This is a genomic window from Allobosea sp. GW821-FHT10B12, from assembly GCF_059415545.1.
In genome coordinates this window covers 892,926-949,633 of the sequence record NZ_JBWKNL010000001.1, presented here as the reverse complement: position 1 = coordinate 949,633, position 56,708 = coordinate 892,926, and the positions used below count along the sequence as shown (strand labels likewise).

Annotated in this window: 50 protein-coding genes (2 of these 50 cut by a window edge); 37 read left to right on the top strand and 13 right to left on the bottom strand. The window is 67.1% G+C overall.

Annotated elements, in window-relative coordinates:
- Positions 1-903, bottom strand: partial view of a SulP family inorganic anion transporter gene (locus AC07O0_RS04545; RefSeq protein WP_494620411.1) — the 5' portion only. It extends 774 nt beyond the left edge of the window; 903 of the gene's 1,677 nt are visible here — the first part of the coding sequence; the start codon lies at positions 901-903; its stop codon lies beyond the left edge, outside the window.
- A gap of 51 nt (positions 904-954) precedes the next feature.
- The gene (locus AC07O0_RS04540; protein WP_494620409.1) at positions 955-1,968 is read right to left on the bottom strand and encodes an asparaginase; all 1,014 of its coding nucleotides are present in this window, start codon (positions 1,966-1,968) and stop codon (positions 955-957) included.
- Positions 1,969-2,115: 147 nt separating this feature from the next.
- On the opposite strand from AC07O0_RS04540, the gene AC07O0_RS04535 reads away from it, so the two are divergent.
- Both AC07O0_RS04535 and AC07O0_RS04530 read left to right on the top strand, forming a co-directional pair.
- The gene (locus tag AC07O0_RS04535; RefSeq protein ID WP_494620407.1) at positions 2,116-2,940 is read left to right on the top strand and encodes an alpha/beta hydrolase; all 825 of its coding nucleotides are present in this window, start codon (positions 2,116-2,118) and stop codon (positions 2,938-2,940) included.
- 50 nt (positions 2,941-2,990) lie between these two features.
- A complete protein-coding gene (locus tag AC07O0_RS04530) occupies positions 2,991-3,227 on the top strand; it encodes an Lrp/AsnC ligand binding domain-containing protein (RefSeq protein WP_061964496.1) in 237 nt (78 codons plus the stop codon).
- Between the two features lie 6 nt (positions 3,228-3,233).
- On the opposite strand, the gene AC07O0_RS04525 is transcribed toward AC07O0_RS04530, so the two are convergent.
- On the bottom strand, positions 3,234-4,166 hold the full coding sequence (locus AC07O0_RS04525) for a LysR substrate-binding domain-containing protein (RefSeq protein ID WP_494620404.1): 933 nt from the start codon (positions 4,164-4,166) through the stop codon (positions 3,234-3,236).
- Positions 4,167-4,370: 204 nt separating this feature from the next.
- On the opposite strand from AC07O0_RS04525, the gene AC07O0_RS04520 reads away from it, so the two are divergent.
- From AC07O0_RS04520 to AC07O0_RS04495, 6 genes are all read left to right on the top strand, one after another.
- Positions 4,371-5,972: an ABC transporter substrate-binding protein gene (locus AC07O0_RS04520; protein WP_494620402.1), complete on the top strand. Its 1,602-nt coding sequence runs from the start codon at positions 4,371-4,373 to the stop codon at positions 5,970-5,972.
- Between the two features lie 147 nt (positions 5,973-6,119).
- On the top strand, positions 6,120-7,097 hold the full coding sequence (locus AC07O0_RS04515; RefSeq protein WP_454025990.1) for an ABC transporter permease: 978 nt from the start codon (positions 6,120-6,122) through the stop codon (positions 7,095-7,097).
- Complete coding sequence (locus tag AC07O0_RS04510; protein ID WP_494620400.1) at positions 7,094-8,023, top strand: ABC transporter permease; 930 nt, start codon at positions 7,094-7,096, stop codon at positions 8,021-8,023. Before AC07O0_RS04515 ends, AC07O0_RS04510 begins: the two co-directional genes overlap by 4 nt.
- A gap of 86 nt (positions 8,024-8,109) precedes the next feature.
- Positions 8,110-8,691 carry an endonuclease domain-containing protein gene (locus AC07O0_RS04505; RefSeq protein WP_494620398.1) on the top strand — a complete coding sequence of 194 codons (582 nt, stop codon included), beginning with the start codon at positions 8,110-8,112 and terminating at the stop codon, positions 8,689-8,691.
- Positions 8,688-9,671, top strand: coding sequence for an ABC transporter ATP-binding protein (locus tag AC07O0_RS04500; RefSeq protein ID WP_494620396.1), 984 nt, complete (start codon positions 8,688-8,690; stop codon positions 9,669-9,671). The genes AC07O0_RS04505 and AC07O0_RS04500 overlap by 4 nt, the downstream gene beginning before the upstream one ends.
- Positions 9,668-10,684, top strand: coding sequence for an ABC transporter ATP-binding protein (locus tag AC07O0_RS04495; RefSeq protein WP_494620394.1), 1,017 nt, complete (start codon positions 9,668-9,670; stop codon positions 10,682-10,684). Before AC07O0_RS04500 ends, AC07O0_RS04495 begins: the two co-directional genes overlap by 4 nt.
- A 9-nt stretch (positions 10,685-10,693) precedes the next feature.
- Here AC07O0_RS04495 and AC07O0_RS04490 read toward each other — a convergent pair whose 3' ends face one another.
- The 3 genes from AC07O0_RS04490 to AC07O0_RS04480 are packed head-to-tail and all read right to left on the bottom strand — an operon-like array spanning position 10,694 to position 13,364.
- Positions 10,694-11,080, bottom strand: a complete 387-nt coding sequence (locus tag AC07O0_RS04490) for an LCCL domain-containing protein (protein WP_494620392.1) — start codon at positions 11,078-11,080, stop codon at positions 10,694-10,696.
- The gene (locus AC07O0_RS04485) at positions 11,077-12,336 is read right to left on the bottom strand and encodes a vWA domain-containing protein (RefSeq protein WP_494620390.1); all 1,260 of its coding nucleotides are present in this window, start codon (positions 12,334-12,336) and stop codon (positions 11,077-11,079) included. Before AC07O0_RS04485 ends, AC07O0_RS04490 begins: the two co-directional genes overlap by 4 nt.
- Positions 12,333-13,364: an AAA family ATPase gene (locus tag AC07O0_RS04480; RefSeq protein ID WP_494620388.1), complete on the bottom strand. Its 1,032-nt coding sequence runs from the start codon at positions 13,362-13,364 to the stop codon at positions 12,333-12,335. The genes AC07O0_RS04485 and AC07O0_RS04480 overlap by 4 nt, the downstream gene beginning before the upstream one ends.
- Before the next feature lie 295 nt (positions 13,365-13,659).
- On the opposite strand from AC07O0_RS04480, the gene AC07O0_RS04475 reads away from it, so the two are divergent.
- From AC07O0_RS04475 to AC07O0_RS04455, 5 genes are all read left to right on the top strand, one after another.
- Positions 13,660-15,954: an NADP-dependent malic enzyme gene (locus tag AC07O0_RS04475; protein ID WP_494620386.1), complete on the top strand. Its 2,295-nt coding sequence runs from the start codon at positions 13,660-13,662 to the stop codon at positions 15,952-15,954.
- Positions 15,955-16,127: 173 nt separating this feature from the next.
- Positions 16,128-17,756 carry a peptide ABC transporter substrate-binding protein gene (locus AC07O0_RS04470; protein ID WP_494620384.1) on the top strand — a complete coding sequence of 543 codons (1,629 nt, stop codon included), beginning with the start codon at positions 16,128-16,130 and terminating at the stop codon, positions 17,754-17,756.
- 47 nt (positions 17,757-17,803) lie between these two features.
- Positions 17,804-18,724, top strand: coding sequence for an ABC transporter permease subunit (locus tag AC07O0_RS04465; protein ID WP_494620382.1), 921 nt, complete (start codon positions 17,804-17,806; stop codon positions 18,722-18,724).
- A 3-nt stretch (positions 18,725-18,727) separates the two neighbouring features.
- Positions 18,728-19,849, top strand: a complete 1,122-nt coding sequence (locus tag AC07O0_RS04460) for an ABC transporter permease subunit (protein WP_494620380.1) — start codon at positions 18,728-18,730, stop codon at positions 19,847-19,849.
- Positions 19,850-20,062: 213 nt separating this feature from the next.
- A complete protein-coding gene (locus AC07O0_RS04455; protein WP_494620378.1) occupies positions 20,063-21,658 on the top strand; it encodes an ABC transporter ATP-binding protein in 1,596 nt (531 codons plus the stop codon).
- A gap of 87 nt (positions 21,659-21,745) precedes the next feature.
- Here AC07O0_RS04455 and AC07O0_RS04450 read toward each other — a convergent pair whose 3' ends face one another.
- Positions 21,746-22,861 carry a branched-chain amino acid ABC transporter substrate-binding protein gene (locus AC07O0_RS04450; RefSeq protein WP_494620376.1) on the bottom strand — a complete coding sequence of 372 codons (1,116 nt, stop codon included), beginning with the start codon at positions 22,859-22,861 and terminating at the stop codon, positions 21,746-21,748.
- An 84-nt stretch (positions 22,862-22,945) separates the two neighbouring features.
- Between AC07O0_RS04450 and AC07O0_RS04445 the strand changes: the two genes are divergently transcribed.
- Positions 22,946-23,590: a CGNR zinc finger domain-containing protein gene (locus tag AC07O0_RS04445; protein WP_494620375.1), complete on the top strand. Its 645-nt coding sequence runs from the start codon at positions 22,946-22,948 to the stop codon at positions 23,588-23,590.
- A 103-nt stretch (positions 23,591-23,693) separates the two neighbouring features.
- Positions 23,694-24,551: a D-amino-acid transaminase gene (locus AC07O0_RS04440; protein ID WP_494620373.1), complete on the top strand. Its 858-nt coding sequence runs from the start codon at positions 23,694-23,696 to the stop codon at positions 24,549-24,551.
- Positions 24,552-24,631: 80 nt separating this feature from the next.
- Here AC07O0_RS04440 and guaD read toward each other — a convergent pair whose 3' ends face one another.
- Entirely contained in the window at positions 24,632-25,957 is a 1,326-nt protein-coding gene (gene guaD / locus AC07O0_RS04435) for a guanine deaminase (protein ID WP_494620371.1), read from the bottom strand.
- Between the two features lie 117 nt (positions 25,958-26,074).
- On the opposite strand from guaD, the gene xdhA reads away from it, so the two are divergent.
- The 16 genes from xdhA (at position 26,075) to AC07O0_RS04355 (ending at position 42,869) form a co-directional block, all read left to right on the top strand.
- Positions 26,075-27,550: a xanthine dehydrogenase small subunit gene (gene xdhA / locus AC07O0_RS04430; protein ID WP_494620370.1), complete on the top strand. Its 1,476-nt coding sequence runs from the start codon at positions 26,075-26,077 to the stop codon at positions 27,548-27,550.
- Positions 27,543-29,891, top strand: coding sequence for a xanthine dehydrogenase molybdopterin binding subunit (xdhB, locus tag AC07O0_RS04425; protein WP_494620369.1), 2,349 nt, complete (start codon positions 27,543-27,545; stop codon positions 29,889-29,891). Before xdhA ends, xdhB begins: the two co-directional genes overlap by 8 nt.
- The gene (gene xdhC / locus AC07O0_RS04420) at positions 29,888-30,733 is read left to right on the top strand and encodes a xanthine dehydrogenase accessory protein XdhC (RefSeq protein WP_494620368.1); all 846 of its coding nucleotides are present in this window, start codon (positions 29,888-29,890) and stop codon (positions 30,731-30,733) included. The genes xdhB and xdhC overlap by 4 nt, the downstream gene beginning before the upstream one ends.
- Positions 30,717-32,273, top strand: a complete 1,557-nt coding sequence (locus AC07O0_RS04415) for an ABC transporter ATP-binding protein (RefSeq protein WP_494620366.1) — start codon at positions 30,717-30,719, stop codon at positions 32,271-32,273. The genes xdhC and AC07O0_RS04415 overlap by 17 nt, the downstream gene beginning before the upstream one ends.
- Positions 32,266-33,342: an ABC transporter permease gene (locus AC07O0_RS04410; RefSeq protein ID WP_494620365.1), complete on the top strand. Its 1,077-nt coding sequence runs from the start codon at positions 32,266-32,268 to the stop codon at positions 33,340-33,342. The genes AC07O0_RS04415 and AC07O0_RS04410 overlap by 8 nt, the downstream gene beginning before the upstream one ends.
- Positions 33,339-34,262 carry an ABC transporter permease gene (locus tag AC07O0_RS04405; RefSeq protein ID WP_494620364.1) on the top strand — a complete coding sequence of 308 codons (924 nt, stop codon included), beginning with the start codon at positions 33,339-33,341 and terminating at the stop codon, positions 34,260-34,262. Before AC07O0_RS04410 ends, AC07O0_RS04405 begins: the two co-directional genes overlap by 4 nt.
- 32 nt (positions 34,263-34,294) lie before the next feature.
- On the top strand, positions 34,295-35,368 hold the full coding sequence (locus AC07O0_RS04400; protein ID WP_494620363.1) for a BMP family ABC transporter substrate-binding protein: 1,074 nt from the start codon (positions 34,295-34,297) through the stop codon (positions 35,366-35,368).
- 264 nt (positions 35,369-35,632) lie between these two features.
- Entirely contained in the window at positions 35,633-36,802 is a 1,170-nt protein-coding gene (locus tag AC07O0_RS04395; protein ID WP_494620361.1) for an ABC transporter substrate-binding protein, read from the top strand.
- 98 nt (positions 36,803-36,900) lie between these two features.
- Positions 36,901-37,827 (top strand): branched-chain amino acid ABC transporter permease, encoded by a 927-nt coding sequence (locus AC07O0_RS04390; protein ID WP_137883263.1) that lies wholly within the window; start codon positions 36,901-36,903, stop codon positions 37,825-37,827.
- Positions 37,824-38,816: a branched-chain amino acid ABC transporter permease gene (locus AC07O0_RS04385; RefSeq protein WP_494620360.1), complete on the top strand. Its 993-nt coding sequence runs from the start codon at positions 37,824-37,826 to the stop codon at positions 38,814-38,816. The genes AC07O0_RS04390 and AC07O0_RS04385 overlap by 4 nt, the downstream gene beginning before the upstream one ends.
- Entirely contained in the window at positions 38,809-39,558 is a 750-nt protein-coding gene (locus AC07O0_RS04380) for an ABC transporter ATP-binding protein (protein WP_494620359.1), read from the top strand. Before AC07O0_RS04385 ends, AC07O0_RS04380 begins: the two co-directional genes overlap by 8 nt.
- A complete protein-coding gene (locus AC07O0_RS04375) occupies positions 39,559-40,257 on the top strand; it encodes an ABC transporter ATP-binding protein (RefSeq protein ID WP_494620357.1) in 699 nt (232 codons plus the stop codon).
- Between the two features lie 14 nt (positions 40,258-40,271).
- Positions 40,272-40,730, top strand: a complete 459-nt coding sequence (locus AC07O0_RS04370; protein ID WP_494620356.1) for a cupin domain-containing protein — start codon at positions 40,272-40,274, stop codon at positions 40,728-40,730.
- Between the two features lie 238 nt (positions 40,731-40,968).
- The gene (locus AC07O0_RS04365) at positions 40,969-41,310 is read left to right on the top strand and encodes a hypothetical protein (RefSeq protein ID WP_494620354.1); all 342 of its coding nucleotides are present in this window, start codon (positions 40,969-40,971) and stop codon (positions 41,308-41,310) included.
- A gap of 136 nt (positions 41,311-41,446) precedes the next feature.
- Positions 41,447-41,827 carry a PilZ domain-containing protein gene (locus AC07O0_RS04360; RefSeq protein ID WP_494620352.1) on the top strand — a complete coding sequence of 127 codons (381 nt, stop codon included), beginning with the start codon at positions 41,447-41,449 and terminating at the stop codon, positions 41,825-41,827.
- A gap of 55 nt (positions 41,828-41,882) precedes the next feature.
- Complete coding sequence (locus AC07O0_RS04355) at positions 41,883-42,869, top strand: glycerophosphodiester phosphodiesterase family protein (protein WP_494620662.1); 987 nt, start codon at positions 41,883-41,885, stop codon at positions 42,867-42,869.
- 7 nt (positions 42,870-42,876) lie between these two features.
- Here AC07O0_RS04355 and AC07O0_RS04350 read toward each other — a convergent pair whose 3' ends face one another.
- The gene (locus tag AC07O0_RS04350) at positions 42,877-44,118 is read right to left on the bottom strand and encodes a flavin-dependent oxidoreductase (protein WP_494620350.1); all 1,242 of its coding nucleotides are present in this window, start codon (positions 44,116-44,118) and stop codon (positions 42,877-42,879) included.
- A 281-nt stretch (positions 44,119-44,399) separates the two neighbouring features.
- On the opposite strand from AC07O0_RS04350, the gene AC07O0_RS04345 reads away from it, so the two are divergent.
- Together AC07O0_RS04345 and AC07O0_RS04340 are read left to right on the top strand one after the other, a co-directional pair.
- Entirely contained in the window at positions 44,400-44,672 is a 273-nt protein-coding gene (locus tag AC07O0_RS04345) for an HU family DNA-binding protein (RefSeq protein WP_066468590.1), read from the top strand.
- Positions 44,673-44,791: 119 nt separating this feature from the next.
- A complete protein-coding gene (locus tag AC07O0_RS04340; RefSeq protein WP_494620348.1) occupies positions 44,792-45,967 on the top strand; it encodes a vWA domain-containing protein in 1,176 nt (391 codons plus the stop codon).
- Positions 45,968-45,973: 6 nt separating this feature from the next.
- Here the strand turns inward: AC07O0_RS04340 and AC07O0_RS04335 are convergent, their stop codons facing one another.
- Positions 45,974-46,654, bottom strand: a complete 681-nt coding sequence (locus AC07O0_RS04335) for a GntR family transcriptional regulator (RefSeq protein ID WP_494620346.1) — start codon at positions 46,652-46,654, stop codon at positions 45,974-45,976.
- A gap of 108 nt (positions 46,655-46,762) precedes the next feature.
- Here AC07O0_RS04335 and AC07O0_RS04330 point away from each other — a divergent pair, with 108 nt between their 5' ends.
- Positions 46,763-47,983, top strand: a complete 1,221-nt coding sequence (locus AC07O0_RS04330; RefSeq protein ID WP_494620344.1) for an NAD(P)/FAD-dependent oxidoreductase — start codon at positions 46,763-46,765, stop codon at positions 47,981-47,983.
- 70 nt (positions 47,984-48,053) lie between these two features.
- Positions 48,054-48,650 (top strand): hypothetical protein, encoded by a 597-nt coding sequence (locus AC07O0_RS04325; protein ID WP_494620342.1) that lies wholly within the window; start codon positions 48,054-48,056, stop codon positions 48,648-48,650.
- A 6-nt stretch (positions 48,651-48,656) separates the two neighbouring features.
- Here AC07O0_RS04325 and AC07O0_RS04320 read toward each other — a convergent pair whose 3' ends face one another.
- Positions 48,657-49,079, bottom strand: coding sequence for a universal stress protein (locus AC07O0_RS04320; protein WP_454026026.1), 423 nt, complete (start codon positions 49,077-49,079; stop codon positions 48,657-48,659).
- A 281-nt stretch (positions 49,080-49,360) separates the two neighbouring features.
- On the opposite strand from AC07O0_RS04320, the gene AC07O0_RS04315 reads away from it, so the two are divergent.
- Entirely contained in the window at positions 49,361-50,596 is a 1,236-nt protein-coding gene (locus tag AC07O0_RS04315) for an MFS transporter (RefSeq protein ID WP_494620340.1), read from the top strand.
- Between the two features lie 182 nt (positions 50,597-50,778).
- Here AC07O0_RS04315 and AC07O0_RS04310 read toward each other — a convergent pair whose 3' ends face one another.
- The gene (locus AC07O0_RS04310) at positions 50,779-51,099 is read right to left on the bottom strand and encodes a 2Fe-2S iron-sulfur cluster-binding protein (protein ID WP_494620338.1); all 321 of its coding nucleotides are present in this window, start codon (positions 51,097-51,099) and stop codon (positions 50,779-50,781) included.
- 199 nt (positions 51,100-51,298) lie between these two features.
- Positions 51,299-51,634: an Hpt domain-containing protein gene (locus tag AC07O0_RS04305; RefSeq protein ID WP_494620336.1), complete on the bottom strand. Its 336-nt coding sequence runs from the start codon at positions 51,632-51,634 to the stop codon at positions 51,299-51,301.
- 261 nt (positions 51,635-51,895) lie between these two features.
- Here AC07O0_RS04305 and AC07O0_RS04300 point away from each other — a divergent pair, with 261 nt between their 5' ends.
- On the top strand, positions 51,896-56,708 hold the 5' portion of the coding sequence (locus tag AC07O0_RS04300; RefSeq protein ID WP_494620335.1) for an apolipoprotein A-IV repeat region-like domain-containing protein. It continues 1,337 nt past the right edge of the window; only the first 4,813 of its 6,150 coding nucleotides appear in the window; its start codon is at positions 51,896-51,898; its stop codon lies off the right edge, out of view.

Sequence of the window (56,708 nt, the reverse complement as noted above, 5' to 3'; positions counted from 1 at the left end):
GCTTGCGAGCCCGGCAAAGAAGTTCGCTGCGCCCAGCCCGATGAAATCGCGGTCGACCTTCGGCTCGGCACCATCGGGATCGCGGAAGGAGCGGCTCACCGTCGCCGTCTGCATCATCACCACCAGCGCGATGACGAGCGCGAGCGGGACGAGACTGCGGATATCGGCCCAGTCGAGTTCGGGCGGCGCGAAGCTCGGCCAGCCTGACGGCAAGGCGCCGAGCACGGCAACACCGCGCGCCTCCAGCTTGAAGAGCACGACCGCAGCCGTCGCCCCCACGAGCGCGAGCAACGCACCGGGCACGCGCGGAGCGAAGCGCTCGCACAGGTTCACGATCGCGAATGTCGCGACCCCAATCGCCAGCGAAATCAGGTTGATGCTGCCAAGCCCGCGCCAAAGTGCGGAGAGCTGTTCGGCAATGTGATGGCCGCCGCCGGGAATGCCGAGCAGGCCGGGCAATTGCGAGACGGCGATATGGACGGCAATGCCGGCGAGGAACCCGGTCAGCACTGGCACGGAGAGAAGATCGGCGATCCAGCCGAGCCGGAGCAGGCCGGCGACGACAAGTGCGAGCCCGACCAGCAGCGCGAGCAGGGTCGCCGAGCCCGGCGGAATCGCGCCGCCAGCGGCCAGCGCCGCGAGGCCACTGACGAAGATCGGGGTGATCGTCGAATCCGCACCGGCCGTCAGCAAGCGGCTCGCACCGAACAGGACGAAGCCGAGCGTCGCCGCGATGAAGGCGTAGAAACCGATCTGCGGCTCGAAGCCACCAAGCCTGGCCGTCGCCATCTGTTCGGGGATGGTGATCGCGGCGAGCGTCAGCCCGGCCAGCAGGTCGCGGCCGAAGGAGCTGGCGCGGCCTGTAGCAATGGAACTCTCAGCTGGTACGGCAGCAGGCGGCATCGCGCGGAACCGAAGGTGGGCGGCAAGCGTCGCGCCTGGATGCCATCACCGTCAAGCGCGCGGCCGCAGCGCCTCTGCCGCACGGACGCGGCCGACCTCGATGCCGTTCCAGTTCTTCATGACCGTCTCGCGGAACGGTGCAAACGCTTCCTCGTCGCCTCCCTGCCGCGGCAGGAAGCGCTCGACCAGCGCAGCCATGGCGATCTCGGTGGCGCGGCCGGCGCCATCATCGCATTTCAACGCGATGCCGTAGCCGAGCTCCGGCAAGGTGCCGCAATAGACGCCCTCGGCCCCGGTCTTGATGAAGGCGCGGGCGCCGAAGACCTCCATGAAGCGGGTGTCGAAGCGGCCGGTTCCGGCGACCATGAACGGGTTGGCAGCGACCGCCTCGCGGATACGCCGCGCCGCCTCGGCGCGCTTGGGACCGAAACCGTTGCCGGTTCCGAAGCGGGCGAAGCCGAGCGCCAGCGCCTTCAGCGGCACGGCATAGGTCGGGATCGAACAGCCATCGGTGCCGGAGAGTTCGGCCTTATGGGCAGCGCCCGTCACCTCCTCCAGCGCGGCGCGCACCGCCTGCTGCACCTTGTGACCCGCCTTCACATAGCCAGCCGGATCCTCGTCGATGCCGCAGGACAGGCAGACGAAACCAGCATGCTTGCCTGAGCAGTTGTTGTTGAGCGCGCTAGGCTCGCGGCCGACCTTGGCGAGCGCGCGCGCCGCCGCTTCCCCCATCGGCCAGTGCGCGCCGCATTCGAGGCAGGCGGCGTCGCGGCCAGCCTTCTTCAGCATGGCGAGCGAGGTTTCGGCGTGGCGCTCCTCACCGGAATGCGAGGCGACGGCGAGCGCGATCTCCGCCAGCGTGAGGCCGAAGCGATCGGCGGCGCCGCTTTCGAGCAACGGCAAGGCCTGCAGCGCCTTCACCGCCGAGCGCGGGAAGACCGGACGTTCGACATCGCCAAGCGAGAGCACCACGGCCCCGTCGGCATCGACGACGATCACCGAGCCGCGATGGCGCGATTCGACGGTGCTGCCACGGGTGACTTCGGCGAGAACAGGGTTGTCCATGGGCGGCTCCGGCGCGATCGAGGCTGCGTCTTGTCGCGTTTGCCGCGGCCTCTGTCAAAAGACCTCGACCGGCCGGGTGCGCATGGCGCAAACTGCTCCTGAACCGAGCCGGCGGCTATAGCCGAGGCGCAGCAAGATCAGGATCCGATGTCCGTCGACTACGAGACCGAATACAATAATCGCGCCCGCGTGCCGGAGCATCCCGATATCATCGCCGGCTGGGCCCGCGATGCGGCGGCCTATCGCGAGGTCGCCGTCAGCGAGCTCGGCGTCCGCTATGGCGAGGGCCCACGCCAGACCTATGACCTGTTCAAGCCGGAGGCAGTGAAGAGCCAGGCGATCGTGCTCTTCATCCATGGCGGCTACTGGCAGGCGCTCGATCCGAGCTTCTTCTCGCACATGGCGCGCGGGCTGAACCTGCGCGGCGTCCCGGTTGCTGTCGCGGGCTACGACCTTTGCCCACAGGTCGAGGTCGGCCACATCGTCTGGGAGTTGCAGCAAGCCGCCGCCGCGATCTGGCGGCGCTATAACCTGCCGGTGGTCGCGGCCGGGCACTCGGCCGGCGGCCAGCTCTCGGCCTGCCTGCTGGCGACAGACTGGAAGAATGTCGACCCGGAGCTGCCTGAGCAGATCGTCCCGGCCGCCTACGGCATCTCCGGCCTCTACAATCTGAAGCCGCTGACCGAAACCAGCATCAACAAGGCGCTCGGCCTTTCGCACGAGGGGGCGGAACGCGAGAGCCCACTGTTCTGGCCGGCGCCGTCCGGGCTGGTGATGGATGCGGTCGTCGGCGGGGCCGAGAGCGCCGAATATCTCAAGCAGAGCCGGCGGCTGACTGATGTCTGGGGCCTCGAAGGCGTGCGCACCCGCTATGAAGGGATCGACGGCGCCAACCATTTCACCGTGCTGGAGACGATCCCCGATCCCGAAAGCGCCATGACGCGCCGCATCGCCGAACTCGCCGGCGCTTGACCCGCCCGCAACAGGCTCTATCCAGAGGCGACAGGATTCCGGAGCGCGCGATGCAGACCTTCTTCGTCGAGATCAAATGCAGGCTCGGCAAGACCTATGAGGTCGCCAGCGAACTCGCCGACCGCGAGATCGCCTCGGAAATCTATTCGACTGCCGGCAACTACGACATCCTGGCGAAGTTCCATGTCGCGGCCGATGTCGATATCGGCCATTTCGTCGCGCAGAAGGTGCAGTCGATCCCCGAGATTGCCGACACCCACACGATCATCACCTTCAAGGCGTTCTGAGGCGCGCTACCTCACCGGCATGGTCAGGCCGTCCTCGGGCTGCATCGAGACGAGCAGATCAGCGAAACGGCGCGCCGCCGGCACGACGGAGCCGGCGGAGGGGAACAGCAGCATCGTCCGATAGGCGATGGCAGGCGCGAAACGACGGGCCACCAGCCCCTGCATGCCGCCGAGCGTCAGGGGGAAGGGATTCAGCAAGGCCAGCCCGACGCGCTGCCGGACCATCTCGGCGACGAAGACGGCTGCCGTGCCTTCCCCGACCAGGCGAAGGGTCACCCCAGCATCGGCGAAGGCCCGCTCCACCTTGATGCGCTCGGGAAAACGCCGCGCAAGAGCAATGATGGGTTCGTCGGCGAGGTCCTGCGGTCCGAGCACCTCGCGTTCGGCAAGTCGATGCCCCTCCGGCATCAGGACATGCGCGACTGCCTCGCGGATGACTTCGCCGTGGATGCCGATATGTGATGCCGTCATGTCGACGAGCCCGAGATCGACTGCTCGGTCGGCAACCTGCGTGATCACGGTCGAGCTGGTGTCGATCTCGACATTGGCGACGACATCGGGCTCCTGCCGACGGAATTCCGCCAGCACCGGCGGCAGGACGAGCTGGGCCAGGGTTGGCGGCGTCGCGATGCGCAGCACGCTCGCCTGAGCCGCCTGTCCGGGCCATCGATTCAGCCGGTCGAGCGCTGCGAAGATCGGCTGCGCCTCCGCGTCCAGCGCAAAGGCGTCTGCAGTGGGCACAAGCCTGCCGCCTTCGCGCGAAAACAGGGGGAGGCCGACATGAGCCTCCAGCGCCGCGAGCGCCCGCGACACTGCCGGCTGCGAAATGCCGAGCATCTGTGCTGCTGCCACGGTCTTGCGGGTCGCGATCATAGCTTGCAGCACTTCGAGTTCGCGCAGGCTCGGAGGCCGCCGCTTGGCGCTCGCCGTGTTCACCATGGTCGCGTCCGGCCCCTATCCGCGCCCCGCATCCGCCTATGCAGCGAAGTTATATCATAGCGCGTGCCGTATAATTTACAGGTATATGAAATCGTTCTACAAGCCCGACCGGGCGAGATCAGGGGCAGACCGGCCAATCCGGCGACTCGCCACCCGCGGCTCAGTTGTTAAAGATGGCGCCTTAAAGCCATCGGGAGGTTCGGAATGAAAACGTTCAGCGCCAACGGGCTGAAAGCTCTCAAGCTCGCCATTCTGGCGGCTCCGGTCATGACCATCACCGGGCTCGCATCGGCCCAGGAGCTCAAGATCGGCCTGTCGGCCGAGCTCAGCGCGATGGATCCGCACTATCACAACGTCTCGCCCAACAACATGCTGTCGCGGCACATCTACGAGCCGTTGGTCGGCCAGGACGAGAAGCAGGCGCTGAAGCCGCTGCTCGCCGAGAGCTGGAAGGCGATCGACGACACGACCTGGGAGTTCAAGCTGCGCCAGGGCGTCAAGTTCCATGACGGCACGCCGTTCACGGCCGACGACGTGATCGCCACCATGCAGCGCGCGCCGAACGTGCCGAAGAGCCCGTCGAGCTTCTCCGCCTATGTCCGCGGCAAGGAGTTCACCAAGGTCGACGACTTCACCGTCCGCGTGAAGACCGCGGCGCCGGCGCCGCTGGTGCCGACCGACCTCTCGACCTTCGGCATCATCCCGGCCAAGTGCAAGGATACCACCACCGAGGACTTCAACCTCGGCAAGTGCACCACCGGCGGCACCGGCGCCTACAAGCAGGCCGAATACGTCGCCGGCGACCGCGTCGTGCTGACCCCGAACGAAAGCTATTGGGGCGGCAAGGAGCCGTGGTCGAAGGTCACCTTCCGGATGATCACCTCGGCGCCGACCCGCGTCGCCGCGCTGCTCGCCGGCGACCTCGACGTGATCGAGAACGTGCCGACCTCGGACGTCGCCCGCCTCAAGGGTGACGCCAAGCTCAGCGTCGCCAGCACGGTCTCGAACCGGGTGATCTATTTCCACATGGATCACTTCCGCGAGGTCTCGCCCTTCATCAAGGGCAAGGACGGTTCAGAGATCAAGAATCCGCTGCGCAACCTCAAGGTCCGCCAGGCGCTGTCGATGGCGATCAACCGCCCGGCGATCGTCGAGCGCATCATGGAGAAGGAGGCGATCCCCGCCGGCCAGCTCCTGCCCGACGGTTTCTTCGGCACCTCCAAGAAGCTGAAGCCGGTCGCCTTCGACCTCAACGGCGCCAAGAAGCTGCTCGCCGAGGCCGGCTATCCCAACGGCTTCAAGATGAAGCTGCACGGGCCGACCAACCGCTACCTCAACGACACCAAGATCATCGAGGCGGTGGCGCAGATGTTCTCGCGCCTCGGCATCGAGACTGAGGTCGAGACGCTGCCGTCGGCGAACTTCTTCACCCGCGCCTCGCAGGGCGGCCAGGGCAATGTGCCGGAGTTCTCCTTCATCCTGGTCGGCTGGGGCGCCGGCACCGGCGAATCCTCGGACTCGCTGAAGGCGCTGCTCGCCACCTTCGATCCGCAGAAGGGCATGGGTGCGACCAATCGCGGCCGCTATTCCAACCCGGCTTTCGACACCAAGCTCGTCGAGGCGCTGAGCACCGTCGACGACGCCAAGCGCGACGCCGCCCTGGCCGAGGCGATGGACATCAGCATGAACGATGTCGGCCTGATCCCGACGCATTACCAGCTGAACACCTGGGCTTCGCGCAAGGGCGTCAAGGTCCAGGCCCGCACCGACGAGTACACGCTCGCGACCGGCATTCGTAAGGACTGACCGGTTCCGTCGATCCTGGTCAGGACCGGCTTGAAGCCCGGTCCTGACCGCGCGACACTCTTTTCTTGTTGAAATGCGAAGCTGCCACCCCACCGGCCCTGCCGGATGGGGTGGCGTTCCGCACTCCGATGCGGAAGGCACCGGACCATGCTGGCATTCGTCCTGCGCCGCCTGGCGCAAGCCCTCTTCGTCATCGCGGCGATGCTCGTGATCGTCTTCTTCGGCGTGAACGTCGTCGGCGATCCGATCTACATGCTGATCTCGCCCGAGATGGACCAGCAGCAGATCGCCGAGACGGCGCGCGCGCTCGGGCTCGACCGGCCGATCTGGGAACAGTTCCTGGTCTTCCTGAAGAACGCCGCCCAGGGCGATCTCGGCCGCTCCTTCGTCCATGGCGAATCCGCGATCAAGCTGATCCTGCACCGGATGCCGGCGACGCTCGAGCTCGCCTTCGTCGCGCTGGTGCTGGCGATCGTGATCGGCCTGCCGCTCGGCCTCTATGCCGGCCTCAAGCCGGAGAGCCGGCTGTCGCGCTTCATCATGGCGGTCTCGATCCTCGGCTTCTCGCTGCCGACCTTCTGGGTCGGCCTGATGCTGATCCTGACCTTCGCGGTCAGCCTCGGCTGGCTGCCGGCGACGGGGCGCGGGCCGACAGTCTCGATCTTCGGCATCGAGACCTCACTGCTGACGCTCAAGGGCTGGCAGCATGTCGCTCTGCCCGCCTTCAACCTGGCGCTGCTCAAGATCTCGCTGGTGATCCGCCTGGCGCGGGCTGGCGCACGCGAGGCGGCGCTGATGGACTACGTCAAGTTCGCCCGGGCCAAGGGCCTGTCGCAGAGCCGGATCATCGGCGTGCACATCCTCAAGAACATCATGATCCCGATCGTCACCGTGCTCGGACTGGAGTTCGGCTCGCTCGTCGCCTTCTCGGTGGTGACCGAGACGATCTTCGCCTGGCCGGGCATCGGCCGCCTGCTGCTCGAGGCGATTACAAGGCTCGATCGGCCGGTGATCGTCGCCTACGTCATGGTCGTCGTCGTGCTGTTCGTCACCATCAACCTCCTGGTCGACCTGATCTATTCGGCGCTCGATCCCCGCGTGCGTCTGACGGAGGCGACATCATGAGCGACACCGCTTTGCCCTCCGCCGCGGTCACGCCGCCGGCCGCCCCAGCCAAGGAGGAGACGCCGTTCCGGCGCTTCGTCCGCTCCTTCACCGAGGACCGGCTGGCGCTGTTCGGGCTCGCCCTCTTCCTGCTGATCGTGCTGCTGGCTCTGGCTGCCCCGCTGATCGCGCCGCAGAACCCCTATGATCTCGCCAGCGTCGACGTAATGGATTCGCGCCAGCCGCCGGGCGCCGTCTCCGGCGAGGGCTTCACCATGTGGCTCGGCTCGGACGGCGTCGGCCGCGACCTGCTCTCGGGCATCCTCTACGGCCTGCGCATCTCGCTCATGGTCGGCGCCTTCTCCGGCATCCTGGCGGCGACGATCGGCGCGGCGATCGGCCTGATCGCCGCCTATAATGGCGGGCGTACCGAGACCATCATCATGCGCCTCGTCGACCTGCAGCTCTCGCTGCCGTCGGTTCTGGTCGCGCTGATCCTGGTCGCGGCGCTCGGCAAGGGCGTCGACAAGATCATCATCGCGCTGGTGATGGTGCAGTGGGCCTACTACGCCCGCACCGTGCGCGGCTCGGCACTGGTCGAGCGACGCAAGGAGTATGTCGAGGCGGCGCAGTCGCTCGGCCTGTCCCATGCCCGCACCGTCTTCCGCCACATCCTGCCGAATTGCCTGGCGCCGGTGATCGTCATCGTCACCGTGCAGACGGCCCATGCGATCTCGCTGGAGGCGACGCTGTCCTTCCTCGGCGTCGGCCTGCCGCAGACCGAGCCCTCGCTCGGCGTGCTGATCGCCAACGGCTTCCAGTACATGCTCTCGGGCAGCTACTGGATCTCGGTCTTCCCCGGCTTTGCCCTGCTGATGACGATCGTCTCGATCAACCTGGTCGGCGACCGCCTGCGCGACGTGCTCAACCCGCGGCTGGAGAAGTGACGATGATCGCTGTTCCAGTTTTCGCCGGAACCGCGACGCAAAGCCCTCTCCCGGAACGGGGGAGGGTTTGGGAGGGGGCAGCAACAATGCCGACCTACGTCGACCCGAAGCAGCGAGACAAAGCGCGCCGCCTGCGTCGCGATATGACTGGTTGCGAGAAACGTGTCTGGGCCGGGCTCAAGGCTCATCGCAGCGGCGCTCATTTTCGCAGACAGGCGCCAATCGGTCCCTACATCGCAGATTTTCTCTGCAAAGCTGCCGGATTGGTCGTCGAGGTCGACGGCGATCAACATAGTTGGGGGCGTCAGGCGGCAACCGATCAGCAGCGAAACGCCTGGCTCGCCGAGCAGGGCTACCGCACGCTGCGCTTCAGCAACTGGCAAGTGATGAACGAGTTCGAGAGCGTCATGCTGACGATCGAGGCGGCCCTGGGTAATGAACTCGATCCAAGTGCCTATGCCGCCCTGCCAACGATGAGCAGCGAACCGCTAACCCGTGATGGCGAAGGAACCAACTCTCTCTCCCGGAACGGGGGAGAGCTGGAGAGGGGGCCGGCGCCACGATTGACCAGCGTCGGTGCTGCCCCCTCCCAACCCTCCCCCGTGCCGGGAGAGGGCTCCCGCGCCTTTCTCGACAAGGCGGACGCCAGCGGCGAGCAAAAGCCATGAGCCCCGTCCTAGAAGTCACCAACCTGAAAACCCATTTCTTCACCCGCGCCGGCACGGTGAAGTCGGTCGACGGCGTCTCCTTCCGGGTCAATCGTGGCGAGGTGCTCGGCCTCGTCGGCGAGTCCGGCTCGGGCAAGTCGGTCACCGGCTTTTCGGTGATGGGCCTGATCGATCCGCCCGGCAGAATCGTCGAGGGCTCGATCAAGCTCAACGGCAAGGAGCTGGTCGGGCTCGACGAGGAGGGCTTCCGCAAGGTCCGCGGCCGCGAAGTCGCGATGATCTTCCAGGACCCGATGATGACGCTGAACCCGGTCCTGCGTGTCGACACGCAGATGATCGAGGCCGTCACCGCCCATGACAAGGTCTCGCACAAGGCGGCCCGCGAGCGCTCCCGCGATGCGCTGGCCAAGGTCGGCATCCCCTCGCCCGAGGAGCGGCTCAACGCCTATCCGCACCAGTTCTCTGGCGGCATGCGCCAGCGCGTCGCGATCGCGATCGCGCTGCTACATCGCCCGCCGCTGATCATCTGCGACGAGCCGACGACTGCGCTCGACGTCACCATCCAGAGCCAGATCCTGGCCGAGATGCAGTCGCTCTGCGCCGACACGGGCACGGCACTGGTCTGGATCACCCATGATCTCGGCGTCGTCGCCGGCCTCGCCGACCGGATCGCGGTGATGTATGCCGGCCGCATCGTCGAGACCGGCCCGGTCGATCCGGTGCTCGACACCCCGCTCCACCCCTACACCAATGGTCTGCTCGGCTCGCTGCCGGCCGAGGGTGAGCCCGGCGCGCCCTTGCGCCAGATCAGGGGCTCGACTCCCTCGCTGGCGCGCCTGCCGCAAGGCTGCGCCTTCGCACCGCGCTGCGACTATGCGCAGGCCGACTGCCTCGCCATCGCGCCTGAGGCGACCCCCTTCCCGGGCGAGCGCGCCACCCGCTGCCACCACCCGCTGAACCTCGCCGGAGTCGCGGCATGAGCACGCCAATCCTCACGCTCGAAGGCGTCTCGAAGCGCTTCACCAAGCCGCTCGACGCCGCCTCGAAATTCGCCAACCTGCTCGGCGCCAACTACAGCGAGCAGACGGTCCACGCCGTCGACAGCGTCGACCTCTCGATCCGCCAGGGTGAGGTGGTCGGGCTGGTCGGCGAATCCGGCTGCGGCAAGTCGACGCTCGGGCGCGTCGTCGCCGGCGTCCACCATGCCAGTTCCGGCCGCGTCTCCTGGCGCGGGCGCTACACCGACGAGATGTCGGCCGAGGAGCGGAAGGCAGCGACGCTCGCCATCCAGATGATCTTCCAGGACCCGATGTCCTCGCTCAACCCGCGCCTGCGCGTCACCGACATCGTCGGCGAGGCGCCGGTCGTGCACGGGCTGGTGCCGAAGGCGCAGCAGGACGCCTATGTCGCCGAGATGCTCGACAGGGTCGGGCTCGATTCGACCTATCGCCGCCGCTATCCGCACCAGTTCTCCGGCGGCCAGCGCGCCCGCATCGGCATTGCCAGGGCGCTGGCGGTCAAGCCGCAGTTCCTCGTCTGCGACGAGAGCGTCGCCGCACTTGATGTATCGATTCAGGCCCAAGTCCTGAATCTTTTCATGAAGCTGCGCGACGAACTTAACCTGACTTATCTCTTTATTAGCCATGATCTCTCGGTGGTCAGGCACCTCTCCGACCGGGTCGTGATCATGTATCTCGGCCGCGTCGTCGAGGCGGCGCCGGCGAGCGAATTGTTCAAGGGTCCGCAGCACCCTTATGCGCAGGCGCTGCTCGCCAATGTGCCGTCGATCACGGCCCGCAAGAAGCGCTTCGCCCCGCTGAAGGGTGAGATCCCCTCGCCGCTGCACCCGCCCTCCGGCTGCCATTTCCACCCGCGCTGCCCGCAGGCCGGGCCGCGCTGCAGGGTCGAGCGGCCGGCGCTCAAGGAGATCGCCACGGGCCATGTCGCGGCCTGTCATCTGCACGACGGCGGCGTCGGCGCGCTGGCGGCCTAAAGCTGCGGCTCAGATCGGCGAGAGCTGCCAGGCATATTGGTAGCGCCCGTACTGGGTGCTGGTGACGCCATTGCGCTCGGTGCCCGGGAACTCTTCTGGCGGCGTCACCACCGTCATCCTGAAGACGGCGCTCTTGCCCGGCTTGAGCAGGCCCATATGCACGGCGGCAGCGCCGATCGTCGAGTCACCGCTGTAGATGTCCGTGCCCCAGAGCTGGCCTTCCAGGACACCAGTGACGCGGAAATAGTAGACGGCGCCGACCTTCTCGCAGAGCCCGTGCATGTTGGTCGGCGCGTCCGAAGCGATGGAGTTCTGATCGAGCAGTTGCTTGAGCTGCCGGCGCGACAGTTTTCCGCGCTTGTCGAAATAGGCGACGAGATCCTGAACGACTTTCACGATGCGCCTCCCGCTTGCATGACGACGACCCGCCCATAGGACGGCTGGAACGAGGCTGACGCTTTCGGCAGCGCCCACAGCACCGCGTAAGGGACGGCCTCGCTCGGATAGGTGATGTCGCCGTCGGTGATGACGATCGCCGAGCTCACGCGCGGGTCATCTGCCAGAGCGGCGAGCGCCGGCGTCAGGTCGCTGCCGCCATAGCCACTGATCTGGTAGTCGGCGAGCGCCGCCGGAGAAAGCACCTCGTCTGAGGTGACGACGGTGTCGCACTGGACGACGCGGATCTCGTCGACCCCGGCCGCATCGCAGAAATCGGCGATGGCGCCGAGCGCCTTCGGAATGTCGTCGCCCATCGAGGCGCTGGTGTCGAGGATGACGTTGAGCATCCAGGAGTGGCGCTTGCGGCCGGGCATCACGACGTCGCCATGGTCGTTGCCGCGGCGCGAGGCGCGGGTATAGGTGCGCTCGCCGGGCGCTGCGCCTTCAAGCCAGGCCTGGAGCGCGACATGCCAGGGCGTGTGGAAGAAGCCGCGTTGCGCCCGCACGCTCTGCTGCTGGCCGCCTGCGCTGTCGCCCCTGCCGCGCAGGGCGCCCATCGCCTTCGCCAGCACCATGCCGCGGGCCGCAAGATCACGGACCGCCCGCGCTCGCTCGGCCTGGTCGGCGCTGTCCTCAGGGAAAAGCTCGCGCTCGCGCTGGGCGTCGAGCGCATCGCCCATCGCGCCGGCAGGCGCCTGACGCGCTGCGCCGAGCACCTGCTCGACGGTCACCGCCTGCCCTTCCCAGACTTGCGTGCGCGAGGACATGTAGCTGCCGGTGCGGCGCATCTCGAGCACGATATCCTCGGCCGAGCGCGCGCGGGCGCCTTGCATGTCGAGCCCGCCCGCCGGGATTTTGGTGGTTCCGAGCGCGTGCCGCAGCATGTCGTTGATGATGTAGTCGTGGGCGTAGTTGAACTCGAGCGCGGCGCTGCCGCGGGCGCGGTCATGGGTCCGCAGCGCCAGATGCAGCAGCTCGTGGGCGAGCACGAAGACGAGGTCGTCGCCGGAGAGTCTCGCCGTGAAGGCCGGGTTCGCCAGTAGCCGGCCAGAGGCGAAGACGCCCATGGTCGGCACGCGCTCGTCGATCTCGACGCGCACGGCAGCTGCGAGCCCGGCCAGATGCGGGAACGGCGCCGTGACCAGCCGCAGGCCCCGCATGATCCGCACATGGGTGGCGCGGTCGGTAGCCGAGAGCTCCGGCCCCGGGCTCATGCCGCGACCTTGCGCAGGATCTCGTACATGGCGCGGTCCGCTCCGAGCGCCCCCCAGGTCTCGACCATGTCGTTGAGGACGAGGAGCTGGTGCTCATGCGACAGGCTGCGCAGGAAGCGGTTGATCACCGCCGGCTTGATGCCCTCAGCGCGCCCGTCCCTGACGAACTGGCGGATGCAGTCGAGGATGAACCAGCGGGCCGAATCGCCCTTCGGCAGCAACTCGGGTTTGCGCAGGTATTCGTCGAGCGGACGTACCGCCCCGATCGCATCCTCGGCGAGCGCGCAGAACACCACGGCGTCCTCCGGCGAGAGCCGCCCGAAGGCGAGCGCGCGCCTGAGCTCGTTGCTGAGGAAGCCGGCCTTGTCGGCCATGTCGAGCGCCCGCGACAGCAGCGTCCAGGCGCGCGGCGTCGAGAACGGCACGGGCTCGGCCGGCACCGGCCGCATCAGCGCGTCGGGGATCGTCGCGATGAAGCTGCGGATCTCGGCGCGCACGCCGGCGCGCTGGGCCCAGGCCAGCCAGTCGGCTGTATCAACGCGCAATTGCAGGATGGTGACGCGGTTGACCAGCGCCGAGCTCATCGCCCGCACCAGAGCGCGGTCCTGCAGGCGGTTGCCGGCGGCAACGACCCAGGTGCCCTTCGGCAGGGCATGCTCGCCCAGCCGCCGCTCCAGCAGGAGCGAATAGAACGCCTTCTGGACGTCGGGCGAGCAGGCCGGCAATTCGTCGAGGAACAGGCAGAACGGCTCCGGCTTTTCCGGCAGCAGCACGCGCGGCGGGCAGAAGACCGAGCGCTCGCCGACGATGCGCGGAATGCCGCTGACGTCCTCCGGGGCTATCTGGGTGCCGAGCAATGAACGGCAGGGCAGACCCGCCTCGCGCGCAGCCTCATAGACCAGCTCCGACTTGCCAAGTCCCGGCGGCGAGAGCAGCAGGAAGCTCTGCTCATGCGCCATGCATTGAATCAGCTGCTTGGCCTGCCGCAACGAGACGACTTCCTCGAAGGCGGATCGCGTCGCTTCCATCAACCCCTCCCGAAGACGCTCGCCGAGACAAATCGGCGGTGCGCGACAAGAGGCAGTCTGCAACAGCGGAGGCCCTTGAAATCATTATTTCTTTGTAATGTTTAGTTTTGTTTCACGGCTGTTTCACGGGGCGCGCGCCCCCCGCGGTTTTGGTCGATCCCCGCGTGTTTACGCGCCAAACCCGGTCCCGTTCTTCCTACGGCACAAGTCTTTCGCCGCCCGCCCCCGCTTGACGCCCACCCCCTTTCCGCGCGACCTGCTCAACATACAACGGCAGCGCAGAGGAAGCGTGGGGATGGCTAAGAGCACCTTGTCGGCGGACCTTCGTTCGGGCGCGCTCGTCTATCACCGCCTTCCCAAGCCCGGTAAGCTCGAGATCCAGGCGACCAAGCCGCTCGGCAACCAGCGCGACCTGGCGCTGGCCTATTCGCCCGGCGTCGCTGCCGCCTGCGAGGCGATCGTCGAGGATCCCGGCCAGGCGGCCGAGCTGACCTCGCGCCAGAACCTCGTCGCCGTCATCACCAACGGCACCGCCGTGCTCGGCCTTGGCGACATCGGCCCGCTCGCCTCCAAGCCGGTGATGGAAGGCAAGGCCGTCCTGTTCAAGAAGTTCGCCGGCATCGACTGCTTCGACATCGAGGTCGAGCAGAAGGACATCGACAAGTTCGTCGAGGTCGTCGCCGCGCTGGAGCCGACCTTCGGCGGCATCAACCTCGAGGACATCAAGGGCCCCGAGTGCTTCGAGATTGAGGAGAAACTCAAGGCCCGGATGAACATCCCGGTCTTCCATGACGACCAGCATGGCACGGCCATCATCGTCGGCGCCGCCGTGCTGAATGGGCTCGACCTCGCGGCCAAGAAGATCAGCGACGTCAAGATCGTCGTCTCCGGCGCGGGCGCTGCCGCGCTCGCCTGCCTCAACCTCCTGGTTGAGCTCGGCGCCAGCAGGAAGAACATCTGGGTCACCGATCTCGACGGCGTGGTCTACAAGGGCCGCAACACGCTGATGGACCGCTGGAAGGAGGTCTATGCCCAGGAAACAGAAGCGCGCACGCTCGCCGAGGTGATCGGCGGCGCGGATGTCTTCCTCGGCCTCTCGGCCGCCGGCGTGCTCAAGCCCGAGATGGCCAAGGAGATGGCGCAAAAGCCGCTGATCCTGGCGCTCGCCAATCCCAACCCCGAGATCACGCCCGAGGATGCCCTCGCCGTCCGCCCCGACGCGATGATCTGCACCGGCCGCTCGGACTATCCGAACCAGGTCAACAACGTCCTCTGCTTCCCCTACATCTTCCGCGGCGCGCTCGACGTGCAGGCGACGACGATCAACGAGCCGATGAAGCTCGCTGCCGTGCGCGCCATCGCAGCGCTCGCCCGCGAGGCGACCTCGGACGTGGCGGCGCGCGCCTATGGCGGCGAGGCCTCGACCTTCGGCGCGACCTCGCTGATCCCGAACCCGTTCGATCCGCGCCTGATCCTGCGCATCGCACCGGCGGTGGCAGAGGCGGCGATGACGACCGGCGTCGCCAAGAAGCCGCTGATCGACCTGGAGGCCTATCGCGAGGACCTATCGCGCTTCGTCTTCCGCTCCGGCTTCCTGATGAAGCCGCTCTTCGCCAAGGCCAAGGCCGATCCGAAGCGGGTGATCTATGCCGAAGGCGAGGACGAGCGCGTCCTGCGCGCCGCCCAGATCGCGATCGAGGAAGGCATGGCGATCCCGATCCTGATCGGCCGCCCCTCGGTGATCGAGACCCGCGTCAAGCGCTTCGGCCTGACGATCCGCCCCGGCATCGATTGCGAGCTGATCAACCCGGAGGACGATCCGCGCTATCGCGACTACGTCCAGACCTATCTCGACATCGCCGGCCGACGCGGCATCACGCCCGAGGCGGCCCGCTCGCTGGTGCGCACCAACAACACGGTGATCGCGGCGCTCGCCGTGGCGCGCGGCGAGGCCGATGCGATGATCACCGGCCTGGAAGGGCGCTTCCTCTCGCGGTTGCGCCATATCCGCGACATCATCGGGCTCGAACCCGGCGTCTGCGACATTGCGGCGATGACGCTGATCATCACCAACAAGGGCGCCTTCTTCCTGGCCGACACCCATGTGAAGTACGATCCCACTGCCGAAGAGATCGCCGACATGACGATCCTCGCCGCAGGCCATGTCGAGCGCTTCGGCATCACCCCGAAGATCGCCCTGGTCTCGCATTCGGATTTCGGCGCGGCCGACACGCCGAGCTCGATCAAGATGCGCAAGGCGGTCAAGCTGATCCAGGAGCGCGCGCCGGAGCTGGAATGCGACGGCGAGATGGAGGCCGACACCGCCCTCGTCGCGGCGATTCGCGACCGGGTGCTGCCGTCCTCGAAGCTGAAGGGCGTCGCCAACGTCCTGATCTTCCCCAATCTCGACGCCGCCAACATCGCCTACCAGTTCGCCAAGGTGCTGGGGGATGCGCTGCCGGTCGGGCCGATCCTGATCGGCGCCGCCAAGCCGGTGCACATCCTCACCGGCAATGTGACGGCGCGCGGCGTCGTCAACATGACCGCGGTCGCGGTTGCCGAGGCGCAAGGGCGGTCAGCCTCCGGCTGACCTTGCGGGAGGCTCTGTTGAGGTCGTTTCTGAGCCAGCTTTCGAAAGCGGGCCAGTGACTTAAGCTCAGCGGTTGATACCGCCTTTTCGCTCTTGGCGGGCGGCGCACGATAGGCTCATACTTCGTTTCAGGAGCGGGAAAGGGGCCCGTGCGAAACGTTCGGAGAGCGCTCATGCGTGAGATCCATCGTCAGTCCGGAATCCGGCGCGCCATCCGGCCGCTCGCGCTGGCGAGCGGCCTTTTTCTTGCGATTGCCTGTGCCGGCGCCGCCATGGCGCAGGTCGTGTTCCATCGCGGCAATGATGGCGACCCCGAAACACTCGATTCCCACAAGACCTCGACGGTGAGCGAGGCGCATCTGCTGCGCGACCTCTCCGAGGGCCTGGTGATCCACCATATCAACGGCGAGGTCGTCCCCGGCGTCGCCGAAAGCTGGACGATGGCGCCGGACGGCAAGAGCTACACCTTCAAGCTGCGCGCCAACGCCAAATGGTCGAATGGCGATCCGGTCACGGCTGGTGACTTCGTCTTCTCGTTCCGGCGCATGGTCAATCCGGAGACCGGGGCGAAATACGCCAACATCCTCTATCCCGTCCGCAATGCCGAGAAGATCAACAAGGCGAGCGAAGGCACCAAGCTCGAAGACCTTGGCGTCAAGGCGATCGATGAGCGCACGCTCGAGATCGCGCTGGAACGGCCGACGCCCTATTTCCTGGAGTTGCTGACGCACCAGACCGGACTACCGGTCCATCCGGCTTCCGTGCAGAAATTCGGCAAGGACTTCGTTAAGCCGGAGAACTGGGTCTCGAACGGCGCCTACACGCTGAAGGAGTTCGTGCCGAACTCGCATATCCGGCTGGAGAAGAACAAGAACTTCCACGACGCCGCCAACGTCAAGATCGACACCGTCATCTACTATCCGACGCCCGACTTCTCCGCCGCGGCGCGCCGTTTCCAGGCCGGCGAGCTGCAGATGACCTCGGACATTCCGGCCGATCAGGTCCAGCAATTGCGCGAGAAGCTCGGCAAGGAGCAGGTCAGGATCTCGCCCTATCTCGGCACCTATTTCCTGATCATCAACACCGCCAAGAAGCCGTTCGACGACATCAGGGTGCGCCGCGCGCTCTCGCTGGTGATCGACCGCGAGTTCATCGCCGAGGAGATCTGGGGCGGCACCATGCTGCCGGCCTATGGCGTGATCCCGCCGAACATCGGCAATTACGGCGAGCGCGCCGAAGCCGACTTCAAGGGAACCTCGCCGCTCGATCGCGAGGACGAGGCGAAGAAGCTGCTCGCCGCGGCGGGCTTTGGGCCGGGCATGCCGCTCAGGGTCCAGCTGCGCTACAACACCACCGACAACAATCGCCGGACCGTCATCGCGATCGCCGAGCAGTGGAAGGCGATCGGCGTCGAGACCAGCTTCATCAACACCGACGGCAAGACGCATTTTGCCCTGCTGCGCGACGGCGGCGATTTCGACATCGCCCGCTATGGCTGGATCGGCGATTATTCCGACCCGCAGAACTTCCTGTTCCTGTTCCAGAGCGACAATACCGGCTTCAACTCCGGCAAGTACAACAACCCGAAATTCGATGCGCTGATGAAGCAGGGTGCCGAGGAGATCGACATCGCCAAGCGCGCTGCGATCCTGCGCGAGGCGGACGCGATCCTCGCCGCCGACGTGCCCTGGATACCGGTGCTCTACTATTCCTCGAAGAACCTGGTCTCGCCGAAGGTGCAGGGATTCCAGCAGAATTTGCGCGGCGCGCTGCCGACGCGGTTCATGAGCCTGAAGCCATAGCAGACAGCGGCCCCTGGTCGATCCGGCCAGGGGCCTGAAACAAGCCCGTGCTCACCTACATCCTGCGCCGTCTTGCCGCCGCGATCCCGACCCTGTTCGTGATCGTGACGATCTCGTTCTTCCTGATGCGCGTCGCACCGGGCGGGCCGTTCGATCTCGAACAGCCGCTGGAAGCTAAGGTGATGGAGAACCTGCGGCGCATCTACAAGCTCGACCAGCCACTGTTCCAGCAATACCTGATCTATCTCGCAGCCCTGCTGCGCGGCGATTTCGGCCCGTCCTTCTATTTCCGCGACTTCTCGATCGCCGAATTGTTCGCGCAGGGCCTGCCGGTCTCGATGCGGCTGGGTGCCTGCGCGCTACTGCTCGCGCTCGCGATCGGCGGACCGCTCGGCGCACTCGCGGCCTTTCGCCAGAACGGCGCGGCCGACCATGCCGTGATCGGCTTCGCCACCGCCGGCATCACCATCCCGAACTTCGTCGTCGCTCCGGTGCTGCAGATCGTCTTCGGCCTGAGCCTGGCCTGGTTGCCGGTCGGCGGCTGGAATGGCGGCGCCTTCCGTAACACCGTGCTGCCGATCGTGACGCTCGCTTTGCCCCAGATCGCCGTGATCGCCCGGATGACGCGCGCGGCGATGATCGAGACGCTACGCGCCAACCATATCCGCACGCTCCGAGCCCAGGGCCTCTCGACCACGACGATCGCGCTGCATGCAGCGCGCGGCGCGGCGCTGCCAGTCGTCTCCTATCTCGGACCGGCAGCGGCGAGCCTGCTCACCGGTTCGGTCGTGGTCGAGACGATCTTCGCCATTCCCGGCATCGGGCGCTATTTCGTCGAAGGCGCGCTCAACCGCGACTACACGCTGGTGATGGGCACGGTCGTGGTCGTCGCGATCTTCGTGCTGCTCTTCAACCTCGTGGTCGACGTGCTCTACGCGCTGCTCGACCCGCGCGTCAGGCTGGAGTGAGCGATGAGCGACGCTGCCGCCTGTCCCACTCCACCAATCGGTCGCTCGCTCTGGCAGGACGCTCGCATCCGCCTGCTGCGCAACCGCGCCGCGGTGGCGAGCCTGATCGTGCTGGCGCTGATGATGCTGGCCTGCATCGTCGGCCCGCTGCTGACCGGACACCCTTACGACAAGGTCTATCAGGATTATGTCCGCGTTCCGGCAAGCTTGTCCTCCTACCCGAAGGCCGAGGCCCTGCCCGGCGCGGTGCAGCGCATCGCGTCTCGCATCAGGGCGACGCCCAGCGAGGTCGTGGCGCAAGGCGATCGCGTCAAACTGGTGCTGACCGCGCAGCGGCCGATCGACCAGCGCCTGCTGGTCTATTTCGATCGCTCAGACCAGTTCGGTACGCCCTTCATCACCACCAACGAGCAGGAGGGCCGCCGGCTGACGCTCGAGGTCCCGATCAAGCGCCAGTACTTCCTGTTCGGCACCGACTCCAATGGCCGCGACCTACTCACCCGCACCCTGATCGCCGGCCGGGTCTCGCTCGCCATCGGCCTGCTCGCCACCGGCGTCGCTCTGGTGATCGGCGTCGCCTATGGCGCGACGGCCGGCTATCTCGGCGGGCGCATCGACATGGTGATGATGCGCATCGTCGACGTGCTCTATTCCCTGCCCTTCATCTTTTTCGTCATCCTGCTCGTCGTCTTCTTCGGCCGGAACTTCATCCTGATGTTCCTCGCCGTCGGCGCGATCGAATGGCTCGACATGGCCCGCATCGTCCGCGGCCAGGCGCTCTCGATCAGGCGGCAAGACTATGTGCTGGCGGCCGAGGCACTCGGCGTCTCGACGGGCGGCATCCTGAAGCGCCATGTCATCCCCAACACGCTCGGGCCGGTGATCGTCTATGTCACCCTCCTGGTGCCGAAGGTGATCCTGCTGGAGAGCTTCCTGTCTTTCCTCGGCCTCGGCGTGCAGGAACCGATGACGAGCTGGGGCGTGCTGATCTCCGACGGCGCCCGCGCCATCCAGGCGACGCCGTGGATGCTGGTCTTCCCGGCAGCCTTCCTGGTGACGACGCTGTTTTCGCTCAACTTCCTCGGCGACGGCCTGCGCGATGCGCTCGACCCGAGGGATCGCTGAGATGAAGCGCAATCTCGCTCCTCAGCGATGGCCGACAAGGGCACGGGAGCCCTCTCCCCTTGTGGGGGAGGGTTGGGAGGGGGGTATCGCACCCGCAGTCCTCTCCGCGCTAGGCTGGACCTATGTCGAGGGTGGCACACCCCCCTCTCCAACTCTCCCCCACAAGGGGGGAGAGGGCGCGTCGACGCCGACCACTGCAAGCTGGAAGCGGTTATGACCGCCGACCCCATCCTCGCCATACGCGACCTCAAGGTCCGCTTCCGCACCAATGACGGCCCGTGCGAGGCGGTGCGCGGTATTGACCTTGATGTCGGCCCCGGCGAGTTCGTCGCGGTGGTTGGTGAATCCGGCTCCGGCAAGAGCCAGAGCGTGATGGCGGCGATGGGCCTCCTCGCCAGCAATGGTGAGGTTTCTGGCGCGATTCGCTATCGCGAGGTCGATCTTCTCAAGCTGCCGCCCGCGGTGCTGAACAGCTATCGCGGCCGGAAGCTCGCGATGATCTTCCAGGAGCCGATGACCTCGCTCGATCCGCTCTTCCGGATCGGCACGCAGATGGCGGCCCCCCTGCGCAAGCATCAGGGCCTGTCGCGCAAGGCGGCGCGGGCGCGGGCGCTGGAACTGCTGAAGCTGGTGCGCATCCCGCATCCGGAGCGCCGGCTCGATTCCTATCCACACGAACTCTCCGGCGGGCAGCGCCAGCGCGTGATGATCGCGATGGCGCTCGCCAACGACCCCGACATCCTGATCGCCGACGAGCCGACAACGGCGCTCGACGTCACCATCGAAGCGGAAATCCTGGCGCTGATCGCCGAGCTTCGGCAGCGGCTCGGCATGGCGGTGATCCTGATCAGCCACGATCTCGGCCTCGTCCGCAAATATGCCGAACGCGTCTATGTGATGAAGGCCGGCGACGTCGTCGAGAGCGGCCCAGCGCAGGCGATCTTCGAGGCACCGCAGCACCCCTACACCAGGGCGCTGCTCGCCGCCGAGCCGCATGGCCACAAGGCGCCGCCACCGCCGGATGCGCCCGTCCTGCTCGAAGCCCGCGACCTGCGCGTTTCCTTCGACCTGTCGCGCGGCTTCCTGAAGCGCGAGACGGTGACGTTGCACGCCGTCGACGGCGTCGACTTGACCGTCAGGCGCGGCCAAACAATCGGCATCGTCGGCGAATCCGGTTCGGGCAAATCGACGCTAGGGCGCGCCTTGCTCAAGCTGCTGCCCTCCTCCGGGATCGTCCGCTTCGAGGATCGGGCGCTGGCTCCGCTCGACCGTGCCGCGATGCGCCCCTTGCGTCGCAGCCTGCAGGTCGTGTTCCAGGATCCGTTCGGCTCGCTTTCGCCGCGCCTCACCGTCGGCGAAATCATCACCGAGGGCCTGCTGGTGCACGAGCCAGCTCTGTCGCGTCCCGAGCGCGAGCGGCGAGCAGCGGCGGCGCTGACCGAGGTTTGCCTCGACCCGGCGCTACGCAACCGCTATCCGCACGAGTTCTCGGGCGGCCAGCGCCAGCGCATCGCCATCGCCCGCGCCATGATCCTGCATCCCGCGCTGGTGGTGCTGGACGAGCCGACCTCGGCGCTCGACCGCACCGTGCAAAAGAGCATCGTCGCCCTGCTCAAGGAGCTGCAGGCGACGCACGACCTCTCCTATCTCTTCATCAGCCACGACCTAGCGGTCGTGCGCGCCATGGCCGACGAGATCATGGTGATGAAGGACGGCAGAGTGGTCGAGCGCGGGCCGACAGAAGCAATCTTCGAGGCACCTCAGCAGGGCTACACCCAGCGCCTGATCGCGGCGGCGCTGAAGTGCTGAAACGAAAAACGCCGCCTCGCTGGAGCGAAGCGGCGCCCTATCGGTGTCCGGCCAGGGGAGGCCACCGACACCGGCTAGCTCAAGCCGTCAGTTCTCGACATAGCTGATCTTGCCGTCCGTCCCCTTCTTCCAGGTGTAGACGGTGTAGTCGAGATTGGTGCGGTCGCCCTTCTTGTCATAGGACATGTCGCCGAGCACGGTCTTGAACGTCATGCCCGAATGCATCGCGGCGGCGATCTTCTTCGGATCGAGCGATTTCGCCTGCTCGGCCGCCTGCTTCATGATCTGGACCGCGGCATAGGAGTAGAGCGTGTAGGCCTCGGGATTGATGCCCTTGGCCTCGAAGCGTTTGACCACCTCGGCCGCCGCGGAACGCTTGCGCGGATCGGGCGGGAAGGTCATCAGGGTACCTTCGGTGCCCGGGCCGCCGATCACGGCGTATTCGTCGGAGGTGATGCCGTCAGCGCCCATCGCCACCGTCGTCAGGCCCTGGTCGCGCATCTGGCGGACGATCAGGCCGAGCTCGGTGTGCAGCCCACCCCAATAGAGCAGGTCGGCCTTGGCCGCCTTGATCTTCGAGACCAGTGCCGAGAAGTCCTTTTCGCCGGTGTTCACGCCTTCATAGAGCACTTCCTTGATGCCGGCGGCATGCAGGCCCTTGCGGGTCTCGTCGGCAAGGCCCTGGCCATAGGTCGTCTTGTCATGGACGACGACCACGACCTTGCCTTTGAAGGTCTTGGCGATGTGGCCGGAGGCGACGACGCCCTGCTGGTCGTCGCGGCCGCAGGTGCGGAACACGTTCCAGAGGCCGCGCTCGGTGATCTTCGGATTGGTCGCCGACGGGCTGATCATCAGCATGCCGTTCTCGGCATATACCTCCGAGGCCGGCATGGTGACGCCGGAGTTGAAGTGGCCGACGACGAGCTTGACGCCGTCACCGACGAATTTGTTGGCGACTGAGACGCCCTGCTTGGGATCGCCGACATCGTCCCCGCTCGAAAGCACGATCGTCTGGCCGAGGATGCCACCGGCCGCATTGATGTCGGCCACCGCCTGCTCGACCCCGTTCTTCAATTGCGCGCCGAAGGCGGCGCTTGCGCCGGTCATCGGGCCGGCGACGCCGAGCTTGACCTGCGCCAGCGCCGCGCCTTGCGACATCGCGAATGCGCCTGCGGCGAGCATCGCGATCAGATTGGTCCTCATATCCGTTCTCCTCCACGGTCCGAGCCGTGGCCGGACGCTACGTCGCTTGCATTAACCTGTAAATCTGAGATAGCTGGTTACATGATGATCGATCGTACAGGCGGCCCGAGCCGGGCCGGATCGTTGCCGCTCGTTGCCAGCGAACTCGCCTTCGACTTCACCAACACCACCTCGGATCGCGGCGGGCCGAACGAGCTCGAGCATCTGCGGGAGGGGCGCGACGTCGTGATCTGGGCGCGGCATGCCAAGGTGATCAGCGACAGCGACCGGGACGTAGCACTTGCTGCGGTCGAGGCGGACGCCGGACTGGCGGCTCGCCTGCTTGGCGAGGCACTCGACCTGCGCGACACGATCTACCGGATCGGTACCACCCTCTCTCGCCGCCAGTCGCCGAGCGAAGAGGATCGGGTTCAACTCGCCGCCATCCACGCGCATTGCCTCGCCTGCGCGAAGCTCTCGCCCTTCGGCGACGGCTTCGTCTGGCGCTGGGATTCGAGCCAGACGCTGAGCGAGGCGATCCGTGGGCCGATCGCACTGTCGGCACTGACCGTGCTGACCCAGCAGAACCTCGCCCGCATCAAGCAATGCGAGGGTGACCATTGCGGCTGGCTGTTCTTCGACACCACCAAGAACCGGCTGCGGCGCTGGTGCGAGATGGCGGTCTGCGGCAACCGTGCCAAGGTCCGCGCCTTCCGCGACCGTCATTTCGAGGCGAAGACGGCCAGCTAGCTTCGCCTTGCATCCGACGCCGGTCGGCAAGCCAGCATGATATCTCGCTTCATGCGGCACGCTCGGCTAGGAAGGTCCGTCCTTCCCGCATGAGACCCTCCCCATGAGCCGCACCGTCTACGTCAATGGCGCCTATCTTCCCGAGGAAGAGGCGACGATCTCGATCTTCGACCGCGGCTTCATCTTCGGTGACGGCATCTACGAGGTCTCGGCCGTGCTTGGTGGCAAGCTGGTCGACTGCGACGCGCACCTGGCGCGGCTGGAGCGCTCGGCTGGCGAGATCGGGCTCGAGCTGCCCTGCTCGCGCGCCGAGCTCATCGCGATCCATCAGGAGCTGATCGCCCGCAACAACCTCGACGAAGGCAGCATCTATCTGCAGGTCTCGCGCGGCGCCGCCGATCGTGACTTTCCCTTCCCCAAGGGCGTGAAGGCGTCCCTGGTCCTGTTCACCCAGGCGCGCCAGTTCGCCAATACGCCGCTGGCCAAGACCGGCATCAAGGTCGTCAGCACGCCCGACCTGCGCTGGGCGCGCCGCGACATCAAGAGCGTCAACCTGCTCGCTCCCGTGCTGGCCAAGCAGTTCGCCGCCGAGAACGGCGCGCATGAGGCCTGGATGATCGAGGACGGCGTCGTCACCGAAGGCGCCTCGTCGACCGCCTGGATCGTCAAGGGCAAGACGCTGATCTCGCGCCCGCTCTCGCACAAGGTGCTGCCCGGCATCACCCGCACGGCCGTGCTCGCCTTCCTGGCTGAGAGCGGCTTCTCCTTCGAGGAGCGCGAGTTCACGCTGGAGGAGGCGCTCGATGCCGAGGAAGCCTTCATCACCTCGGCCACCAGCCTGGTCATGCCGGTAACCACGATCGACGGCCACAGCATCCACAACGGCGCACCTGGCCCGGCGACGATCCGTCTGCGCGAGATCTACCTGGACCATGCCCGCAAGGGCGGCGTGCTGGGCTGAACGCGCGTCATGCTCGGGCTTGACCCGAGCATCTCAGGACAAGAATGCGCCCTATCCTGCGAGAGATTCTCGGGTCGCTGCTACGCGGCGCCCGAGAATGACGGCAGCTCCGCCCGCTCTCCCGCGACATAGGTCGCAACGACATTGCGCTCGTCACCGAGCGTGACCAGCACGAAGAGTTCTTCCGACAGATCGCGCACCGTCTCCAGCCGGTGCGCCATCACCCGCGTCGCGGCGGGATCGAGCACGACGACATCGGCCTCGCGCCCTGGCTCGAACGAGCCGATCAGCTGGTCGAGGCCGAGCGCCGCCGCATTGCCGAGTGTGATCGCGTGCAGCGCCTCGAAGGCCGAGAGCGACTGGCCCTGCAACTGCAGGATCTTGTAGGCCTCGGCCATGGTGCGCAGCATCGAGTAGGAGGTGCCGCCGCCGATATCGGTGGCGACCGCGACCTTGACGCCCTCATGCCGAGCTCGCTGCCAATCGAACAGGCCGGAGCCGAGGAAGAGGTTAGAGGTTGGGCAGAAGACCGCAACCGCGCCATGCTGGCCGAAGGCGCGCCATTCGCGCTTGGTCATGTGGATGCAGTGGCCCAGCAGGCTCTTATGGCCCAGCAGCCCGTAATCCTCGTAGATGCCGGCATAGTCGGCGGCGGCGGGGTAGAGTTCCCTGGCGAAGGCGATCTCGGCCCGGTTCTCGTTGATATGGGTCTGGACGAAGCAGTCGGGATGCTCCTCGACCAGCCGCTGCGACGCCACCATCTGTTCCGGCGTCGAGGTCACGGCGAAGCGCGGCGTGATCGCATAGAGCTGGCGGCCCTTGCCGTGCCAGCGCTCGATCAGCGCCTTGCTGTCGGCATAGCCGCTCTCGGCCGTATCGGTCAGCGCCGGCGGAGCGTTGCGGTCCATCATCACCTTGCCGGCGATCATGCGGGTGTTGCGCCGGTGCGATTCGGTGAAGAAGGCTTCGGCGGATTGCTTGTGTACGGAGCAGTAGACCGCCGCGGTGGTGGTGCCGCTCGCCAAGAGTTCATCGAGCAGGAAGGCGGAAAGCTTCTCGGCATGGCCTTGCTGCGCCAGCTTCTGCTCCTCGACGAAGGTGTATTTGTTCAGCCACTCCATCAGTTGCGCGCCATAGGAGGCGATCACTTGCGTCTGTGGCATATGGAGATGGGCGTCGATGAAGCCCGGCATAAGCAGATGCGGACGATGATCGGCGATGGCGGCGCCGGCCGGCAGCGTCGGCAGCAGATCCCTCGCCTCGCCGGCAGCCTTGATCAGGCCGTTCTCGATGACGAGCAACCCGTCCTCGACATAGCGATGCGCTGCCTCGCCGACCGCGTGCGGATCACCGACGAACCAGAGAAGCCGGCCGCGCAGGGCCGATACCGCACCGTCTTTGCTCAAGGCTCGCCGCTCCGGCTCAAATCGCGATCATATCTGCACCAAATCAAAGCTTCCGGCCAAGCCGGGAACGTGCCTAATCTTGGGGCATGAATCCGATTTGCGAGCGGCAAGACCGCCATGCGTGAGAGCGTGCGTTTCCTGCTCGGCGACGAGTTGGTCGAGATCGCTACCTGCGATCCGACCCACACGGTGCTCGACTGGCTCAGGCTCGACCGGCGCCGTACCGGCAGCAAGGAAGGCTGCGCCGAGGGCGATTGCGGCGCCTGCACCATCGTCGTCGGCAGGCTCGAGGGCGGCCGGCTGCGCTATGAGGCTATCAACGCCTGCATCCGCTTCCTGCCGACGCTGGACGGCTGCCATGTCCTGACCGTCGAGCATCTGAAGGGTCCGGACGGCGCGCTCCACCCAGTGCAGCAAGCGATGGTCGATTGCCATGGCTCGCAATGCGGCTTCTGCACGCCCGGCTTCGTGATGTCGCTGCTGGCGCTCTGGCTGAACGAGCGGGCGCCCTCGGTGCAGCGCATCGAGGATGCTCTTGCCGGCAATCTCTGCCGCTGCACCGGCTATGAGCCGATCATCGCGGCGGCGCAGCGCATGGATGCTGCCGAGCGTGAGCAGGACCGTTTCGTCGCAGGGATTCCCGCGACCATCGCCCGGCTGAAGGCGCTCGCTGATGGCGAGACGATCTCGATCGGCGACGGCGAGCGCCAGTTCTATGCCCCCGCCACCGTTGCCGCGCTCGCCGACCTCGTCAGCGCCCATCCGCAGGCGACGCTCGTGGCTGGCGCCACCGATGTCGGCCTCTGGGTTACCAAGGGCATGCGCCGGCTCGATCCGGTGATTTATCTCGGCCGGGTCGACGCGTTGCGCATGATCTCCGACGAAGACGACCATCTGCGCCTCGGTGCCATGGCCAACCAGATCGCGGTGCGCGAGGCATTGGCGACCATCTCGCCGCAGATCGACGAGATGATGCGCCGCTTCGGCGGCGAGCAGGTCCGCAATGCCGGTACGATCGGCGGCAACATCGCCAATGGCTCGCCGATCGGCGACCTGCCGCCGGCGCTGATCGCGCTCGGGGCGACTCTCGTGCTGCGCAAGGGCGCGGAACGCCGCGAACTGCCGCTCGAAGCCTTCTTCCTCGACTACCGCAACCAGGACCGGCAACCCGGCGAGTTCGTCGAAACGGTGCAGGTGCCGAAGCTGCCGAAAGGCGCGCTCTTCCACATCTCCAAGATTTCGAAGCGCTTCGACGAGGACATCTCGGCAGTCTGCGGGGCTTTCTATCTGACGTTGGACGAAGCCGGCCGTGTCAGTGAGGCGCGGCTCGCCTATGGCGGCATGGCCGGCATCCCGAAGCGGGCGAAGGCGGCTGAAGCCGCCGTGCTCGGCCGCTCCTGGGACGAAGCCGCGGTCGCCGCAGCTATCGCCGCGCTGGCTGAGGATTTCACGCCGCTGACCGACATGCGGGCCTCGGCCGCATACCGGCGGAAGGTCGCCGGCAACCTGTTGCGACGCTTCCTGATCGAGACGACGACGCCTCAGACTTCGACCCGGGTCGCCGGCCTGCTGGCGGAGGCCGCCTATGGCTGACGCGCGCAAACGGCTCGACGCCATGGCGACGCTACCGATCGTCGGCTCGCCGCTGAAGCATGATTCCGCCGAGAAGCACGTCGCCGGCGAAGCCCTCTATGTCGACGACATCGCCGAACCCGCCGGCCTCGCCCATGCCTGCCTCGGCCTCTCGACCATCGCGCATGGCCGACTGCTGTCGCTAGACCTATCGGCGGTTGAGGCCGCGCCGGGCGTGCTCGCGGTCCTCACCACAACCGACATTCCCGGCGCGAACGACATCTCCTCGACGCACAAGCATGACGAGCCGGTCTTCGCGACGAGCGATATCCTGCATCACGGCCAGCCGCTCTTCGCCGTCGTCGCCGGGACGCGCGAGCAGGCCCGCCACGCCGCGCTGCTGGCCAAGGCGACCTATGACGAGGCGCCTCCCCTGCTCGACGTCGCCGCCGCCCGCGCTGCCGGCTCCGAGCTCGTCACCGAACCGCTCAAGCTCGAGCGTGGTGATCTCGCCCAGGCCCTCGCCGCAAGCCCGCGCCGGCTGAAAGGCTCGATGGCGATCGGCGGGCAGGATCATTTCTACCTGGAAAGCCAGATCTCGCTCGCCATCCCCGGCGAGGACCAGGACATGCTGGTGCTGTGCTCGACGCAGCATCCGAGCGAGGTCCAGCACATGGTCGCGCAGGTGCTCGGCGTCGGCGCGCATGCGGTGACGATCGAGGTCCGGCGCATGGGCGGCGGCTTCGGCGGCAAGGAGACGCAGGCCAATCTCTTCGCCTGCGTCGCCGCGCTCGCCGCCCGCAGGCTGAAGCGGCCGGTGAAGCTGCGGCCCGACCGCGACGACGACATGGTCATCACCGGCAAGCGCCACGATTTCGTCGTCGACTACGAGATCGGTTTCGACGATGACGGCCGCATCCATGCGGTCGACGCGATCTATGCCGCGCGCTGCGGCTGGAACGCCGACCTCTCCGGCCCGGTGACCGACCGCGCCCTCTTCCACATGGACAATTGCTATTTCTACCCGGCGGTGCGGGCCCGCTCGGAGCCGCTGCGCACCCATACGGTCTCGAACACCGCCTTCCGCGGCTTTGGCGGGCCGCAAGGCATGGTCGGAGCTGAGCGCTTCATCGAGGAGGTCGCCTACGCCACCGGGCTCGACCCGCTGGAGGTGAGGAAGCGCAATCTCTATGGCGGCGAAGGTCGGGAGATCACGCCCTATCACCAGCCGGTCGAGGACATGATCGCCGCCGAGGTGATCGACGACCTCGAACATTCCTGCGACTACCGCGCCCGGCAGGAAGCGATCCGCGCCTTCAACCGGCAGAGCCCGGTGATCAAGCGCGGCATCGCGCTGACGCCGGTCAAGTTCGGGATCTCCTTCACCGCGACCTGGTACAATCAAGCCGGCGCACTGGTGCATGTCTACACGGACGGTACGGTGGCGCTGAACCATGGCGGCACCGAAATGGGCCAGGGGCTCTACCAGAAGGTGGCGCAGGTGGTGGCGCAGGCCTTCGGCATCGGGCTCGGCGACATCAAGATCACGGCGACGACGACCGGCAAGGTGCCGAACACCTCAGCGACCGCAGCCTCCTCCGGCTCCGACCTCAACGGCATGGCGGCGCTCGACGCCTGCGAGACGATCAAGCAGCGGCTCACCGCTTTCGCCTGCAAGCACTGGCAGGAGAAGCCGGAGGCAATCGCCTTCCTGCCCGGCAGGGTGCAGGTCGGCGCACGCGAGATCGGTTTCGTCGAGCTGGTCAAGGCAGCCTATATGGCCCGCGTCCAGCTCTCGGCCACCGGCTTCTACGCGACGCCAAAGATCCATTGGGACCGCAAGGCAGGCAAAGGCCACCCGTTCTACTATTTCGCCTATGGTGCCGCCGCAGCCGAGGTCGCGATCGACACACTGACCGGCGAATACAAGGTCGAGCGCGTCGACATCTTGCATGACTGCGGCAACTCGCTGAACCCAGCGATCGACAAGGGCCAGATCGAAGGCGGCTTCATTCAGGGCATGGGCTGGCTGACCACCGAGGAGCTGGTCTGGGACGAGAAGGGGCGCCTCAAGACGCACGCGCCCTCGACCTACAAGATTCCAGTCGCCTCCGATCGACCGCGCATCTTCAACGTCGCGCTGCTGGAAAAGGCGCCCAATCGCGAGCACACCATCCATCGCTCCAAGGCCGTGGGTGAGCCGCCGCTGATGCTGGCGATCAGCGTGCTGCACGCGCTCTCCGATGCGGTCGCCAGCGTCGGCGACCACCGCTTCTGCCCGCAGCTCGACGCGCCGGCGACGCCGGAGCGGGTGCTCGACGCGGTCGAGCGGGTGCGAGCGCTGGCGGAGGACGGGCAATGACCCCCGCCGACTTCCTCGCCGCGAACCTGAAGGAAGGCGCCGTCATCGTGCGCATCGCGGAGGCCCAGGGCTCGACGCCGCGCGAGGCAGGCGCGATGATGATCGTCAGCGCCCGCGGCAGCGCCGGCACCATCGGCGGCGGCCAGCTCGAATTCCATTGCATCGACCTCGCCCGTATCCTTCTCGACAGCGGTGGGCCGCAGCAGCTGATCGACATCCCGCTTGGTCCGCAAATGGGTCAGTGCTGCGGTGGGCGCGTCCGGGTCGCAATGGAACGGGCGACGCCGGCACATCTCGAGGCGCTGAAGCAGAGCGAGGCGAAAGCAGCTGCCGAACGACCTCAGGTGCTGATCTTCGGCGCCGGCCATACCGGCAAGGCGCTGGCACGAAGCCTCGCTTTGCTGCCGGTCGCCGTGACCCTGATCGACGATCGGCCCGGCCAGTTCGACGATGTGCCGGCAACCGTCGCCTGTCTGCAGCTCGACGATCCCGAGACGGCACTCGCGAGCGCCCGGCCCGGCTCGGCCTTCGTCGTCCTGACCCATAGCCACGCGCTCGATTATCGCCTGGCCGAAGCGGCGCTGCTGCGCGGCGATGCCGCTTATGTCGGCATGATCGGCTCCGCCACGAAGCGTGCCCGCTTCGTGGCGAGCTTCCGCCGCCGCCATCCCGGTAATAAGGCACCGATGCAGCTCACCTGCCCGATCGGTGGATCGGATGTGCATGACAAGCGTCCGGAGGTGATCGCCGCCTTGACGAGTGCCGAGCTGGTGCGCTGCTTGCTTGGCGAGACAGCCACGAGACGCGCGAGGACACGGAACCGCCATGACGCAGCCGCCTGACCAGACGGCACCTTCGCGCCTGGCGCTCGCCCATGTCTCGAAGAGCTTTCCGGGCGTGAAGGCCAATCAGGACATCAGCCTCAGCGTCCGCCCCGGCGAGATCCATGCCCTGCTCGGCGAGAACGGCGCCGGCAAGTCGACCCTGGTCAAGATCATCTACGGCGTGCAGCGCGCCGACGAGGGGCAGATCAGCTTCGACGGCAGGCCGGTCGAGATCGCCTCGCCCAAGGCGGCGCGCAAGCTCGGCATCGGCATGGTCTTCCAGCATTTCTCGCTGTTCGACGGCATGACCGTGCTGGAGAACATCGCGCTTGGCCTCGACGAGACGGTTCCCGCCGAGGAGCTGAAGACGCGGATCAAAGCGATCCTCGACAGCTATTCGCTGCCGCTCGATCCCGATCGCGCGGTGCACACGCTCTCGGTCGGCGAGCGCCAGCGCATCGAGATCGTGCGCTGCCTGCTGCAGAAGCCGAAGCTGCTGATCATGGACGAGCCGACCTCGGTGCTGACACCGCAGGAGGTCGAGCGCCTGTTCGAGACGCTGCGCCAGATCGCCAGCGAGGGCTGCTCGATCCTCTACATCAGCCACAAATTGCACGAGATCAAAGCGCTCTGCGAGGCCGCGACGATCCTGCGGGCCGGCCGGGTCGTCGCAGCCTGCGACCCGCGTACCGAGACAACGCAGCACATGGCCGAATTGATGATCGGCGCCGAGCTGAAACACCTCCAGCGACCAGCCGCCAATAAGCAGGGCGCGGCGCGGCTCAGCATCGAGCGCCTGGATATGCCGGGCGAACCGCCCTTCGGCACCAGCCTGAAAGGCATTTCCTTCTCCGCCCAGGCTGGCGAGATCCTCGGCATCGCCGGCGTCGCCGGCAACGGCCAGGCCGAATTGCTGATGGCGCTCTCGGGCGAACACCTCGCTGGGCGCGCCGATGCGATCAAGCTCGACGGCCGGCCGATCGGCCTTGCCGATGCCGGAGTCCGCCGTGCCGCCGGCCTCGCCTGCGTGCCCGAGGAGCGCAATGGCCACGCCGCAGTCCCGGATTTTTCGTTGGCCGAGAACGTCGTCCTGACAGCGCGCCATCGCCTGCCGCTCGCGCCCTCCGGGCTGATCCGCCAGGGGCCGGTCGAACGCTATGCCGGCGAGGTCATCGCCCGTTTCGACGTTCGCACCACCGGCTCGGCGGCACTCGCTGGCTCGCTCTCCGGCGGCAACCTGCAAAAATTCATCATGGGCCGCGAGATTGGGCAGAAACCCGACGTATTGGTGGTGGCGCAACCGACCTGGGGCGTCGATGCCGGCGCCGCAGCGGCGATCCGGCAGGCCCTGGTCGATCTTGCCGCGCAGGGCTCGGCGATCGTGGTGATCTCGCAGGATCTCGACGAATTGCTCGAACTCTCCGACCGGCTCTGCGTGATCAATGAAGGTCGGCTGTCGCCGGCGCGACCCGTCGCGGGCTTAAAGCTCGAAGAGATCGGCCTGCTTATGGGCGGCATCCACGGCGAGAGCCATGACGCGGAGCCGGCGCATGCTTGAATGGCGGCGCAGGCGCGAGCCCAGCAAGGCGATGCTGTACCTCAGCCCGCTGATCGCGATCGGGCTCACCATGCTGACCGGCATGCTGGTCTTCGGCGCGATCGGCTATGACGGCCTGCGCGCGGTCACGGCGATCTTCGTCACGCCGCTGATCGAGCCGCAGCGCTGGGCCGATCTCGGCGTCAAAGCGGCGCCTTTGATCATGATCGCGCTCGGCCTCGCCATCGGCTTTCGCGCCAATGTCTGGAACATCGGCGCTGAGGGGCAATACGTCATGGGCGCGATCGCCGGCACCGGCGTCGCATTGCTGACCCATGACATGACGGGCTGGTGGATCTTGCCGGCGATGGCAATTGCCGGCGTTGCCGGCGGCGCGGCCTATGCGGCACTCCCCGCCCTGCTCAAGATCCGCCTGCAGGTCAGCGAAATCCTGACCAGCCTGATGCTGACCTATGTCGCGGTGCAGTTCCTGTATTACCTCGTGCGTGGCCCGTGGAAGGATCCCGACGGCTTCAATTTCCCGCAGACCAAGATGTTCAGCGCCAGCCAGACGCTGCCGGCGGTCGCGGAAGGTTCGCTCGTCCATTTCGGCGTGCCGCTCGCCATCCTGCTTGCACTGATCGCCTGGTTCGTCATGAGCAAGACCATCGCCGGCTACGCGGTGCGCGTCGTCGGGCGCGCGCCGGCGGCTGCCCGCCATGGCGGCTTCGACGCCAGCCGCGTGACCTGGGCGGCGCTGCTCGCCGGCGGCGGCCTCGCTGGCCTCGCCGGCCTGTTCGAGGCGGCCGGGCCATTCGGCCAGCTCACCCCGCAATTCCCGGTCGGCTACGGCTTCACCGCGATCATCGTCGCCTTCCTCGGTCGGCTCTCGCCACCCGGCATCGTCTTCGGCGCGCTGGTGCTGGCGGTGACCTATGTCGGCGGCGAGATCGCCCAGAGCACGGTGCGCCTGCCCTCGGCTGCGACCGGCATGTTCCAGGCGCTGCTGCTGTTCTTCCTGCTCGCGACCGATGTGCTGGTGCGCTACCGGCTCGCCTGGAAGACGCGGCCGGCGAAGGTGGCGTCATGACCGCCGCCATCCTCGTCTCGATCTTCATGACGCTCGCCGCCGCGGCGACGCCGATCCTGCTCGCAGCTCTGGGCGAACTCATCACCGAGAAGGCCGGCGTCCTCAATCTCGGCGTCGAAGGCATGATGCTCTGCGGTGCGGTCGCCGGTTTCGCGGTCGCCTATTCCACCGGCAGCGTCCCGCTCGGGCTCCTGGCCGCGACATTGGCCGGTGTCGCGGCGGCAATGATCTTCGCACTGCTGACACTCGGGCTCGGCTCCAACCAGGTCGCGACCGGCCTTGCCCTGACGATCTTCGGCATCGGCGCCTCCTCGCTGATCGGCGCCGGCTTCGTCGGGCGCACGATCACGCGGCTCGGCCCGCTCTTCCCGGCCGACTATGCCGCCCATCCCTGGCTGCGCCTCGTGTTCGGGCATGACGCGATCGTCTATCTCTCGCTCGCGCTCGTCCTCGCCGTCAGCCTGTTCCTGCGCCGGACCAAGGCCGGGCTGACCCTGCGCGCCGTCGGCGAGAACGCCGACTCGGCCCATGCCATCGGCTATCGCGTGTTGGCGATCCGCACCGCAGCGACCGCCTTCGGTGGCGCGCTCGCGGGCTTAGGCGGCGCTTATTTCTCGCTGGCGCTGACACCGATGTGGGCCGACAGGCTGACCGCCGGCCGCGGCTGGATCGCGCTTGCCCTCGTCGTCTTCGCCGCCTGGAAGCCGGGACGGCTGCTCGCCGGCGCTTATCTCTTCGGCGCGGTCGCGACCTTCGAACTGCAGGCCAAGGCCGCCGGCTGGAGCTTCATCGCGCCGGAGGTTCTGGCGATGACCCCCTACCTTGCGACGATTGTGGTTCTGACCATGATGTCGCTAGGAGGACGCACCGGCGGACGCGACGCGCCCGCCTGCCTCGGCAAGCCTTTCCCGGCGTCGTGACGACGCCGCAACCGACAATGGGGAGCACCGTCATGTCGACCATCATCACCCGCCGCACGCTTCTTGCCGGCGCCGCTGCCAGCTCGGCCCTGCCGATCGTCGGCGCGCGCGCCCAGGCGCCGTTCGGCGTCGGCTTCATCTATGTCGGCCCGGTCGGCGACCATGGCTGGAGCTGGACGCATGACCAGGGCCGCAAGGCGCTGGAGAAGGAATACGGCAACAAGATCAAGACCAGCTTCATCGAGAACGTCGCCGAGGGCCCGGATGCGGTGCGCGCCATCCGCCAGCTCGCGCAGGCCGGCGATCAGCTGATCTTCACGACGTCCTTCGGCTTCATGAACCCGACGATCCAGGTCGCCAAGCAGTTCCCGAAGATCAAGTTCGAGCACGCCACCGGCTATCAGCGCGCCGAGAACGTCGCGACCTATAATGCCCGCTTCTATGAGGGCCGCGCCGTGATCGGCACCCTCGCCGGGCATATGTCGAAATCCGGCCAGGCCGGCTACATCGCCTCCTTCCCGATCCCGGAGGTGGTGATGGGCATCAACGCCTTCCATCTCGCAGCAAAGAAGGTGAACCCGAACTTCAAGACCAAGGTGATCTGGGCCTCGACCTGGTACGACCCGGCCAAGGAAGCCGACGCCGCCAAGGCGCTGATCGACCAGGGCTGCGACGTGATCAGCCAGCACACCGACAGCCCGGCGGCCCTGCAGGCGGCCGAGCAGCGCGGCGTCTTCGCCTTCGGCCAGGCCTCCGACATGAAGGCCTTTGCGCCGAAGGCCCAGCTTTCGGCGATCGTCGACGACTGGTCGGGCTACTACATCAAGCGCGTCAAGGAGGCGATGGACGGCAGCTGGAAGAGCGGCGACGTCTGGGGCGGCATCAAGGACGGCATGGTCAAGCTCGCGCCCTATAATGACGCCGTGACCCCGGCCGCCCGCGCCGCTGCTGACGAGCTCCAGAAGGGTATCGTCGCCGGCACGATCCACCCCTTCACCGGCGAGCTCAAGGACCAGAAGGGCACGCTGCGCCTCAAGGTCGGCGAGCCGGCTTCGGACGAGATGCTGTCGAAAATGGATTGGTACGTCGACGGCGTGCAGGCGTAAGCGAAGGACACGTCATGCTCGGGCTTGACCCGAGCATCTCAGGCCGGAGGAGGCGCCGATCAACGCCTTCTCGTCCGGAGATTCTCGGGTCTGCGCTTCGCTACGCCCGAGAATGACGCTCTCCGCACACGAACAAAAATTACCCGCAGGAACCCCCTTGCAGATATTTTAAGCTTGAAACAATATGGCTGCCGACACCGCATGGACAGGGATGGGGAACCCCGCCGGCGGTCGCATCTGGCACGTCCCGGGAGGACATCGGATATGACGCTCAAATTCACTCTGTCGCTTGGCGCCGGCGTGCTCGCGCTCGGGCTCTCCGCCGCCCAGGCGCAGGAGCCCCTGAAGATCGGCGTGGTCAGCGTGCTGACCGGGCCGGCGGCCGCACTCGGCCAGCAGGTCCGTGACGGCTTCCAGCTCGCGGTCGACCAGAATGGCGGCAAGCTCGGCGGCGTGCCGGTGCAGATCACCGTGATCGACGACGAACTCAAGCCCGACGTCGCGGTCGGCAAGGTCCGCAGCTACGTCGAGGGCGGCAAGGTCGACTTCGTGGTCGGCCCGGTGTTCTCGAACATCCTCGGCGCGATCGCCAAGCCGGTGCTGGACTCGGGCGCGATCCTGATCAGCCCGAATGCCGGCCCGTCCACCATGGCCGGCAAGGCCTGCCACCAGAACTTCTTCGTGACCTCGTATCAGAACGACCAGGTCCACGAGGTGCTCGGCAAGTACGCCCAGGACCAGAACTACAAGAAGGCCTACATCATCGCGCCGAACTACCAGGCCGGTAAGGACTCGCTCGCCGGCTTCAAGCGCTACTTCAAGGGCGAGGTCCTCGACGAGGTCTATGTCCCACTGAACGCGCTCGATTTCTCGGCCGAGCTCGCCAAGATCGCTTCGGCCAAGCCGGACGTGGTCTTCGCCTTCCTGCCCGGCGGCCTCGGCGTCAATTTCGTCAAGCAGTGGTCGCAGGCGGGCCTGACCGGCAAGGTGCCGTTCCTCTCGGCCTTCACGGTCGACGAGTCGACCCTGCCGGCGCAGCAGGACGCGGCGGTCGGCATGTTCGGCGGCATGACCTGGGCGCCCAACATGGACAATGCGCAGACGAAGAAGTTCGTCGCGGCCTATGAAGCCGCCTACAAGATCGTGCCCGGCTCCTATGCCCAGCAGGCCTTCGACGCGGCGCAATTGATCGACTCGGCGGTGAAGGCCGCCGGCGGCACAGCCGACAAGGACAAGCTGCGGGCAGCGATCAAGAAGGCCGACTTCACCTCGTTGCGCGGCAAGTTCAAGTTCAACACCAATGGCTACCCGATCCAGGACTTCTACCTGGTCAAGGTCGCCAAGCGGGCGGACGGCAAGTTCCAGACCGAGATCGCCCAGAAGGTGTTCGAGGACTACGCCGACCCGCATGCGAAGGATTGCACGCTGAAGTGACGCGAAGCGTCATCCTCGGGCGAAGCACAGCTTCGACCCGGGGATCTCCTTCCACGAGATGCTCGGGTCAAGCCCGAGCATGACGGGATAGCTTTGCCATGACCACCGGCCTCCTCATCGTCCAGATCCTGAACGGGCTGCAGTTCGGCATCCTGCTGTTCCTGGTGGCGGCAGGGCTGACGCTGGTCTTCGGCGTGATGGATTTCATCAACCTGGCCCATGGCGTGCAGTACATGCTCGGCGCCTATCTGGCCGTGACCTTCGTCGGACTGACCGGCTCCTTCGTGCTCGGCCTCGTGCTGGCGCTGGCAGCGGCTTTGGTCTTCGGCCTCGCGCTGGAATTCCTGGTCTTCCGCCATCTCTACGAGCGCGATCATCTCGACCAGGTTCTGGCGACCTTCGGGCTGATCCTCCTGCTCAACCAGGGCGTCAAGATGATCTGGGGCGCTGCGCCCCTCTCCGTGCCGCTGCCGGCATTCCTGACCGGCAATGTCGCGCTGATGGACGGCATCCTCTACCCGACCTACCGCTTCGCGCTGATCGGCTCAGGGCTCGCGGTCGGCGCCCTGCTCTGGTTCATCGTCGAGAAGACCCGCACCGGCATGCTGCTGCGCGCCGGCGCCTCCAATGCCCCGATGGTCTCGGCACTGGGCGTCGACATCCGCAAGCTGTTCATGATCGTCTTCGCCTTCGGCACGATGCTGGCGGGCTTTGCCGGCGCGATGGCGGCGCCGATCCTCTCGGTCGAGCCCGGCATGGGCGACACCGTGCTGATCCTCGCCTTCGTCGTCATCGTCATCGGCGGCATCGGCTCGATCCGCGGCGCCTTCGTCGCAGCGCTGATCGTCGGGCTGGTCGATACGCTCGGCCGCTCCTTCATGAACGACCTGCTCAGGCTGTTCATGAGCGCGCCCTCGGCGCGGGCGACCGGCGCGGCCCTCTCCTCGATGCTGATCTATCTCCTGATGGCGGTGGTGCTGTTCGTGCGGCCGGAAGGCCTGCTGCCGGCGCGAGGCCGGACATGAGCACCGCCACAACGACAGCCGAAGTCAGCAGCGTCGCGCCACCGCGCGAGCGCGCCAAGGTGCTGCTGCCAGCCATCCTGTTCCTGCTGCTCGCCCTGGCGCCGCTCGCTGTCTCTATCGGCATGCCGGCCGGCTGGCTCGCTCTGCTGACGCGGGCGCTGATCTTCGCCATCGCCGCGCTCTCGCTCGACCTCATCCTCGGCGTCGGCGGGCTCGTCTCCTTCGGCCACGCCGCTTTCCTCGGCATCGGCGCCTATGTCACCGGCATCATGATCACCGAGGGCAAGATCGAGGCGCTCGTGATCCTGCCGGTGATCCTCGCCGTCTGCGCCCTGTTCGGTGCGATCACCGGAGCGATCTGCCTGCGCACGCGCGGCGTCGCCTTCATCATGATCACCCTCGCCTTCGGCCAGATGGTCTATTTCCTGGCGCAGGCGCTTTCCGCCTATGGTGGCGATGACGGGCTGACGCTCTACGAGAAGAGCACTGTCCTCGGCTTCAACCCGTTCGCGAGCCGGACCTCGTTCTATTACAGCGTGCTGATCGCACTCGGCGCTGCCTATCTCCTGGTCCGCGGCCTCGTCGCCTCGCGCTTCGGCCGGGTGCTCAGGGCAGCGCGGGAAAATCCGACCAGGGCCAGCGTCACCGGCTTCGACGTCACCCGCGTGCGCCTCATCGCCTATGTGATCAGCGGCATGCTGGCGGGCCTGTCCGGCTTCTTCCTCGCCAATCACACCGAATTCGTCAGCCCGGCCTTCATGTCCTGGCAGCGCTCGGGCGAACTGATCTTCATGGCCGTGCTCGGCGGCGTCGGCTCGCTGCACGGCGCGATCATCGGCGCGATCGCCTATCTGATCGCCGAGGATGCCCTCTCGCACCTGACCGAGCACTGGCGCGTCATCTTCGGGCCGATGATCATCCTGTTCGTGCTGTTCACCCGCGGCGGCATCGTCGGGATGCTGCGCAAGCTGGGCGCGCGTCATGGCTGAGCCCGTCCTCGTCCTTGACGGTGTGCGCAAATGCTTCGGCGCGCTGAAGGTCACCGACGGCGTCAGCCTCGCCGTCGCGCCCGGCGAATTGCATGCGCTGATCGGCCCGAACGGCGCCGGCAAGACCACGCTGGTCCACCAGATTTCCGGCATGCTCCAGCCGGACGCCGGCACGATCCGCTTCCGCGGCCAGGACGTCACGGCCTTCAACGCCGAGAAGCGCGCCCGTCACGGCCTGGCGCGGACCTTCCAGATCACCTCGACCATCGCCTCGCTCTCGGCGCTGGAGAACGTCGCGCTCGGCGTGCAGGCCAAAGCGACGCGCCCGCTCTCCTTCTTCCGCAATGCCGCCAGCGACGAGCGCCTGAACCGCCCTGCCCGCGCCGCGCTCGACGCGGTCGGGCTCTCGGAGCGCGCCCATGTTCCCGCCGGCAGCCTGTCGCATGGCGAGAAGCGGGCGCTGGAGATCGCCATGGCGCTGGCGCTGGAGCCGGCGGCGATCCTGCTCGACGAGCCGCTCGCCGGCGTCGGCAAGGAAGAGGGCGAGCGCCTGATCGCCCTGCTCAAGAGCCTCAAAGGGCGCTACGCCATGCTGCTGGTCGAGCACGACATGGAGGCCGTGTTCGCGCTCGCCGACACTGTGACCGTGCTGGTCTATGGCCGCGTCATCGCCTCGGGCGATCCCTCTGTCGTTAGGGCCGACCCGGCCGTGCGTGAAGCCTATCTCGGCGAGGAGGGCTGAATGCTCACCGTCGAAAACCTCGATGCCGGCTATGGCGAGGCGCAGATCCTGTTCGGCGTCGATCTTGCGGTCGGCGCCGGCGAGGTCGTGACCCTGCTCGGCCGCAACGGCATGGGCAAGACCACGACGGTGCGCGCCATCATGGGGCTGATCCGGCCGCGCGCCGGCCGCGTCAGCTTCGGCGGCGTCGACCTCACCGGCAGTGCGCCGTTCCGGCTGGCGCAGGCTGGCATCGGCCTCGTGCCCGAGGGGCGGCAGGTCTTCCCGACGCTCTCGGTCGAGGAGAACCTGATCGCCACCGCCGCCAGCCGCTTCGGCCCGGCGCGCTGGACGCTGGAGCGCGTCTACGCCTTCCTGCCGCGGCTCAGGGAACGCAAGTCCAATCGCGGCAACCAGCTCTCCGGCGGCGAGCAGCAGATGCTGGCGATCGGCCGGGCGCTGATGACCAATCCCAAGCTCGTCATCCTCGACGAGGCGACCGAGGGGCTGGCGCCGATCATCCGGCAGGAGATCTGGTCCTGCCTGGCTGCGCTGAAGGCCGAGGGCGAGTCGATCCTGGTGATCGACAAGAACGTCGACGCGCTGGCGAAGATCGCCGACCGGCATGTCGTCCTGGAGAAGGGCCGTGTCGCCTGGCGCGGCAGCAGCGACGATCTGCGCAGCGACAGCGCGGTCAAGGACCGCTTCCTGCATCTTTGAAGGAGAGCAAAACGATGAAACCGCTCACAGCCGGCGTGACCAGGGCCAATGAGGGGATCGACGCGATCTCCTGGAACATCCTCGGCCAGACCTATGTGCCGAAGATGCTGAGCGAGGACAGCTTCTCCTGGCACGCGACCTTCCCGCCCGGCACCTTCGTGCCGCCGCACATCCATCCGACGCAGGACGAGTTCATCTACATGCTCGAGGGCCGGCTCGACCTCGTGCTCGACGGCCAGGAATCGCATGCCCTGCCCGGCGACCTGATCAAGCTGCCGCGCAACATTCCGCACGGGCTGTTCAACAAGAGCGAGTCCACCGTGAAGTGCCTGTTCTGGGTCGCGCCCACGGGACGACTCTACGACCTGTTCTGGGCGATCCATTCGATGAAGGAGCAGAACCCAGCCGAGGTCGTCGCCCTGTCGGCGCGCTACGAGATCGACTTCCTGCCGCCACCGCCCGAGGGCGCCTGACGCCCGCGACAGTTCCACACGGGTAGCGGCCCCGCACGATCCCGTTGCGACGAGCCGGGCCGATGGCGCGCCTTCAAGGTGGCGGCCCGGGCGATTGCATATCGGAACCGCGAGGCCTGGGTTCGGTTCGGCCTGCAGATGCCGAATCGCATGGCGGAGCAGTGTACCGTCTGCCCATCATGCAGCCTGCGTTCATCCGCCTTGCGGCAAAATGGAACCATCTGCAGAGGAGGTTTCCATGAAAACTGCCCTGTTCGTCCTTGCCCTTCCGCTGTTCGCCGCCAGCGCAGCCGTGGCGATGCCCCTGACGGCACCCGCTCCTGTCGCGTCGCCGATCGAGCAGGTGCAGATGCGCTGTGACCAGAACAGCTGCATCGACCTGCGCACCGGCGTCTACACGAAGAGCGGCTGCGACCGGCGCGGCTGCTACCCGATCAGCGGTCCGCGCGGCCAGATCGGCGCCTACGGCCAGGACTATCGCTACTCACGCGGTCGCGACTACGACGACGGCTACTACCGCCGGCGCGACTACTATGGCCGGCGCGGCTATGATGGCGGCTACGGGCCCGGCTGGCGTTGAGATCGCGGCATCATGGCCGCTGGTGATCGAGTTCGGGCAGGACAGCGCCACAATTAAGGTTAAGCAAAGCTTACTGCTGCAACCGCGAGCTTTCGCGGGCATAGTTGCAACCTGAGCTAGAACAGGTGCCTGGACCATGCCCGTCACGCCCGCCTACACCGAACGCCGCCAGGCAATCCGGAGCCGCACCTTCATCGGCGGCAAGGCTATCTTCAACCAGCGCCAGTCGACACTGGACTGCCTGGTCCGCAACCTGTCGGAAGACGGGGCACTGCTGATCTTCCCGCACAGCGTGACCCTGCCCGAGCGATTCGAGCTCTATTTCCCGCTCAAGCGCGAGAGCCGGATGGTGCGCAGTCGCTGGCGCGACCGCGAACGCATAGGCGTCGTCTTCGCCACGGCGGCCGAACAGGACAACGCGCCGATCCCGCTCGATCTGGTGCGGCGCCTGCGCCGGCTCGAACAGGAGAACGCAGCCCTGAAGGCGCGTATCGTCGAGTTGACGGAAGGCGCCTGAGTTCCGGCTGAATTTTGCCGGCTTTCGAAGCAGACATCGCGCCCTCTTCGAGGGGATAGCGATGAAACGATTCTGGCTTGCAACTGGCGCTGTGGCCGCGGCTTTGGGCATCACCGCCTTCGTGCAGAACACCTCGCTCCTGGCCTCGGCTCCCACGGAGCGCCCGGTCCTGCTGGCGCATCGTGGGCTGGCGCAGACCTACCCATCGAGCGGCGTCACAGACACGACCTGCACCGCGAGCCGGATCAATCCGCCGGAGCACTCCTATCTCGAGAACACCATCGCTTCGATGGACGCGGCCTTCGTCGCGGGCGCCGACATCGTCGAGTTCGACATCCACCCGACCACCGACGGGCAGTTCGCAGTAATCCACGACTGGACCTTGGACTGCCGGACAAACAGCACGGGCGTCACCCGCGAGAGAACGCTGGCCGAGCTCAAGGCGCTCGACATCGGTCATGGCTATACGGCCGATGGTGGCAAGACCTATCCGTTTCGTGGCAAGGGCATCGGCCTGATGCCGTCGCTGGACGAGGTGCTGGCGCGCTTTCCCGACCGGCGCCTCTTGATCAACGTCAAGAGCAACGATCCGCGCGAGGGCGAGATGCTGGCGGAGCGCCTGCTCAAGCTCCCTCAGGCGCAACGGTCCCTGCTGATGGCCTATGGCGGCGACCGACCAATCACGGCACTGCGCGAGCGCATCCCGACCCTGCGAACCATGTCCAAGGAATCGGAGAAGCGCTGCCTCATCCACCATCTCGCATTGGGCTGGGCCGGGTTGACGCCACAATCCTGCGAGCGGCAGCTGCTGCTGATCCCGTCAAATTACACGCGCTGGATCTGGGGCTGGCCGGCGCGGTTCACCGCCCGCATGCGCGTCGCCGGCAGCGAGGTCATCGTCGCCGGCCCGCTGGTCGGCGGCGACGGCTCCGCTGGGATCGACCGCGCCGAGGAGCTGAGCGCCCTCGGCCGGCCCATCCCGGGCATCTGGACCAACCGGGTCGACCGGATCGCGCCGCTGGTTCGAGCCGAAGAGCGCTGAAGCAGCCTCAGCTTTTCGCCAGTTGCGCCGCCGAGAAGCCGGCCTTGCCGGCATAGGCCTTCACGATCTGCTCGCGCTTGCCATAGGGCAGCACGCGCTCGACATCGTCGAAGCCGTTGGGCGCGAGCGCCTCGACCGCGTCGATGACGCGCTCGGGCCCGCCGGCGCGGTTCATCGCGACGATCTCGGCTGTCGCCGGCAGGCGCTGCGCCTCATAGGCGGCGAGCGCATGGCGCGGGTGCTCGGCCTTGACGAGGAGATCGGCAAGGCAGCGTGCATCGAGGATCGCCTGCGAAGCGCCGTTGGAGCCGACCGGGTACATCGGATGGGCGGCGTCGCCGAGCAGCGTCACCCGGCCATGGGTCCAGCGCGGCAGCGGGTCGCGATCGCACATCGGATATTCCCAGAAGGTCCCGCTCGCCTGGATCAAGGCGAGGATGTCGACCCCCGGTACGGTGAAGCGCTTGGCGAAAGGCAGCACGTCCTCCAACCGCCCGGCCTTCGACCAGGCTTCCTTGGGCGGCGGCTTGGCAGGGTCGCCGGTACGCACATTGACGACCCAGTTGGTCAGGCGCGTGCCTTGCTTCCTGCCTTCGGCGATCGGGTAGAGCACCAGCTTGCCGGCCATGCCGCCGGCGATGATCATGCTCTCGCCATCGAGAAAGGCCGGCCAGTCGCAGGCGCCGCGCCACATCTGGACGCCGTTCCAGCGCGGCCCGCCCTGGTTCGGGAAGTAATGCGCGCGCACCGTCGAGTGGATGCCGTCGGCGCCGATCAGGATGTCGGCCCGCGCCGTCTCGCCGCCCTCGCCCAGCTTCGCATCGGCGAAATGCGCGGTCACGCCGCCCTCGTCCTGCAGGAAGCCCTGCAGGCGCCGGCCGGTGCGAATCGCGTCCGGCCCAAGCCGCTCGATCACAGCGTCGCGAATCACGCTTTGGAGTCTGCCGCGATGGATCGAGAACTGCGGAACCGGGGCGCCCGCATGCAGGCCGCGCAGCTCGCGCCAGACGGTCTGGCCGAAGCGGTTCATATAGATCAGTTCGCGCGTGCGGATCGCCACCGCATCGAGCGCCGGCAGCAGGCCGAGCTCGGCCAGTTCCCGGATGGCATGCGGCAGCGTGTTGATGCCGACGCCGACCTCGCGAATCTCGCTCGCCTGCTCGTAGACGGTCGCGGCGATGCCGCGCGCGTGCAGCATCAGGGCCAGTGACAGCCCCCCGATGCCGCCGCCGATGATGATGGCCTTCATGCCGCGTTCCGCTCCCCTAAATTATTTCAAGCTTCAAATAATTACAGGCAACTTGTCAATCGCTCCACAAAGCTGGTGAAAACCGCCCCAATTTCGCGGCTTTTGACAGGAACGAAGCCGATTGCTGTGCGTATGTACGGCCGATGCCGTCGTGTTCCGGCGGCAGGCATGGCAAATGGCGAACTCGTGCGCGATAGCGCGTCGATTCGCCGCGACGCGCCGAAGCCCGTTGGGGTTCGGCGTGACGTCAATTTAAACAGAATTGGTCTCAGGAGGTTTTCATGACCAAGAACGAACTGATCGCCGCGATCGCTGACGAGACGGGCAAGACCAAGGCCGATGTCTCGGCCATTCTCGGCTCGCTCGCCGGCGTGGTTGCCAAGACGCTGAAGTCGGGCGGCGACGTGACGCTCGGCGGCATCGGCAAGCTCGCCGCTGCCAAGCGCGAAGCCCGCGAGGCCCGCAACCCGTCGACCGGCGCGACGATCAAGGTTCCGGCCAAGACGGTCGTGAAGTTCAAGGTCACCAAGGATCTGGCCGACGCCGTCGCCTGAGCCTTGTCGGACCGCGGCGGCCCAGAGCCGGATCCGACCAGCCTGCCTCGCAGCTTGATCGGGACCGGCCCTAGGCCGCCGCAGCTTGACCTAGAAGCGCTGCTGGCCACAGTAGCGCGATGTTCCTCCGCCTCTTCACCGATCTGCGCGCCGCCAAGGTCCCGGTGACCTTGCGCGAATATCTCGCGCTGCTGGAAGGCGCCGAGGCCGATCTCGCCGAATACCGCGTCGACGAGTTCTACTATCTCGCCCGCACCTGCCTGGTGAAGGACGAGCGGCATCTCGACCGCTTCGACCGCGTCTTCGCCGAAGTCTTCAAGGGCGTCGAGACGCTGGGCGAGGCCTTCGAGCAGGTCGGCATTCCCGAGGAGTGGCTGCGCAAGCTCGCCGAGAAATTCCTGACCGACGAGGAGAAGGCCCAGATCGAGGCACTCGGCTGGGAAAAGCTGCTGGAGACGCTGAAGCAGCGCCTCGCCGAGCAGAAGGGCCGCCATCAGGGCGGCTCGAAATGGATCGGCACCGCCGGTACCTCACCCTACGGCGCCTATGGCTACAATCCCGAAGGCATCCGCATCGGCCAGGACAAGAACCGCAATTTCCGGGCAGTGAAGGTTTGGGACAAGCGCGAGTTCAAGGATTTCGACGACACGCGCGAGCTCGGCGTGCGAAACTTGCGGATCGCGCTGCGCCGCCTGCGCAAATTCGCCCGCACCGGCGCGGCCGAGGAGCTCGACCTCGACCAGACCATCACCGAGACGGCCAAGCACGGCTATCTCGACGTCAAGCTCCGGCCCGAGCGGCACAACGCCGTCAAGGTCCTGCTCTTCCTCGATGTCGGCGGATCGATGGACTGGCATATCGAATTGGCCGAAGAGCTGTTCTCGGCGGCGCGGGCCGAGTTCAAGCATTTCGAGCATTTCTACTTCCACAACTGCCCCTATGAGCGGGTCTGGAAGGAGAACCGGCGCCGGCACGACCAGGTGATCCCGACCTTCGACGTGCTGCGCACCTATCCGGCCGATTATCGCCTCGTCTTCGTCGGCGACGCCTCGATGAGCCCCTATGAGATCGCCATGCCCGGCGGCTCGGTCGAGCACTGGAACGAGGAGGCCGGCGAGGTCTGGATGCGCCGGCTGACCGAGCGTTTCGCGAAATCGGTCTGGCTCAACCCCGTGCAGCAGCATCTATGGGGCTATACCCAGTCGATCCGCCAGATCGGCGGGCTGATGGGCGGGCGGATGTTCCCGCTGACGCTCGATGGCCTGGATGGCGCGATGAAGGCGCTGACGCGATAGCGCCGATCAGCGCTTGGCCGGCCGGGTGCGCCCTTCGATAGCTGCGACGAGGGTCTGGCTGCCCTCGACCAGATGCTGACGCAGGACGTGAACCGCCTTGCCCGCGTCGCGCTGCCGGCAAGCCGCGAGCAGCTCCCTGTGCTCGGCCTGGGAACGGCTGCGATAGTCGAAGTTCGACAGCAGGATGCGGACATAGCGATCGGCGGCATTGTGGTGTGCGTCGATCAGGGTCAGCAGCCGGCCATTGCCGCAGGCGCTGTAGAGGGCGAGGTGGAAGGCCCTGTTCAACGCGCCCCACCGGCCCACATCCGGCTCGGCATCGATGCGCCGCAGCACATCGTCCGCCTCGTCGAGTTTCGCCTCTGCGATGGCGGGGACCGAGAGGCGCAGCGCTTCGCATTCGAGTAGCTCGCGCAGCGCATAGATTTCGGCGATCTCGACCCCATCCATCGCGGCGACATGAGCGCCCTTGGTCGGATGGATCGAGACGAGGCCTTCCGCCTCCAGCTGGCGCAGAGCGTCACGGACCGGCATCCGGCTGAAGCCGAACTGTTCCGCGAGATCGTCCTGACGAAGCGCAGTTCCCGCCGCCAGACTTCCATCCGCGATGGCTTCGCGCAGAACGCCGGCAACCTGCTCCGCCACGGTCTGCGGCTTCTGCTTCAGCGCTTCGGCCAGTCCGAGCAAGCGACGTCCTCCGGTTCACCCGGCAGGTCTAGCAGAGGTGCGCCGCTTGGGATATAAGTATATTCGTATACGAGAATACCAGTGTACGAACCTAGGAGGAGATTGGCCATGTCAGACCAGCGCAGCGCGACCAAACCCATCGACGCCGTGGTCATCGGCGGCGGTATCGCCGGCTGCACACTCGCCTACGAGCTCGCGCGCCGAGGCGTTGGAACCGTCGTGATCGAGCAGAGCATGATCGCCGCCGAGTCCTCGGGCCGAAACACGGGAACCCTGCTCAGCGGCCCGGAGAGGCCAGTGGTCGACCTGCTCGACGCCTGCGCCGGGATCTACGCCGAGCTCGCCGACGGACCGGTGCCGTTCGAATTCGGCCGCATCGGCCATCTGCTCATCTCAGAGGACGAGGTCAGCTTCGAGCAGGCCACGGCCGCCGCAGAGCGCTACCGTGCAGCCGGCGTGGCGATGGAGAAGCTGTCGGGCGCGGAGCTGGCGAGGGATTATCCGCGGATCGGCTTCAGGGTGGCGGGAGCCTATTCCGTCGACCGCGCCTGGACATTGGAGCCGATGGGCGCCACGCATGCTTTCGCGCACGCCGCCCGCGAGGCCGGCGCAACGATCCGGACCGGCCTGCGCGTCGCCCAGATCCATTCGCGTGGCGGCAAGGTCCAGGGCGTCCTCACCGACCAGGGCATCATTCCCGCCGATCTCGTCTTCATCGCCAACGGCTTGTGGATGTCGGACCTGCTGCGGCGGACCGTGGGGGATGAGCCGCTTCCCGGCCTGCCCTTCACCGCCGGACGCGGCTGGTTGATCCAGCTCGGCAAGCTCGATTTCGAGCTGCCCTGGATCGTCGAGGAGCTGACCTGGCCGAGCCAGGAAGAGCTCGGCCGGAGAATGGATCTCGGCGGCCTCGCCGACGTCGCTGACCAGCGCGACGACCGGCCGATGGTCGAAGCCATCTGCCTCAATCCGATGCAGGGCGGAGACGCGCGCCTCGGCGCTTCGCTCCAGCCCGCCTTCCGCGACCTGCTGCGCAATACCGACATAGCGAGCCGGATCGCGCAGCGGACGCTGCGCATGCTGCCCGGCCTCGGAACCCCACCGGTCAAGAACGTCTACCCCGGCAACCGGCCGATGCTCCCGGACGGCCTGCCGGTCGCGGGCAGGACCGCGGTCGAGGGCCTGTTCATCCATGGCGGGCTGGGCTCGATCGGCATGCACGCAGCGCCGGCGACGGCGCGCTGGCTGGTCGAGGCCGTGCTGTCCGGAGACGGCAATCCCAAGCAAGCCTGGCTGCGGCCCGATCGTTTCCCCGGTTGGGGAGCCTAGCGCGCCGGCCGCGAACCTGGTGCCCGGCCCATCTAGCGGAGGAGATGCCGACCCGCTAAGCGTCGCAGCCATGCAAACCGGCGACGACACCACCTTGCCCTTCTGGCGCCAGCGGCCGCGGCCGATCGGCTTCGAGATCGCCTATCGGCTCAAGGGCGACATGCTGGAGATCGATTCGACCCGCAAGGTCGATCAGGTCAGGCTTTCGGCGGTCGAGCAGGTGCGCTTCATCTATGCGCCCAGCAATGTCTCATCGAAGGGCTTCCGCACCCAACTACGGCTCAGCGACGGCAAGACGATCACTTTCGGCAACCTGTCCTGGCGCTCGCTCACCGACATCGACCGCGACGATGCGCGCTATCACGCCTTCGTCACGGCACTCTCGGTGGCGATCGGGCGCGCCAATCCGAAGGCGCGCTTCCTCGCCGGCAAGCCTTATCTGCTCTGGCTGGCACTCACGCTCGCCGGCGGCGGCGCGATGGTGATGCTGACCTTCTTCAGCCTTCGCGCCCTCCAGCAGGGCGCCACCGCTGCCGCGGGGCTGGGGCTCGTGCTCGCAGCCGCCTCCTTCTGGCAGGTCTGGCCGATGATCCGGCTCAACCGGCCGCGGGACCTCGCGAGCGGCGAGGTCCCAGACGATCTCGTCCCGGGCCGGCAGGCGGCCTGACGCCCGCTACCTGACCACCAGCACCGAGCACTTCGCCCGGCGCACGATGGTCGAGGCGTTCGAGCCGATCACATAGGCCAGCATGCCGGGCTCGTGCGAGCCGATGACGATCAGGTCGGCGCCGCTGGCGTCAGCCTCGGCCAACACCTCGCCATGGACCGAGCCGACCAGGACCTTGGCCGAGACGCGCTCGGCCGGCAGGTTCACCTTGGCGGCGATCTCGGCGAGCTTGGCTTCGGATTCGGATTGTTGGCCGGCGTCGAAGTCGGCCGGCACGAATTCCATATAGGTGATCGGCACCAGCGAGCGGACAAAGACCAGCCTGATCGAACCGTCCGACTGGGCAGCGAAGCCTTCGGCTGCGGTGATGGCCGGGCCCGCCAGCTCCGCCTCGGCGAGATCGACCGGTACCAGAATCGATTTGTACATCGCATCCTCCTCCGGCGTGGTCCGCCCGGCCGCATGGTCGAACGATCGGCACCGACGCCTACACACTATGTCGGAGCATATTCCTCCAAGGGAAGAGCCTCGCGTCGTCGCGAGCTGCTCCGGTGCCGCGATTATCGCCGGCGGAGGCACCGGTGTCCTTGCGGTCGATCAATCAGGCCGGTGCATGCCTGGCAGGCGGCGAAGGAATTTGACGGCGGCGGCGCGGAACCCGACAGTCCGCCGCCGCGCCTTGCGCCAGACGCTGTTTTCCGGTGGATATGATGAGCGAAGCCGCCTCTCCTGCCCCGCGCCAGAGCCTTCTCGGCTCGCCGGCGGCCTTCCTGATGGTGCTCGCCTTCCTCAACTGGCTCGGCTACGCCAGCTGGAGCGCGCTCCTGAACAATTTCGCCAAGGAAGCGGCCGGCTTCACCGGGCAGGACATCGGCGTCCTGCAATCGGTCCGCGAGATTCCCGGCTTCCTGGCCTTCACCGCCATCATCCTGTTCTGGATCATGCGCGAGCAGATGCTGGCCTATCTCAGCCTGCTGACGCTCGGCCTCGGCGTGGCGCTGACCGGCTATTTCCCTAGCCTCGGCGGCCTCCTGCTGACGACGACGATCATGTCGCTCGGCTTCCATTATTACGAGACGGCACAGCAATCGCTGCAATTGCAGCTGCTGCCCAAGTCGGAGGCGCCGCGGCTGCTCGGCAAGATCGCCGGCGCCTCGGCAGTGGCACAGCTCATCGCCTTCGGCTCGATCGCGCTGATCTGGCGCCTCTGGCAACCGAGCTACGTCCACGTCTTTCTCGGCGCCGGCCTTCTCACCATGGCGCTGACGGCCGCCGCCATGCTGCTCTTCCCGCGCTTCCAGGGCGTGGTGCCGCAAAACAAGGGCTTCGTGCTGCGCAAGCGCTACTGGCTCTATTACGCCCTGACCTTCATGTCGGGCGCGCGCCGGCAGATCTTCATGGCCTTCGGCGGCTTCCTCCTGGTCGAGCGCTTCGGCTACGACGTCGCCGCGACCGCGACGCTGCTGCTGGTGACCTATGGCATCAACATGTTCGCCGGCCCGCTGCTCGGCCATCTCGTCGGCAAGGTCGGCGAACGGGCGACGATCCAGCTCGAGAACGTCTCGCTGATTGCGGTCTTCGTCGGCTATGCTCTCGCCAGCCACGGCCAGTTCGGCGCAGCGGGCGGGCTCGTCGCCGGCGCGCTCTTCGTCATCGACGGCGTCTTCTTCACGCTCGTCCTGGCTCAACGCACCTATTTCCAGAAGATCGCCGATCCCGCCGACATCGCGCCGACCTCGGCGGTTGCGTTCACCATCAACCACATCGCCGCAGTGTTCCTACCGATCACCTTCGGCCTGATCTGGCTGCGCGACCCAGCGATCGTCTTCTATATTGGGGCTGCGGTGGCGAGCGTCTCGCTCAGCCTGTCGCTGCTGGTGCCGCGCCACCCGGCCCCCGGCCACGAGACGACGCTCGCCGCGCCGGCGGCGGCTCCGGCGGAATAGGAAGCGCGTCGGTCATTCCGGGGCGGGCCGAAGGCCCGAGCCCGGAACCCAGAACCGATGTACGTCGTCAGGAAGACACCGACGTCGAAGCCCTCTCCCAAAACGGCATCGGCTCTGGGTTCCGGGCTCTTCGCTGTGCGAAGCCCCGGAAAGACGGTTGTGTTGCTTCGGTAACCCAGGCCTCAGCCCTGGCGCGCCGGCGTACGCACGATGAGGCCGTCAAGCTCGTCACGCACCCTGATCTGGCAGGACAGGCGCGAGTTCGGGCGGACGTCGAAGGCGAAGTCGAGCATGTCCTCTTCCATCGGCTCGGCATGGCCGGTCTTTTCGGTCCAGACCTCGTCGACATAGACATGGCAGGTAGCGCAGGCGCAGGCGCCGCCGCACTCGGCCTCGATGCCCGGCACGCCATTGCGCACCGCGACCTCCATCACGGTCGAGCCCGTCTCGCCCTCGACCGTGCGGCTGGTGCCCTGGGCGTCGATGTAAGTGATCTTCGGCATCGTGAACTCCGGCCGCCTGGCGACGGCTGCGCGGCGGGCGCGATCGGGAGGAACCGGCCGGGCTTCCTGGCGGTGCCACGGGCAGGTTCGCGAGAGGGACATTGCCCGCGAAGGGGCTCGCGAGCACTTCGTCTCTAGAGGATTTCGAATGCGGGCGAAACGGCGATAACCACCGTATCCCCCCAGCATTCCTGTGACGTCAGGCCGCGCAGTCGAGGCGCGAGATCACCGCGCGCGCCTCGGCGGCCGCCAGCGTCAGGGCGTCCAGCGCATCCTCGCGCGGCGCTTCGCCGACCTGGCCTAGCTGCTGCTCGATCCGGTCGGCGGCCTCCGCCACCTGCCAGGCTCCGACCGCTCGGGCAGCCCCTTTCAGGGTATGGGCGGCGTCGCGGCGGGCGATGGCATCACCGGCATGGATGGCGCGCAAGTGGCGGGCGCATTGCTGGGCGAACAACGTCAGCAGCTCGCGCTCCAGCTCGGCATCGCCGCCGGTCTGGCGGGACAGATGCACGAGATCGATGGCAGTCTGGGGCATGGGGGACTCGGTTTTCTCTCAAGCTGCGGAACGCATGCAGCCTTCTGACCCCTGATGAAGCGCCGTTATGGTGAATGAGGCGTTAACGACGTTTGTGAATCAGACGCTCAAACGGGTTTCAATCACTGCTTGCCTCAACTACCCTTCGAGACAGTAAACGATGGGCGTCGTGTCGCTTGAGGGATCCGGCTGGAGGCTGCCGGCTCCCGCTCTGCGGCGGACATCTCCGCCCGTCGCAAGTAGCGTAGCGAGGCGGCATTCATGACCCGGCAAAACAAGCTCCAGGATCCGACCGAAGCGGCGATGTCGGCGATCGAGGAGGCGCTGAGGCTCGATCCGTCGAAGAGCGAGGGCGAGGCTCTCTTCGAGCCGCGGTTGCCGTCGACTGCGGAAAACGAGCTCAAGATCGAGCTGCCGCGCGTCGAAAGCGCACCGGCCAGCGCCGAGACCGCGCCCGAGCCGCTTCCCGCCCCACCCCGTCCTGCGATCGCTCCGGATACCAGCCGCGTCGCCAATGACGACCGCCGGGATTCGTCCTCGCTCGTCCAGGCTTTCGCCGTGCGCCCCTCCGGCAGGCCCTACTGGCTCGCGGCCTTGGCCACCCTCGTCTGGGCAGGCGGGGTCGGCTTCACATTGGTCAGCCGCTACGGCTCGTTCACCGAGGGGCTGCCGGCCGGCATGGCCGCCTGGGGCCCGGGACAATGGGCGCTGCTGGCGCTCGGTGCCGGTACGCCGGTGGTGTTCTTCTTCGTGCTGGCGGCGCTCTATCGCCGGACCCAGGAGATGCGGCTGGTCTCGCGCGCGATGACCGAGGTGGCGCTGCGCCTGGCCGAGCCGGAAGTGGTGGCGACGGATTCCGTCCTGTCGCTCAGCCAGACCATCCGCCGCGAGGTCGCCGCGATGGGCGACGGCATCGAGCGTGCCGTCGCTCGCGCCGGCGAACTCGAGACCATCGTGCGCGGCGAGATCGCGACGCTCGAACGCGCCTATGCCGACAACGAGATCCGGTTGCGCTCGCTGATCGACGAGCTCGTAACCCAGCGCGAATCCGTCGTCGGCAACGCCGAACGCGTGAAATTCGCGATCAGCGGCGCGCATGAAAGCATCACCAAGGATCTGGAAACCGCCAGCCGCTCGATCTCCGAGGCGGTGGCCGAGGCCGGCGAGCGCGTCACCTCGCGCCTGACCGACAAGGGCGACCAGATCACGCTGGCGCTCGGCCATGCCGGCGAGCGCATGGTCGACGAGATCAGCGGCCGCGGCAACGATCTCGTGGAGCGCCTGCAATCGACCTCGCACGATGTCAGCGAGCGCATGACGAATGCGAGCCAGTCGGTGACGGCCGTGCTCGACAACCGCGCCCAGGAGATCGCTGGCTCGCTGGAGCGCACCGGCGCCGTGCTCACCGAGGGCCTGACCGCCGGCGCCCGCGACGTCACCCGCGCCATCAGCGAGACCGGCGCCCAGGTCGTCGAGTCGCTGGCGAGCCGCGCCGAGACCGTCAACGAGACGCTGCGCAGCACCGGCGACAATCTCGCCCAGGAGATCACCCAGCGCGGTGCCACCGTCGCCGAGCGCTTCGAGCAGAGCGGGCGCACGCTGGTCGACCTGTTCGACACGCAGAGCAACAGCCTGACCCTGCGCCTGACCGAGACCGGCGAGACGCTGCGCAGCTCGATCAGCAGCGAGGGCGAGAGCGTCACCACCCGCCTCGCCGAAGTCGGCCGCGGCGTGCACATGCTGCTCGGCAAGCAGAACGAACTCGTCGTCAACCGCATCCAAGAGGCCGGTGACACCGTCCACGGCCTGATCGCCAGCCAGGGCGAGACGCTAGTCGAGAAGCTCGAAGGCACCGTCCAGACCGTCGACAACCTGCTGCGCGAGAAGACCGATTCGATCACGCTGCGCTTCGACGAGGCCGGCAAGGGCCTGCACAGCCTGATCGGCGAGCGCGGCGAGGAGCTGACCGCGCGGATCTCCGCCGTCGGCGCGACCGTGCACAGCCTGTTCTCCGAGGAGGCGAGCAGCCTCGTCACCCGCCTCTCCGATCTCGGCCACGAAGTGCGCAGCACGATCGGCGAGCAGGGCGACCATCTGGTCGGCCGTCTCTCCGAGACCGGGCAGCGCCTGCAGGAGGCGATCGGCGAGCGCGGCGACGGACTGGTGCTGCGCATGGCCGAGATCGGCCAGAGCGTCGAGCACGCGATCGGCGAGCGCGCCGACACCATCGTCGCACGCGTGGCCGATGCCGGCCGCAGCGTCGAGACCGTGATCGGCGAGCGCGGCGACAGCCTCGTCGCCAGGCTGTCCGACAGCACCGAAGAGATTCATCGCACGCTCGGCGACCGCGCCGAGGGCATCGTCGCCCGCGTCGCCCATGCCGGCCGCGACGTCGAAGCCGCGATCGGCGAGCGCGGCGACGGGCTCATCGCCCGGCTGTCGGAAGTGGCGCGCGAGGTCCATGCCACCATCGGCGAGCGCGGCGACAACCTGGTCGCGCGCCTGTCGGATGTCGGCACCGAGGTCCACACCGCGATCGGCGACCAGCGCGAGACGCTGGTGATGCAGCTCACCGATGCCGGCGCCAGCGTGCGCAACCTGCTCATCGCCGAGGGCGAGGCGCTCAGCGGCCGCGTGATCGCGACCGGCCAGGACATGCAGGAGCTGCTCTCCGGCCAGAGCCAGGCCCTCGTCACCCGCGTCGCCGATGTCGGCCGCTCGGTCCATGGCCTGCTGGCGGAGCGCGGCAATGCGCTGATCGACCGCCTGGCCGAAGCCAGCGGGACCGCGCATCAGCGGCTCGACGAGACCGGCGAGGCGCTCGCCGCCAAGATCCTGGCCGCCAGTGAGACGGCAAAATCCGTCATCGACGACCAGCACACCGGCTTCATCGCCCGCCTCGGCCAGGCCGGCGACGAAGTCGGCGCCCTGCTCGGTACGCAGCGCGATGCCGTCATCGCCGGCCTCACCGCGACCGGTCGCGAGGTCCATGGCCTCATCGGCGAGCAGAGCCAGGCTTTGGCCACGCGCCTCGACGATGCGACCAAGGCCCTCTCCGACGCCATCAATGTCGACGGCCGCGAGATCGCCGACCGCGTCTCGGAAGCTGCGAACGCTCTGCGCGGCACCTTCACGACCGAAGCGGAACGCGCCAGCAGCCTGCTCGCCGCGACCGGCAAGGACGTGGTGGTCGCGCTCACCCAGCAGGGTGGCCGCGTCAACCAGGCGCTCGCCGCCAACGCCGAGTCGCTGCTGCGCTCGGTCGATGCCCGCTCGCAAGCGCTCAACGAGTCGCTCGCCAGCAAGCACGACGCGCTGAACCGCCTGTTCGACGTCCAGGGCCGCGAGATCGAAACCTCGATCGGCGCCCGCCTCGGTGCCTTCGAGGAGATTATCGTCACCCGTGGCGGCACGCTGGCGGCCAAGCTCGGCAACGACGCCCGCTCCTTCACCGATTCGGTGACGCTGCGCCTCGGCCAGGTCGAGAAGCTGCTCGGCGAGGAAGGCCAGGCGCTGGCCGAGCGGATCGGCGAGCGCTCGCAGCACGCCGCCGAGACCATGATGGCCCGCACGCAGGAAGCGGCCGCTGCCATGGAGACGCAGATCAAGACCTTCGAGGAGCGCTCCAGCGCCAAGAGCGCCGAGATCGCGACCTCACTCGATGGGCTCATCGACCGCATCGACGGCAATCTCGGTTCGCGCGCCACGGCGCTCAACGAGGCGCTAGTGGAACGCACGGTCGACATCGCCCGGGTCATGGCCGAGGGCGGGCGCGAGGTCACCCGCGCGCTCACCGCCAAGGCCGACGAGATCGGCGAGATCGTCACCAGCAAGAGCGAGGCGCTGACACAGACGCTCGCCGAGAAGGCCGACAGCATCAATGCGACGCTGGGCGGGCGGGCCTTGCAGATCGCCGACACGCTCGACCAGAGCGTGGCGCGGTTCGAAGAGCGCGTCGTCAACCGGCTCGACACCGTCTCCGGCACGCTCGACGCGCGCGGCAGCCAGATCGCCCAGACCCTGCAGGGCACCGCCGATTCGATCGCCGGCTCGCTCGGCGACCGCACCGAGGAGCTGCGCGCGCTGTTCGAGGGCAAGGGCACCGGCCTGATCACCCTGCTCGACGAGCGCGGCAACCAGATCGTCCAGACGCTGCAAGTCACGGCGGATTCGGTCGCCGGCTCGCTGGGCGCCCGCACCGATGAGCTGCGCGCCCTGTTCGAGGACAAGGGCACCGGCTTGATCACCTTGCTCGACCAGCACGGCAACCAGATCGCGCAGACGCTGCAGGAGAAGTCGGACGGCATCGCGGCCGCGCTCTCCGATCGTTCCAACGAGCTGCGCGCCGTGTTCGACGAGCGCGGCGGCGGCATCCTCAATGCGCTCGGCCATCGCGGCAGCCAGATCGCCCAGATCCTGCAGGAGCGCTCGGACGGCATCGCCACCGCCCTCTCCGGCCGCACAGAGGAGCTGCGCGCCCTGTTCGATGAGCGCGGCGGCGACATGCTGAACACGCTCGACCAGCATAGCCGGCATCTGGCGCGGACGCTGGCGGAGCAATCCGAAGGGATGAACTCCACGCTGACTGCGCGCACCGAGGAAATCCGCGCGCTGTTCGACGAACGCGGCAATGGCGTGATCGATGCGCTCGGCCAGAAGGGCGCCACCCTCGCCAGCCAGTTCGCCAGCATCGGCGACGCCCTGGTCAAGAACATCGAGAACCGCGGCAGCACCGTGGTTGCCGGTCTGCGCGAGCGCGGCACCGAGATCAGCCAGGCGCTCGACCTCGCTTCGGGCGCGTTGCGCGAGACGATCGAGAGCGGCACCAACCAGTCGGTCGAGGCGCTGCTCAAGACCAATGAGCAGCTGCGCAGCGAGCTCGGCAGCATGCTGGGCCGCCTCGGCGAGGCCAACAAGCTGATGCAGCAGATCGTCACCGGCGCGAACAAGAACCTCGCAGCGGTCGAAGGCAGCCTGTCGGGCCGTGTCGAGGAGCTGCAGAACGTGCTCTCGACGGTGGTGCAGGAGACCAACCGCACGTCGGAGCAGGTGGCGAGCCAGATCACGGCGCTGA

What these genes read in the sequence shown, in the direction of transcription:
- AC07O0_RS04455 (WP_494620378.1), top strand. Translation starts at nt 20,063, where the DNA reads ATGACCGCCGACCCCATCCTCGCCATACGCGACCTCAAGGTCCGCTTC.
- AC07O0_RS04440 (WP_494620373.1), top strand. Translation starts at nt 23,694, where the DNA reads ATGAGCCGCACCGTCTACGTCAATGGCGCCTATCTTCCCGAGGAAGAG.
- AC07O0_RS04315 (WP_494620340.1), top strand. Translation starts at nt 49,361, where the DNA reads ATGAGCGAAGCCGCCTCTCCTGCCCCGCGCCAGAGCCTTCTCGGCTCG.
- AC07O0_RS04525 (WP_494620404.1), bottom strand. Translation starts at nt 4,166, where the DNA reads ATGGTGAACACGGCGAGCGCCAAGCGGCGGCCTCCGAGCCTGCGCGAA.
- AC07O0_RS04470 (WP_494620384.1), top strand. Translation starts at nt 16,128, where the DNA reads ATGCGTGAGATCCATCGTCAGTCCGGAATCCGGCGCGCCATCCGGCCG.
- AC07O0_RS04530 (WP_061964496.1), top strand. Translation starts at nt 2,991, where the DNA reads ATGCAGACCTTCTTCGTCGAGATCAAATGCAGGCTCGGCAAGACCTAT.
- AC07O0_RS04395 (WP_494620361.1), top strand. Translation starts at nt 35,633, where the DNA reads ATGACGCTCAAATTCACTCTGTCGCTTGGCGCCGGCGTGCTCGCGCTC.
- AC07O0_RS04495 (WP_494620394.1), top strand. Translation starts at nt 9,668, where the DNA reads ATGAGCACGCCAATCCTCACGCTCGAAGGCGTCTCGAAGCGCTTCACC.
- AC07O0_RS04485 (WP_494620390.1), bottom strand. Translation starts at nt 12,336, where the DNA reads ATGAGCCCGGGGCCGGAGCTCTCGGCTACCGACCGCGCCACCCATGTG.
- AC07O0_RS04475 (WP_494620386.1), top strand. Translation starts at nt 13,660, where the DNA reads ATGGCTAAGAGCACCTTGTCGGCGGACCTTCGTTCGGGCGCGCTCGTC.
- AC07O0_RS04325 (WP_494620342.1), top strand. Translation starts at nt 48,054, where the DNA reads ATGCAAACCGGCGACGACACCACCTTGCCCTTCTGGCGCCAGCGGCCG.
- AC07O0_RS04445 (WP_494620375.1), top strand. Translation starts at nt 22,946, where the DNA reads ATGATCGATCGTACAGGCGGCCCGAGCCGGGCCGGATCGTTGCCGCTC.
- AC07O0_RS04405 (WP_494620364.1), top strand. Translation starts at nt 33,339, where the DNA reads ATGACCGCCGCCATCCTCGTCTCGATCTTCATGACGCTCGCCGCCGCG.
- AC07O0_RS04520 (WP_494620402.1), top strand. Translation starts at nt 4,371, where the DNA reads ATGAAAACGTTCAGCGCCAACGGGCTGAAAGCTCTCAAGCTCGCCATT.
- AC07O0_RS04330 (WP_494620344.1), top strand. Translation starts at nt 46,763, where the DNA reads ATGTCAGACCAGCGCAGCGCGACCAAACCCATCGACGCCGTGGTCATC.
- AC07O0_RS04305 (WP_494620336.1), bottom strand. Translation starts at nt 51,634, where the DNA reads ATGCCCCAGACTGCCATCGATCTCGTGCATCTGTCCCGCCAGACCGGC.
- AC07O0_RS04515 (WP_454025990.1), top strand. Translation starts at nt 6,120, where the DNA reads ATGCTGGCATTCGTCCTGCGCCGCCTGGCGCAAGCCCTCTTCGTCATC.
- xdhC (WP_494620368.1), top strand. Translation starts at nt 29,888, where the DNA reads ATGACCCCCGCCGACTTCCTCGCCGCGAACCTGAAGGAAGGCGCCGTC.
- AC07O0_RS04320 (WP_454026026.1), bottom strand. Translation starts at nt 49,079, where the DNA reads ATGTACAAATCGATTCTGGTACCGGTCGATCTCGCCGAGGCGGAGCTG.
- AC07O0_RS04340 (WP_494620348.1), top strand. Translation starts at nt 44,792, where the DNA reads ATGTTCCTCCGCCTCTTCACCGATCTGCGCGCCGCCAAGGTCCCGGTG.
- AC07O0_RS04450 (WP_494620376.1), bottom strand. Translation starts at nt 22,861, where the DNA reads ATGAGGACCAATCTGATCGCGATGCTCGCCGCAGGCGCATTCGCGATG.
- xdhB (WP_494620369.1), top strand. Translation starts at nt 27,543, where the DNA reads ATGGCTGACGCGCGCAAACGGCTCGACGCCATGGCGACGCTACCGATC.
- AC07O0_RS04535 (WP_494620407.1), top strand. Translation starts at nt 2,116, where the DNA reads ATGTCCGTCGACTACGAGACCGAATACAATAATCGCGCCCGCGTGCCG.
- AC07O0_RS04310 (WP_494620338.1), bottom strand. Translation starts at nt 51,099, where the DNA reads ATGCCGAAGATCACTTACATCGACGCCCAGGGCACCAGCCGCACGGTC.
- AC07O0_RS04370 (WP_494620356.1), top strand. Translation starts at nt 40,272, where the DNA reads ATGAAACCGCTCACAGCCGGCGTGACCAGGGCCAATGAGGGGATCGAC.
- AC07O0_RS04365 (WP_494620354.1), top strand. Translation starts at nt 40,969, where the DNA reads ATGAAAACTGCCCTGTTCGTCCTTGCCCTTCCGCTGTTCGCCGCCAGC.
- AC07O0_RS04480 (WP_494620388.1), bottom strand. Translation starts at nt 13,364, where the DNA reads ATGGAAGCGACGCGATCCGCCTTCGAGGAAGTCGTCTCGTTGCGGCAG.
- xdhA (WP_494620370.1), top strand. Translation starts at nt 26,075, where the DNA reads ATGCGTGAGAGCGTGCGTTTCCTGCTCGGCGACGAGTTGGTCGAGATC.
- AC07O0_RS04510 (WP_494620400.1), top strand. Translation starts at nt 7,094, where the DNA reads ATGAGCGACACCGCTTTGCCCTCCGCCGCGGTCACGCCGCCGGCCGCC.
- AC07O0_RS04460 (WP_494620380.1), top strand. Translation starts at nt 18,728, where the DNA reads ATGAGCGACGCTGCCGCCTGTCCCACTCCACCAATCGGTCGCTCGCTC.
- AC07O0_RS04345 (WP_066468590.1), top strand. Translation starts at nt 44,400, where the DNA reads ATGACCAAGAACGAACTGATCGCCGCGATCGCTGACGAGACGGGCAAG.
- AC07O0_RS04540 (WP_494620409.1), bottom strand. Translation starts at nt 1,968, where the DNA reads ATGGACAACCCTGTTCTCGCCGAAGTCACCCGTGGCAGCACCGTCGAA.
- AC07O0_RS04500 (WP_494620396.1), top strand. Translation starts at nt 8,688, where the DNA reads ATGAGCCCCGTCCTAGAAGTCACCAACCTGAAAACCCATTTCTTCACC.
- AC07O0_RS04415 (WP_494620366.1), top strand. Translation starts at nt 30,717, where the DNA reads ATGACGCAGCCGCCTGACCAGACGGCACCTTCGCGCCTGGCGCTCGCC.
- AC07O0_RS04385 (WP_494620360.1), top strand. Translation starts at nt 37,824, where the DNA reads ATGAGCACCGCCACAACGACAGCCGAAGTCAGCAGCGTCGCGCCACCG.
- AC07O0_RS04390 (WP_137883263.1), top strand. Translation starts at nt 36,901, where the DNA reads ATGACCACCGGCCTCCTCATCGTCCAGATCCTGAACGGGCTGCAGTTC.
- AC07O0_RS04400 (WP_494620363.1), top strand. Translation starts at nt 34,295, where the DNA reads ATGTCGACCATCATCACCCGCCGCACGCTTCTTGCCGGCGCCGCTGCC.
- AC07O0_RS04360 (WP_494620352.1), top strand. Translation starts at nt 41,447, where the DNA reads ATGCCCGTCACGCCCGCCTACACCGAACGCCGCCAGGCAATCCGGAGC.
- AC07O0_RS04505 (WP_494620398.1), top strand. Translation starts at nt 8,110, where the DNA reads ATGCCGACCTACGTCGACCCGAAGCAGCGAGACAAAGCGCGCCGCCTG.
- AC07O0_RS04375 (WP_494620357.1), top strand. Translation starts at nt 39,559, where the DNA reads ATGCTCACCGTCGAAAACCTCGATGCCGGCTATGGCGAGGCGCAGATC.
- AC07O0_RS04380 (WP_494620359.1), top strand. Translation starts at nt 38,809, where the DNA reads ATGGCTGAGCCCGTCCTCGTCCTTGACGGTGTGCGCAAATGCTTCGGC.
- AC07O0_RS04350 (WP_494620350.1), bottom strand. Translation starts at nt 44,118, where the DNA reads ATGAAGGCCATCATCATCGGCGGCGGCATCGGGGGGCTGTCACTGGCC.
- AC07O0_RS04410 (WP_494620365.1), top strand. Translation starts at nt 32,266, where the DNA reads ATGCTTGAATGGCGGCGCAGGCGCGAGCCCAGCAAGGCGATGCTGTAC.